Source organism: Paenibacillus sp. NPDC058174 (assembly GCF_042883865.1).
In the GTDB taxonomy this organism is placed as follows: Bacteria; Bacillota; Bacilli; order Paenibacillales; family Paenibacillaceae; genus Pristimantibacillus.
In genome coordinates, this window is record NZ_JBHVUY010000003.1 from 515,764 (window position 1) to 573,434 (window position 57,671).

The following is a 57,671-nucleotide window of genomic DNA, read 5'->3' on the forward strand; positions in this document are numbered from 1 at the left end:
CAAGTACGACCCGTACTTCTACAAAGTAACAGATCCTGCGAAGCTTTCGTGGTATAAGCAAGAGAACGGCAATGTATACGGCTATCCGAACTCCTCATCGTCGCCTAAAGACTATGAGAAATTCGGCGACAACATTGCGTCCTCGCAAACCTTCCTTGTACGCAAAGATATGTACGAGGCGCTTGGCAAACCGGATATGCGCACGCCAGAGGGCTTCCTGAAAGCGCTGGAAGATGCGAAAAAAATGTTCCCGAACGTGAACGGCCAGCCGCTCATCCCGCTGGGCATGTATGATTTCAACGATACGGGCAATGCCGCCCTGCAGCACTATATTCAAAACTTCCTGGCTATTCCTTACGAGAAAGACGGCCAATTGTATGACCGCAATACCGATCCTGAGTATGTGAAATGGCTGAAAACGATGCGTCAAGCAAACGAAAACGGATTGCTGGCGAAAGATATCTTCATCGACAAACGTCCGCAAATGGAAGAGAAAATTGCTCAAGGCCGCTACTTCGCAATGCTGTATGCAAGAACGGATTTGGCTAACCAGCAGAACGCGCTGTTTGCCAATGACCCGGAATCGGTCTACATTGCTGTAGACGGTCCAGCCAACGCGAATCTGGATCAGCCGACGCTTGCCGGACCATCGATTTCCGGCTGGACAGTAACGCTCATCTCCAAAGATGTGAAGGACAAAGCTCGCGCTATCCGTTTCTTGGACTACCTGATCTCTGAAGAAGGCCAGCATGACCTGTTCTTCGGCAAGCAAGGCGTAACTTGGGACAACATCGACGGCAAAGATCAATTCCTGCCAGAAGCGCTTGATCTGATGAATAAGGATCGCGGCGCATTCGACAAGAAATACGGGGCTTCCCATACGTTCTGGATGATGATGGACACGAACCTGACGCCAATCTGGAGCCCGCCAACTGTTGAGCCTTTCAAGCAATTGGAGGATTGGACTTTCGGCAAGACGGTCAGCCTTTCGGAATTTGACCAGATCAACCCTACCGGCACTTCGCCAGAAGGAATCAAAAATACCAAGATTGATCAGGAATTCGGCAAGGTGCTTCCAAAGCTGCTGCTCTCGAAGTCGGAAGCGGACTTTGATAAGATTTGGAATGAGTTTCTGAAAAAACGCGACTCCCTCGGATTCAAAGAGGTGCAAGCGTACAAGCAGAAAAAATACGAGGAAAATGTAGCGAAGCTTAACGGCGCTGCAGAATAATCGGGCATTCGCTCTCCAGTGAGAGAGCAGACCCAGCAGAGGGTACTCCAGAACCGGAAACGGGCTGGAGTGCTTTTTGTCGCATAAGGGGAAGAATAGCAGAGTAGATTAGCCGGACGGAAGTGATAGGGAAATGGGCAGAAAAATGGCGCAATCGATTGCGCACTGGTTCAACCGCAGATCGATGCAGAGCCGCCTAGTGGCCGCGTATATCGTTATTTTGCTGCTGCCAAGCCTTTTGGTATCGAACTACTTATTTAGTCAAATTCGCGAGAGCTATGGCAATGATACGCTGAAGCAGGCGCAGTACTCGGTGGAGATGGAGAGGGTGAACATCCGCAATCAGATTGAGGCGATGGAACGGGCTGCCCAGCTTACCATATCCGATTCCGAAATTATCGACTATGTATCGCGGGAAGAAGAGCTCCCCGTTGAGGACCTGCTTCAGCTGTACCGCGGACCGCTAACGGATATGATCAATATTCAAATCAACAATCCGAATATCGTGCATCTCCGGTTGTTTGCGAACAACCGCTACTTGTCAGAGGTTTGGCCGGTAGTATTTCATGAGCGCCGCATTCAGAATGAGCCGTGGTACAAGCAATTGGAGACCTTGAACGGCAAGGAGCTATGGCTGTTCAAAAACGAAGACCCCGACATTCTGCGCCGCAATGTGACGGAGGGTACCAATCAGATGCCGAAGGTTTCCCTTATGCGCGTGGTAGAGGCCGGGGGCAAGCGTGTTGGCGTGATCGAGGTGTCCATGCTGCTGGAGCAATTTTCGCCGAAAGCATTTGCAAGCATTAAAGACGAGGGAAGCCAGATGATGATCGCAGATCGCAACGGGACGATCTATATGGATGAGCAGCAGCCGTTTGCAGGCGGCAATCTGGAGCTTCACGACGCGGTGCTGGAGACGTTCGGAGAGATGGAGCGGCAGCAACTGACTGAATTGCGTTTTGTCGTCGACAAGCATCCCTATTTGCTCGTGTCTGCCCCGCTGGAGCAAGCGGATGCGCATATTCTCAATGTCGTCTCGCTGCAAGCCGTCAGTAAGGACATCTCCAAAGCGCAGATACAGATTATTTCATTTAACGTCATCATTATCGCGTTACTCTCACTTATTACCTATTGGCTGAACTCGATTATTCTGAAAAACCTGCGAAGATTGACCGAGGCGATGAAAAAGGTGAGGCGCGGCGAGATGCCGACTGGACTTCCGCTGAGCGGCGGGGGCGAGATTGGCGAGCTGGCCCATCATTTTAATAAACTGATCCATACGATTAATGAGCTAATCGCCCAAGGCGTGAAGAAGCAGGCGCTGACCAAAGAAGCGGAGCTGCGTACACTGCACAGCCAGATCGATTCTCACTTTCTATACAACACGCTGGAAAATATTAAAATGCTGGCAGAGATGGAGAATCAGCGGACGATATCGGATTCCCTTACTTCGCTTGGCGGCATGATGCGCTACAATTTCAAATGGTCGGGCGAGTACGTAAGCCTGCAGGATGAAATTCGCCATATTGAGAATTATATCGCCGTTATGAATATCCGGTTCGATGAGCCGATTGCGCTGGAGCTTCATATCCCGCCAAGCTTAATGGAGATCGAAGTGCTGAAGATGTCGCTGCAGCCCATCGTCGAAAATGCGGTCAAGCATGCATGGACGGGCACAGAAGAGGATCAAAGCGTTATTCGCATTGAGGTAGCGGAAGACCAGACAGGCAGGGCAGGTCAGGCTGGCAGTGAAAGTCGTGCTGACAGCATCACAATTAAGCTTAGAGACAACGGCATGGGTATTGGAGAAGAGCGTTTGCAGCGTTTGAATGAATGGGTGCAGTCCGGGCAGACCCGTGAAATGTCTTCAGGAAGCGGTCCCGGCAATGGCAAGCAAGCGATTGGAATCGGCCTGCGCAATGTACATGAGCGTATACGGCTCTATTACGGCGAATCTTACGGGTTGCAGATAGACAGCGTAGAGGGACAATTCACAGAGGTGGTTATTACCCTGCCGAAAGTGCTGTTAATGGGAGGAAGTTCCGAATATGAGAAAAATGCTGATCGTAGATGACGAGAAAAATATTCGGTTAGGGCTTAAAATGATGATCGAAAGGGAATTTCCGGACTTCTATGAGATACGGATGGCCATTCATGGGCAAGATGCGCTGGCTCAGTACGAGGGCGAACGGGCTGATATTGTCATTACCGATATCCGGATGCCGGTCATGGACGGATTAGAGCTGATTCGCAGGCTGATGAACGAGCTGGAGAAGGGGCAGGAGCCGCCGATCTTTATTATTTTAAGCGGCTATGACGATTTTGCCTATGCGAGGGCGGCTATTGAATTTCAGGTGAAAAACTATCTCTTGAAGCCCATTCGCCGGGAAGAGCTGTTCGAGGCGCTGCGCAAAAGCGAAACGACGCTTCAGGCGCAAGCTGAATTGGCCGAGCGGGTCGCTGTAAGCGACACTTTCCGTGAGCAGCTGCAAATTAACCGGCTGAAGGAATGGTTTGGGCAAGAAGGTGACGTTGCGATCGAGAAGGCAGATGAGTTTGCGGCAAGCGCCGGCTTCGATACGTTCAGCCGTCCGTTTACGGTTGCGGTATGGAATGATAAATCGGAGAGCAGCGGATCGATGGGTAAAGAGCAGTTCAAGCAAATGGCGGAAAATTTGCTGAAGCCGATGGATGGCGTGCTGGATGCTTCTTTCCTCGATAACGGGAATCGGCTCGTATTGATTGGCAGTCCGTCCTCGCAATTTGTTGAGCTGTACAAGCAGATTTGCGGCAATGAACAGGTACATGTCGGCATCAGTGCAGAAGGCGAGAAAGCCGAGGATCTGTTCCGCTGCTATAGGCAAGCCTCTGAAGCGCTGCAGTATTCCTTCCTGTATTCGAGCTGCCGCCTGCTGCGGCATGAGGACATCGCAGGGGAAGCACGCGCTTATCCGGCTGCTCCGATTGAGGAGGTGCGCAAGCTGGGCAATATGCTGGGGACAGACCGTGAGCGGGAAATGCTGGAGCTGCTGAAGCAGATTTTTCATATCGAGGAGCTTCCCCGGGTTGATATCCAGTATTTGAAGCTGGCAGGCAAGATGATCAACGAGCAGGTGCTCGACGAAATTTTCCGCATCTATGGCGAAGGGTCCATTGAGGTGCTGAAGCTGTATCGCAAAGTGGGCAGCATGGACAATTTCCGTACCTTCCACGACTATTACCGCAGTCTGGAGCTGCTGCTGTCCAGTGTGAATGAGTATGTGCGGGGCATCCGTTCTGCCTATAGCGAGCATTCGGAGATTAAAGCGGCGATTGCCTACATCGAGGAATTCTATTACAAGCCGCTGAATATGGCTGTTGTAAGCAATCATGTCGGGCTGAACTATTCTTATTTCAGCGAGGCGTTCAAAGCACATACCGGCGAGAGCTTCGTTTTGTTTCTGAAAAAGGTGCGCATTCGCAAGGGCAAAGAGCTGCTGCTGGAGGACAATCGCAAGATGCAGGATATCGGCAGCGCGGTCGGCTTCGAGAACAGCAAGCAGTTTTCCCGCGTGTTCAAGGAGCTGGAAGGCGTGTCGCCGCAGGAGTATAAGATAAAGCTGCGGACAGATGCGCAGCAGGGCTTGGGCGAAGGGATAGAGTGAGGCGGAACAAGCAGCTGTACGAGAAAAAAGAGCTGGTCAAGAGGAACAGGGTGTGACTCCCATTCTCTACTTGAACCAGCCCTTTTCTTTAAAGCGGGTAATCGCTTCGATGCGATTGCTGACGTCGAGCTTATCGAGGATGACGGAAATGTAATTGCGAACCGTTCCGGTCGTAATATAAAGCTCGCTGGCGATTTCCTTCGTGTTTTTGCCGTCTGCGATTAAGCCGAGCACTTCTTTCTCCCGTTCGGTGAGCGGATTCTCCTCGCCGTAGGCTTCGTCCATCAGCTCTGGGGCGTATATACGGCGCCCAGCCATCACGCTGCGGATCGAGGCGGCAAGCTCCTCACTGGGGCTGTCTTTCAACAGATAGCCGCTGACGCCTGCCTTAAGGGCACGGTCGAAATAGCCGCTGCGGGCAAAGGTTGTAAGAATAATGACCTTGCAGCCTGCGCCTTTCAGCTCTTCGGCTGCTTCCAGCCCTGTTTTTGCCGGCATTTCAATATCCATAATGACCACATCGGGCTTGTGGAGATGGACGAGCGCAACAGCCTCCTCGCCGTTTCCAGCCCGTCCGACGACTTGCATATCCTCCTCCAGATCAAGCAGCGACGCAAGTGCGCCAAGAAGCATCCGCTGATCCTCTGCGATGACGATTCGTATCATTACGCTCACCTCCTATAATTGGTTTACGGCATTCGGCACGCGAATGATGAGCGTCGTGCCTTGTCCGGTTGATGTAATTTCCAAATTGCCGTTGACGAATTCCAGCCGCTCTTTGATACCCTTTAATCCGTTGCCGTTGTGGAAGCCGCTGCGCGTTGACTGAATGCCTTTGCCGTTATCCTGCACCCGGATAGAGAGATCGGTCCGAGTCGGCTCGATGGTAACGCAGCATGCCGTCGCTTCGCTGTGCTTCACGATGTTGGTGACGGCTTCCTTCAGGCACATGCTGAGTACATTCTCGTTCAGAAGCGAGGTGTTAGCGAGCTTGGGATCGCCTTCGATTGCGAATTCAATCTCCGCCGCATTCAAAATTTGATGGACGCGGTAAACCTCATCCTCCAGCCGGGTTCCCCGCATTTGGGTGACCAGCTCGCGGACTTCCTTTAGTGCTGTCCGGGCTGTCTGCTGCACATCATGAATTTCAGCCTGGGCACGCTGGGGGTCGCTTGCAACCAACCGGCCGGCCAAGTCGCTTTTGAGCCCAATGAGACTTAGCTTCTGTCCTAGCGTATCGTGAAGATCACGCGCAATTCGTTGCCGTTCTTCCAGCTTTACAAGCTCGGAAATCCGTTTGTTGGCATCCTCCAGCTTGACCTCAAGCTTCTCTTGCTTGTTCCGGTTGTAATTGTTGACGGGAAGGAGAATGACCACGATCAAGCTGATGAGGATGAACGGAAATTGGCTGAGCAGCGTGGAGTTCGTCGAGATAAAGCCATAGTTAATCGTTATGAAGGTTGTGACAAGATGAATCGTATAGAGTGAGATGAACCCTGCACGATTCCTGATATTTCCAATGAAGAAAGCGAGAAAAATTGAAAAGTAGACGTAGCTGAACAGAAGCGTCATCGCAATGGAGATGACAATCTGCAAGCCCGTCCACATATAGACCTGCCAGCCCTTGGATACGAAAGAAAGGACGTAGCAGGTGAAGAACAGCAGCACGAGCGCGACGCCGTAGACAACCTCGATTGTAGAAGAGGAACGGACAATGAAGTAGAAGGGCAAGATACAGAATACGATCCAGACATAGGGGCTGAGACCGGTATTTTTGTGGAATATCTGATGCCATTTGTTCATGTTCGTTCCTCCTTCCTCCGCTCGCTGTTTCTATAGATGTATTGTAGCATAAAAGTCAATTTCAGCTGGAACGCCGGACGGTCTTCGTTCCGGTCCGAAGTACGGGAACGATTCGCCTTGTGCGGATGCGCTGCTTGACCTCACGGAACGTAACGAAGTTTTTGGCCCCTTCATCCCAAAGCTTGAAGCGAAGCGATTGCAGACTGGTGCGCAGTGTAATGGTCGTCGCCTTATGAAGCGGCGGTGTCGCGTTATGCGCATCCTCCAAATAATAATTGGGCACCTTCGGGCTCAAATGGTGGACATGATGAAAGCCGATGTTGCCGGTTATCCATTGCAGCGGCTTAGGAAGCTTATAGTACGAGCTGCCTTCTACGGCTGCCTTAACGTAGCTCCATTCCTCTTCGTTCTCGAAGTAGGAATCCTCGAATTGATGCTGTACATAAAATAACCAAATGCCGAACAAGCCTGACATGAAGAAGATCGGGCCATGCACGAGCAGGAACGCTTGCCAGCCAATTGCCCAGCATAGCACAGCATATAGCACAACCATCGAGATATTGGTGATGTAAGTGTTGATCCGTTCTTTGCGTTTGGCACCCTTGCGGTTGAAGCGGTATTGCACGAGAAATACAGCGATTGGACCAAGTCCGAACATAACGAGCGGATGGCGGTAGAAACGGTAAGCCACACGGCGCCACAGCGGGGATGCCACATATTCGTCGACTGTTAGAATCCAGATGTCGCCGAGTCCTCTTTTGTCCAAGTTGCCGCTGGTTGCATGGTGCATCGCGTGGCTGTACTTCCACTGGGCATAAGGGACATGTGTGAGAACACCGGTTATCGTGCCCATGATGGCGTTGGCCCGTTTGTTCTTGAAGAAGGACCCGTGACAGCAATCGTGGAAAATGATAAAGGTGCGGATGACGAAGCCGGAGGCAACAATGCCAATTATGATTGTGAGCCAGTACGATACGGCAAGGCTCGCATAAGCGGCATACCAGAGCCCGAATAAAGGAACAAGCGTATTCACCAGCTGGCGAATGCTCGATTTCATATCGGTTTTTTCATAAGGAGCGATTTCTTTTTTTAATTGGATTTGTTTGGCTGCGGAATTCGAATGGTTTGTCATCGTATTCCCCCTCTGTTGGGATGAGTAACGCAATGTTGTAAGGCCTTTTTTGGTTGTGTACTTTTTTTCTATCTTAATTGTAAAGAAAAGTGTCATCCTCTTTAAGTCATAAACGTCAAGGAAGGGGCATGACAACTGTCATGGAGGCTGTGGTATAATCTGGTTTATTATCTTAGTTGAATGAGCTGGAATGAAGAATGAAGGAGTTGTTTTCAAATGAAAAGCCAATATGAGATTAAGCATCCGCTCCATCTGTCGACGATGATTGGCATGAGCGCCTATCTTGTGGGCCAACTGCTGCTGATTTATAGCACGTTTACACGCAACGGGTTTAATCCGTTATTTTATTTTGTTGTCATTCTGCTTGTATTCTCCCTGACGATTACGGTTTATCTGATCTTGAGGAGGCTGGCGAAGCCTTCGGAGATTCGGATGCTGGAGAAGACGATGAATGTGCGGGGACATGAAGTGCACGCGAAGAACGTAGATTGCATTATGATCGACGGTTATTTTCAGCCTGTTGTAGGCATTAGGCCGAAGGGGAGGAAAATCGTTCCGGTGCAATTTACGTTCAGCTTCCATGTAAGCGGCAATGACGATGAAGCGATGAAGGCGCTGAAGGGCTGGGCGGAACAAAATAAGATTCAAATTTATAACCGGAAGTTTCTGCGCTGGATTTAGCACCTGAGCCAGGCGTGCTGCCGCTGGCAAGGAAGGGGAGAGGATTTTTGGAGGTTTGGGTTATAGCGGGTATATTCGTCTTGCTTGTGGCGGTTGCTGTATTTTATGGACTGATTCGAGCGGCTATTAGTGATTCTGTCGCTGGCAAGATCCAGCAGGAGCTAAATGAGATGAATATGAGGTCTCAACTGCAGCAGGAGGAGCATGCTCGGCAATTCGAGCAGCTCCATGAGCTGCTGCGGGAGCAGAACGCGCTGCTGGCGGAAATAAAGGACAAATCTTTGTAACTATTTCCCGGTTTTTCACGTTAACTCTAGTAATGGAACTAAAGGTGAATAAAGACCGGGGGTTAGTACAATGGACAAGTGGGAATACAAAACGCTAAAGTTCAAGATCGGAAGCTTCTGGGGCGGCGTCAACGTGGATGAGCAGCAATTCGAAGATGTGCTTAACGAAGCCGGCTCGCAAGGCTGGGAATTGGTGTCAAGCGTGGATACGAGTCAGTACCAAGGGCAATCCAAAGATTTGATCGTCGTGATGAAACGAAAAAGGACTTAAAAGATGCGGCGGCTGGCATTATTTGTTTTACTAAGCTGCTTGTTGGTGACGGGCTGTTCGGATGACAAGTTTATGCTGCAGTTAAAGCTCCACACTTTGGACGGGGTCAAGCAAGAGATGCAGCGGGTGTCCATTCAAGGGGAAGAGACAGAAATGCTTGAAAGCTACCGCTTGACGTCTGCGAGAGATACGGCAGCCTATGCCTTTGACAACGGCGAACTGCTCTATGTATACGTGTTCGAAGCCCCAATGCAGGCGCATGACGGCATAAGGAAAATTGAGGAGCAAACGGCATTAGTTGACCTGGTGTATTCACCTGTCATCTATAATGCAAACAACGTCATTCTCATTTATATGCAGAAGTATGGAGAAACGACCGGTACGAAGCCGGTTGTAGAGAAGCTTGCAAGCAGCCTTGGATGGCAGGTTTCATCGTCATAAGGCGAGGCTGACAGGTTAGGAGGGATAGCAATGGCGGCATGGCGTATATCGGCGGGTATTTTCACTCTGATCTGTTTCGTCTTGTACCTTTCTCCTGTATTGGCGTACATGCTGCGCATTAAGGAGGCTCCGCTCGGTTATGTGTGGAGTTTGCTATTTGGACTCTCCGGCATCTTTTTTCTGGATCCCGGCTTGAGATTGCCTGCATGGGTGAAAAAGCTCGGTTGGGGCGGCAATTTGATCGTGCAAATTGTATCGCTGTTGCTGACGCTATCGTATCTGCTGCAGGTACAGGATGCGCGCCTGCTGTTCTGGGTGTATCCGGTGTTTCATTTGCTTTCGGCGGCGTTGCTGGCCGGATTTTTGATCATTTACCGCAGAGAAGAGATTCAGCCGTGAATCCATTGTTTGCCGGACAACAGCCTGGCATGGAGGTTATAGCCAATCTGTCTAGAGGGATTGAGTCGGTAGGCGGGAAGCTTCCTTTTTTGATGGTAGGCTTGCTTTAGCGAACCTGATTCGCTATACAACGAATCGGAATTCGTTGCAGCGTGGCTGAGCGAGAGGCAGGGGCAAAAGAGCGAAGCAAATTTCGCAATTCGAGAACCTAGGTTCTCCGAAAGCGAAGTTTGCTTCGCTCTTTCATTCTAGAGGGCTATGCCTGTTAGGCATTAGCGAAAATGGGTTCGCAAATTTGCGAACCAGCTTCGCTAAAGGTGTACGTGGTTGCAGGTGGCCTGTTGTGAAACGGCTCGAATGATGCTGGTGATGTACGTGATGCGCCGGAGAATAGGTTAGTTAAAAGGAACTGGTGATGTACATGGTGCAGATGCTGTGCATGTTGTGAAACGGCGTCAATTGATGCTGTTGGTGTACGTGATGCGCTGAGATATTGGTTAGTTAAAGTAACTGGCGGCGTACAGGGTGCAGGTGCTGGCATGTTGTGAAACGGCTCAAATGATGCTGTTGGTGTACGTGATGCGCTGGAGTATAGGTTAGTTAAAGTAACTGGTGATGTACATGATGCAGGTGCTGGCATGTTGTGAAACTGGCGGCATACAGGGGACGGTTGCGAAAAATACGGCAGCGGATTGCGATTACTTGAAATAGCGAAGCTGATTCGCGATATAACGAATCTGAATTCGTTGTAGCGTGTCCGGTTGAAGGGCTTATACAAAAGAGCGAAGCAAACTTCGCTATTCGTGAACCTAGGTTCTCCGAAAGCGAAAGTAGCTTCGCTCTTTCATTTTTGGCGCTATGCACGTCAGCCATTAGCGAAAATGGATTCGCAAATTTGCGAACCAGCTTCGCTAATGGGCATGTTACTCAGTATTAGGCGAGTGTCTCGGTTGCTAATGCAGGATGCCCCCCATGCGCAACACTCCAGCGCCGCGGTGAGCAACACATGGCAATCGCTACCGCACGCAGCTCCCCAGCGCGTGTAGGGGCATCACATGGCAATTGCTACCGCACGCAGTTCCCCAGCGCGCGAGGGGCCATCACATAACGCTCCCAACCACTAGCAAGCCATTGCTCCGCCTACGCTTTCACTTCAGCGGCGCTGAAGCGGTTGGCCGGCTTGGGCAGGCCGAAGTGATCACGCAGCGTGCTGCCCTCGTACTCCGTGCGGAACAGCCCGCGTTCCTGCAGGATAGGGACGACGAGATTGACGAAGTCGTCCAATCCGTCCGGCAGCAGCGGTGCCATAAGCATAAAGCCGTCGGCTGCGCGTTGCTGGAACCAGTGCTCCAGCGTATCGGCGATTTTCTCAGGCGTGCCGACCAGATGGTCACCGCTGAAGGAGCCGGTCAACAAGGAGTAGACCTCCCGCAGCGTCGGGTTTTCTCTCGCGATGACAGGCTGATGTTTCTTGTAGTCGGATTTGCTCTCGTCGACCCGGTCGAGACCGGCGTCTATAGCGCGCGATTCCAGCGTGAAGCCGCTAAAATCGACGGTGCGGAAGTAATCGGAGAGGAACCCGATACCTTGTTCATCCGTAATAAGCGCCTCCAGCTGCCGAAGCTTCGCTTTGGCGGCTTCATCGGACTCCGCAATGATGGGCGATATCCCCTGCAAAATATAGACATCCTCCGGTGATCGTCCGGCCGCCGCGACTTTTTCCTTGAAGGAGCGATAGAACGTCTTAGCATCCTCAATATTGTATTTAATCGAGAAAATGACCTCCGCCGATTTGGCGGCAAAGCTTTGTCCGGACTCCGAATTTCCGGCCTGTACAAGCACGGGATGCCCCTGCTGGGAACGGGCGATATTCAGCGGCCCTTGCACGGAGAAAAATTCACCCTGATGATTGATGCGATGCAATTTGTCCGGATTGAAAAAGACACCGCTCGCTTTATCCCGCTGGAACGCGTCGTCCTCCCATGAGTCCCAAAGCCCCTGAACAACCTCGACAAATTCTTCGGCCCGCTTATAGCGGTAGCTGTGCTCATAATGCTCCTGCCCGCCAAAATTAAGCGCGGTGTTGCCCGACAGATCGCGCGTCGTCACAATATTCCAGCCCACGCGGCCTTTGCTGATATGGTCAGCGGAAAGCAGCAGCCGCGCCATATTGAACGGTTCAATATAGGAAGTGGAGGCGGTGGCGACGACACCGATATGTGTCGTTGCGCAAGCAAGCGCAGTAATGAGTGTAATCGGTTCGTAACGGTTAAGAATGTTAGGGTGTGATTGCTCATTGATCGCTAGGCTGTCCGCTATAAAAGCGATATCGAATTTACCGCATTCTGCTGTCTGAGCCAGCTTGCGATAATAGTCGATATCGATGCTTGCATCCGGTTGCGCATGAGGGTGACGCCAGCCTGCCACGTGCATGCCGGTTCCTACCAAGTATGCTGAAAGTTTGATTTGCCGCGGCCGTTGCCCGAATTGCTGTTGAGATTGAGTCATTGAGAAGCCTCCTATCGACGGGTGAAATTTCGAATTTGCACTTAACCAAGTTAATGCATAAGAATAATTGGTTATAATTTACCATCTTGAGAAGATAGCGTCAATGCTCAAAAAAGATGTGACAATCATGCGATTTCATTTACAGTAATTACATAAATAAAAAGCGCTAAGAAAGCGAACTTTACGAGCCGCCTCTAAAAATTCTGTAAACAAGTATTGACACTTCCTGGTTTGTGTTTTAAATTATAGAAAATCAATCGGCTTAGTTGGTTATAAAAGCGACGAGTTGACCAGTACACTGGAAACTAAGCGCATTACCGGGCAATAGGGACGGTCATGCGCTTAGTTTTTTTCGTTTTAAAGACCAAAATCGGGGGAGAGGCAACATGATTGAGGTATCCAATCTAAGCAAGACCTATAAGAGCGGCAATGAGAAGATTACGGCGCTCAGCAATATTAATTTAAGTGTCCGGAAAGGGGATATTTTCGGAATCATCGGCTTTAGCGGTGCGGGGAAATCGACCCTGATTCGGTGCTTGAATCGGCTGGAGGAGCCCGACACAGGGCGCATCGTTATCGGGGATACGGTCATTACCGACCTTAACGAGAAGGAGCTTCGGCTCGCGAGACGGAAGATCGGGATGATTTTTCAACATTTCAATTTGCTTGATTCACAGACGGTATTTCAGAACATTGCATTTCCGCTTTCGGTAGCGGGCCACCCAAAGCCGTATATCCGGGAAAAGGTACGGTCACTGCTCGCGCTCGTTGGTCTCGAGGACAAAGAAAACGTCTATCCGTCCATGCTGAGCGGGGGACAGAAGCAGAGGGTCGGCATCGCGCGGGCGCTTGTTAACGATCCAGATGTGCTGCTCAGTGACGAGGCGACTTCATCGCTCGATCCGCAGACGACGTATTCCATACTGGAGCTGCTTCAAGATATTAACGCCAAGCTGGACTTGACGATTGTACTGATTACGCATGAGCTCGACGTTTTGCAGCATGTATGCGATCGCATGGCGGTCATCGAGTACGGCTCTATCGCTGAGACCGGCACGGTCGACAAGCTGTTTCTCCAGCCGGAGAGCCATACAGCCAGACGTTTTGTCAGCATCATCGATTATTACCGCGACAAGCGATCCATTATTGAAGGGTTTGGTGCCGGCATATGAGAGATGACTTGCTTGATCTGTTGTGGGAAGGCCTTCAAGAAACGCTCTATATGGTGGCATGGTCCTCGGTATTTGCGCTGCTCATTGGCATAACGCTTGGAGTTACACTCGTCGTAACCGAACGAAACGGCATTCTGGCTGCGCCAACGCTTAACAAAATTATCGGGACACTCATTAATGGCGTTCGTTCGCTTCCCTTCATTATTCTGATCGTCCTGCTTCTGCCTGTTGCACGTTTCGTAGTTGGCACTTCGCTGGGGCCGACGGCCGCAATTGTATCGTTGTCGATAGGGGCTGCACCTTTTCTAGGGCGGATCATTGAGAACTCGCTGAAGGAAGTAAGCGCCGGTAAAATTGAGGCGGCGAAAGCAATGGGCGCTACGCCTTGGACAATTATTTTCCGCGTATTGATTCCCGAGGCGCTTCCCGCCCTTGTGCGGGGCATTACGATTGCGGTTATCGCGATTACGGAATTTACTGCTGTAGCTGGTGCAATAGGAGCGGGCGGACTCGGCAGTCTGGCCATCCGATTCGGCTATCAGCGCTTTCGCGTAGATATTCTGATCGCCACAGTCATTGTCATCATTGCACTTGTGCAGCTGATTCAGTTTTCCGGCGACGGAGCAGCCCGATCCATATTGAGGCGAAGAAGACAGCTTTAAGAGATGGTTTTACGGCTATACCACATATACCGTTTAGCGAAAAAACAAAGGGAAAGTAGGAGAGAAATATGGTTAAAAAGCATGTATTTACATTGACTGCACTACTGCTCGTCATTAGCGTGATCCTGGGGGCCTGCGGATCAAACGGCGGTAACGGCAGCAGCAAGGCGACGAATGCGCCATCGCCGGAAGCGACGGCTGCACCGACCGAAGCTGCAACAGAAGCGCCTCCGGCGGAAGTTACAATTAAAGTCGGCGCTGCGCCAGTGCCGCATGCGGAAATATTGGAGTTCGTAAAGCCGATTCTGAAAGAGCAAGGCGTTAATCTGGAGGTTGTTATCCTTGACGATGAAGGCCAGCTCAATCCGGCGCTCAAAGAAGGTCAGATTGACGCGAACTATTTCCAGCACGTCCCTTACCTGGATTCCGTTAAGGATGAGAAGGGCTATGACTTTGCTGTAACGGCAAAAGTGCATGTTGAGCCGATTGGCTTCTATTCCGACAAGCTGAAGTCCAAGGATGAGCTGAAGGAAGGCGCGAAAATCGGCATTCCGAACAACCCGTCCAATGAATACCGTGCTTTGGTGCTGCTTCAGCAGCAAGGCCTGATCAAGCTGAAGGACGGCTTGACGACATACGAAGCAACACCTAAAGATATCGTGGAAAATCCGCTTAAGCTGAAATTCGTGGAAGCTGATTCCGCTACGCTGCCAAGAGCGCTGCCGGATTTGGCTGGCGCAGTTATCAACACAAACCTCGTCCTGGAAGCGGGTCTTGATCCGAAGAGCGCGATCTTCCGTGAGGATGCGAACTCGCCTTATGCGAATATCATTGTCGTACGCAAAGGTGACGAAAACCGTGATGAAGTGAAAAAGCTGAGCGCAGCGCTGCTGTCGCCGGAAGTGAAGAAATTTATTGAAGACAAGTATGGCGTGGCGGTTGTTCCGGCATTTTAATTATTAATTTTGCAGGAAACTATTTATTAGCTTCAATAAGCGAGACAGCGTCTCCCGTCAATCATGGCGGCGAGGCGCTGTTTCATGATAAAATGCTTTTCAAAACGGTACAGCAAGCCGATAGGAAGGACGAGCCGTGATGATCAAGCTGCTGGATGAGACTTTAACGCTAAGAGATGCGGTACTGGAGGACCTGCCCCGCATCGTAGACATTTATAATTCGACGATCGAATCCCGTCAGGTAACGGCCGATCTGGAGCCGGTAACGGTGGAAAGCCGCCAGAAGTGGTGGGAGGAGCATTCTCCAGAGGCAAGACCGCTATGGGTGCTGGTAGATAACGGAGCTATTATCGCTTGGCTTAGCTTTCAATCCTTTTATGGCCGGCCGGCTTATCAGGCGACAGCGGAGATAAGCATTTATATCGCGCAGGAGCAGCGCAGCCGCGGAATCGGCTCACTGCTTATACGGGAAGCGCTGGAAGCATGTCCAAGGCTGCAGATCCGTACGCTTCTTGGCTTTATTTTCGGCCATAACGAACCGAGTTTGGGGCTGCTGGGGAAATTCGGCTTTGAGCGCTGGGCGCATCTGCCGAAGGTGGCGGAGCTTGACGGTATTGAGCGGGATCTTATTATTGTAGGAAAGCGGATCGAATAGCCCGGTTTAACCTGTCGTATTCGATCTGTCGTATTCGATCTGTCGTATTCGATCGTGCATCGAGAGATGCGACATCAGAAACAAAATGCAAAAGTGCATGCTGATAGGGCTCCAACGGCCCAAAACAGCCTTCAAAATGCAAAAGTACATTTGAAACAGCTCAAATTCGCTCTTACAAGGCATATTGGGCCAAACAAAATGCACATTTGCATTTTGAGGGGATAAATCGTCAATAAAGCGGCTGACAACATGCAGATTTACATTTTGATTCGTTACTCATCGCATTCTATAACACAAACTTCGCAAGAGAGTCAGAGACGCATCAGCCGTGATGCGTCTTTTTGTTGCAGACAAGAACCGCTCAGCGATGGTAAAATGTTCCTAACTAAACAGAATGGAAAAGGAGGGAATTTGGTGGATAGTGGTACAGGTGGTTTTGTGGTTCTATGGCCGATCATTTTAATGGGACTAATCTATATTCCAATACTTGCACTTGGCATTTATATGTCGGTTTTGTTTATTAAATTGGCTCGCAGGGGAATTGCCGCCCTTGATATTTATTTAGCGGAAAAAGGACGGAGATTCTAGAGTGGAGCAAGGGCAAACAAAGCTTTCGCCATGGTTAGCAGTTTGGATTCGGCCAAGGGAGACGGTTCGGGCGCAGCTCGATACCGGGCAGCCTGTTAAATGGATGATTCCGATTGCACTGGGAGCGGGCATTTTAAATGTGCTGGACAGAGCTTCTGGCAAATCAGCGGGAGATATGATGTCTTTCGGAGCGCTAATAGCACTCATCCTTATTGGCGGTATGGTTGGCGGTCTTATTAGTTTGTATCTCGGCAGCGCGCTGTTCGTATGGGTTGGCCGATGGTATGGGGGTACAGGCAGCTATTCGGAGCTTCGAACGGCATTGACCTTAGGCAGTTTTATGCCGACGATAGCCACGGGCATTTTGTGGATTCCGCTTCTTCTTGTCTATGGGGAAGAAAACTTTACTTATTTTACTCCTGAAATTGATGCCAGTCCGGTTTTATTTTCTTCGATTTCGTTTGCTATACTGGCATTATCCATATGGTCATTAGTGCTTATGCTGAAGGCGGTCGGCGAAGCCCATCAATTCTCCGCCTGGCGGGCATTGGGCAGCATCGTTGTTATGGGCGGGATTGCGCTTGGTATCATTATCGTAATTGGTATTATTACTTTAATAATAGGTATCATCATCAGTAATCCGATCTTCTCTCCCTGATAAGCAAATTTTCAGGATGGTTTTGTACGGCAAAATGAATTATGCTGAAATTAGCTATTTTTGACGTGCAAATACAGAAGGGAGAACGACCCATTGAGTAAATTTTGGAGTCCGCTAGCCGCTTCTCTGGTTCCTTACGTGCCAGGCGAACAGCCAAAGGACAAAAAATATATAAAGCTGAACACGAATGAAAATCCGTACCCGCCGTCTCCAAACGTCCTCGAGGCGATTAAAGCGGCAGCTAATGAGGATTTGCGGCTCTATCCCGATCCGACCTGCGGAGAGCTTTCGAGCGTCGTTGCGGACTATTTCGGGCTGAAGCCGAGTCAGGTCTTTCTGGGCAACGGTTCGGACGAGGTGCTTTCGTTTGCTTTTGCCGCTTTCTTCAATCCGGCCAAACCGGTATTGTTTGCGGATATTACATACAGCTTCTACAAAGTGTATGCGGAATTTTATGGCCTGAAGGCGGATTTGATTCCGCTGGACGAGCAGCTCCGCATGCCGCTTGACTTGTTCAACCGGGAGAACGGCGGGATCGTTATACCGAATCCGAACGCTCCTACAGCGATGCTCATTCCTGTGGATGAGTTTCGTGCTCTTCTTGAGCAAAACGCCGATCAAGTCGTCATTATTGACGAAGCCTACATTGATTTCGGCGGCGAATCTGTAGCTAAGCTGGTAAATGAGTACCCGAATGTACTCGTCGTTCAGACGTTGTCCAAGTCGCGCTCGCTGGCTGGCCTTCGTGTCGGCTGGGCACTTGGCAGCGAAGAGCTGATCGATGGATTGAACCGGGTCAAAAACTCGTTCAATTCGTACACGATTGATCGTCTTGCGCTAGCTGGCGCTATTGCGGCTATTCAGGATGAGGCTTACTTCCAAGAGACAGCTGCTAAAGTAAATGCAACACGCGACGCAGTGGCTGCGGAGCTGGAATCCATCGGCTTTGAAGTCACGGATTCAAAAGCGAATTTCGTCTTTATTTCGCATCCGACTGTGGATGCCGAAGCGATCTTCCTGCAGCTTCGCGAGCAGGGCATTCTCGTCCGCTACTTCAAGCAGCCGAGAATCGACCGCTATTTGCGTGTAACGATCGGAACGGATGAGGAGATGGAAGCTTTCCTGCAAGCTGTGAGAGGAATTGTGGCGCCGTAATGGATGCCGGAAAAAAACGCAGCTTCCGGAAAGCAACATTAATTGCCGTGCTTGCAAGCGTTATTTATGCTTTAATCGGGAATACTTTTTTTAACATGGCCTACCACAATGATGCCGTCTTCAACAACAGCTATTGGATTGCTGGGGTGCTGGCAGTGTTGTACGCCGTGCCTGTCGTCATCTGGTTTCGCAACAGATACTGGTATTTTCCATTGTTCATACCGGTGCTATGGGTACCGTTTGCGGTGATTACAGGCTTACTATTTCCACGGCTGCCAGAGGGCGCAATGGGCGGAGGCATGCTTCTCCTATTCATCCATATTTTGAATTTGGGAGCGGTCGGGCTTGGTGCGGCTTTAGGGATGACGGTCAACGGCATCTTGGCTGCTTGGCGAAAGCTCAACAGGGAAATAAAGGCGCAATAGCCTATTTCCTTTTTGTTATTTCTTCGTGTTATAATGAGGACAAGTGACTGGTTCGGATTTTTTTTGGTTTGAGTATATGAACGTCGTCAGTCTAATAATTAGGAGGTTTATTGTTGAATAACAAAAAAGAAAACAAGCTATCCATTTTTGCCTTGGGCGGCGTAGGCGAAATTGGTAAAAATATGTACGCAGTGCAATATGCGAACGATATTATTGTAATTGATTGCGGTTCCAAGTTCCCGGATGAAGAGCTTCTGGGCATCGACATCATCGTGCCGGATATCTCTTACCTCATCGAGAACAAAGACAAAGTTAGAGCGCTGCTCATCACGCACGGCCATGAAGATCACATCGGCGGATTGCCTTATATTCTGAAGCAGCTTAGTCTGCCGGTATATGCAAGCCGGCTGACCATGGGCTTGATCGAAGGAAAGCTGAAGGAAGCCGGCCTGCTCGGCACGACGGAAAGAACGTTGATTCATTCCGATTCCGTGCTTAAGCTGGGTTCAATGACAGCATCGTTCTTTAAGACGAATCACAGTATTCCGGACTCCTTGGGCGTCGTGCTCGATACTCCGGAAGGCGTTGTTGTTCATACGGGCGACTTCAAATTCGATCAAACACCGGTTGGCGACTATCATGCGGATATTCATCGGATGGCGGAAATCGGAAGAAAAGGCGTTCTTGCATTGCTCTCCGAGAGCACGAATGCGGAGCGTCCCGGCTTTACCCCTTCAGAGCGCATTGTCGGCGCGAATTTCATCGACGCATTCCGCAAAGCGGAGCGCCGTGTTATCGTATCGACGTTCGCTTCGAACGTGCACCGGCTTCAACAGGTTATTGACGCCGGCCACGTAACGGGACGCAAGCTGGCTGTTATTGGCCGCAGTATGGTAAATATGATTACGATCGCATCGGAGCTGGGCTATCTGGACATTCCAGACGGTATGCTCATTGAGCCGAACGAGGTTAACCGCTATGCGGACAACCAGGTCGTTATTCTATGTACCGGCAGCCAAGGCGAACCGATGTCGGCGCTTACGCGCATGGCTCGCTCGAATCACCGTCAAGTGGAAATTCTCGAAGGCGATACCGTTATTATCTCCGCTACCCCGATTCCGGGCAACGAGCGGAGCATTGGCCGTACAGTAGATGAATTGTTCCGTCTGGGAGCGAATGTCATTTACGGTTCCGGCTCCACGACCGGCATGCACGTATCCGGCCACGGCAGCCAAGAAGAGCTGAAGCTGATGCTTCAACTGATGGCTCCGAAATATTTTATTCCGATTCACGGCGAGTACCGGATGCAATTGCATCATAAGAAGCTTGCTGTTGCGGTTGGCGTCGAAAACGACAATATCTTCATTGTCGACAACGGCGAAATCGTAGAAATTGTGGGCGGCGATGCCCGCAAATCGGGTAAAGTACCGGCAGGCAATACGTATATCGACGGTCTGGGCATCGGCGATGTCGGTAATATCGTGCTTCGCGACCGCAAGCATCTTTCCCAAGACGGCATTCTTGTCGTCGTGGTAACAATCAGCAAACAAGATAAAACGATCAAATCGGGACCGGATATCATTTCCCGCGGCTTCGTCTACGTACGTGAGTCGGAGGGGCTGCTTGAAGAAGCGGGCCGAATTGTATCGAGAACGATAACGAAATCGATCAGCGACAACGTCAATCAATGGACGACGCTGAAATCAAATGTCAAAGACTCGCTCGGACGATTCCTATACGAGCAAACGAAAAGAAAGCCGATGATTCTTCCTATCATCATGGAAGTGTAATCGGCGCCTAACCAGTCCACTTTTACTTTGATTAGTGAGCCGATACAAATACGAAGTGAAGCCTCGCGCAGCGGGCGGCCCAGCCGTCTGTATACGCGAGGCTTTTTTTGCGTGCTGCGAAAGTTCGTTGAAAGGGCTTGGGCAGGGGTTGACTTTTAGGCCGGGAGGTCATAAAATAGCGTGAGACTAACGTTCGTTAGGAAAGGGAACATTAACGTATAGGCTGATAAAGCCAATGAACACGGGAAAGGGCTGATCTTTATGCTGCCGCCTTCGAGTGGGAAAAGCACGTCTGAGAAAATTATACAAGCGGCTTTAACGATGTTTGCCGATTCCGGCTATGAAGGGACATCCATGTCTGAGATTGCCAAGGCGGTCGGTATCAAGACGCCATCGATTTATGCGCACTTCAAATCAAAGGAGCAGCTGTTCCTTCAACTAACGGAAGAGGGCAAGGAGGAGGAACGGGAAGCTTTTTTACACTGCTTGAAGAAATCCGAGGCGATGTCCGCTAAGGAACGGATAGAACAAGCATTTGATTTTTTCACTGATTTCAATCAGCTTACAGCCGGCCAATCTTTTCTAAAGCGATCGATGCTGGTTCCGCCTCGGCATTTGCGCGATCAGCTCCGCATTAGCTTTATTGCTTATGAATCCGAACTGAATGTGCTTCTGGAGCGCTTATTCATACAAGGTATTCAAGAGGGGCTGTTCCCGGAGCAAGAGGTTGGGCGTATGACCGCTCAATTTTATAACGCGATAGACGGCTTGCTGGTGGAGTATCAGATTTATGAGGAGTCATTGTTTCTTGAACGGAAACAAATAATAGGGGAGTCGTTGATGCGAATGTGGACGTTGACGGCATAGGAGGAGAATGATTATGGCTTGGATTTATTTGGTGCTGGCCGGTTTGCTTGAGGTCGGCTGGACGTTTGGCTTGAAGGAGTCCAAAGGATTTACGGTACTGGTTCCTAGTGTAATTACAATTGTCCTTATCGTTATAAGCTTTATGCTGCTGGCTCGTGTTATGCGATATATTGAAATCGGGACCGCTTATGCAATCTTCACCGGAATCGGGACGGTAGGCACTGTTATTCTTGGCATTATGCTCGGCGATTCTGCCGATCCGCTAAAGCTGATGTTCTTGGGCATTCTGATTATCGGCATCGTCGGATTAAAGCTCGTATCGGGAGAGAAGGCGGAAGACAAGCCGGCCAAAACAGATTTAGCAGCGGATGGAGCCAGCTTATCAGCTGCGGCGAAAGCTTCCGGAAAGGAGAGGGCATAACATGGCATGGTTATTTCTTTTTTTATCCGGCCTTGCAGAAGTCGGAGGCGTTACTTCAATGAAGCTGTCGGATGGCTTCCGCAAATGGAAGGGAACGGTCGGGGCCGTTATTTTCGGATTTTTCAGCTTCTACCTGCTGTCGAAAGCGCTGGAAGGCATTCCTCTCAGCACCGGCTATGGCATTTGGACGGGAATCGGAGCGGTCGGAAGCGTGCTTCTCGGTATGGCACTGTTCGGCGATTCGCGAAGCTGGAAGAAGCTCTTCTTCGTAGGCTTAATTATTATAGGTGTTATCGGGCTGAAAATGACGGGCGGCAGCCACTAAGCTAAGCCGTACGGCAAATTCACAAATGAAGACCAGACGACGGATAAAGTTCATTCCGTGTCTGGTCTTTTTTCAGAAGCAAAAAGCGGACGGAGCCACATAAGCGCTGGCGCCGCCCATAGAGGGAATGCGGAATGGGTCAAGCTTCGGGCTTCAGACCGCTGCTGCGGTCTTTCACCTGGCGGAGATCGGGAAAGAGAAGAAGAAACTAGCGCTCCTTATCGAACGTTGCGAGCAATTCCCTTGCCCGGCTTTCATCCTGCTGCAGGACATGAATTCGTTTTAGACCATGGTCTTCCAGCGTTATTTTCGATTTCACTCCATTCTCTTTGAAGTGTGCTTGAAGTCTGTCAATCAGATCAGCCCGAGAACCGCCTTCGGTTCTGATGGCGACCCACTTTTTCCACCATAGCAGTGCCATCATGCGCACCTCCCCGCCTTGCACAGAGTAGCCATTCCGTACATATGTATTCCGCAGGCTGGTGCAAACATGACAGCTGCTGGCAGTTTGACCGAAAAAAAATCTAATAGTCATGGTGTGATCTTGTGAATAATGGTAAAATGATCGGCGTAAGCTTGGGCAAATAATACCGCAACAGCAGCTGTATCCGCAGCCTAATCCGCACCGCACGCCTCCCGGCGCACGCGGTGCGGAATATCCAGTTACAATAAAGGAAATAGAGCCCTCCGGCGCTTAGCGTATAAACGGCACATACAAATCGCAACCTAAGTGAGCATTCGGGCGGCCTGGCTATTGACAAGAGTAACTGTAATTGATAATATTACAGTATGAAGCAGGGAGGCCGTTCACATTGAACAGCGAATTTACGATTGCCGTACACAGTCTCGTGTACCTAGCTTATCTGCCTGAGCGGATGGCCAGCAGCGAGATGATCGCCCATAACGTCGGAACGCATTCCGCCCGCGTACGTAAAGTAATGAGCGGATTGCGCAAAGCCGGATATGTCGATACGCGCGAAGGCGCGGGAGGCGGATACAAGCTGACCATCGATCCGAACGTCGTCACTTTAGGCGACATATACAAGGTAATGGCGCAAGGCTCGTTAATACCGAGCTGGTGCACGGGAGATCCGGGCATGGATTGCGTCGTTGGCTCGAATATGAACGAAGTGATGTTCGGTATTTTTTGCAAAGCCGAGAAGCAGCTTGAATCACATTTCACCGGAATTACGATTCAGGATGTGCTGAGCCAAATCCACGCATGCGGATAGCTGATTCACAAGTACGGTGTAACGGGTATTTCCCTTTATATTAACTACTTTATTTCGAAAGGATGATTAACAATGGCAGTAGCATTGACGAAAGACAACTTTCAATCCAGCGTAGAAAGCGGAGTATCCTTGGTAGATTTCTGGGCGCCATGGTGCGGACCTTGTAAAATGCAGCTTCCAATCGTTGAAGAATTGGCAACTGAGCTGGACGGCCAAGCAACGATCGGTAAAATCAACGTTGACGAGCAGCCTGAACTGGCTTCCCAATTCGGCGTAATGAGCATTCCTACGCTGATCCTGTTCAAAGACGGTCAACCCGTTGACAAAATGGTCGGCCTGCAAAGCAAAGACGCTCTGAAAGCGAAAATTTCGAGCCAACTGTAAGCCGGACGCGACAAAAGCCGCGCGAATCGCAACCTGCGATCGCGCGGCTTTTTTTCGCAGCTGGTCGCAACTTCCATCTGAATCCATGCGTCTAAAGATTGATCTATTGTAAACTTACACCAAGATTGCTTACATACGGCTGGACTTGAGGTTATTGAATATGAAGGCGCAAGCGTATTCCATTTATGGAGGGTGGTTTTTCAATATGAAGAACAAAAAGCGTTGGGTAGCGATGGCGGTCGCTGTTATGATGGTCAGCAGCCTGCCTGCGGCAGCATTTGCGGACACGCCGGCGGGTCCGGCAGCCGTATCGGGGGAGGCGGTCAATGTGGATAAGGAGAATGCCGGAGAGCCGGTCAATGTAGCCGTATCCAAAGAAAAGGCGGCTTCGCTCGCCCGTGAACTGGTCAGCATTCCGAAGGAGTATACACTTCAAAGTGCTTCCTACTCGACGGATCTGCTGGCAGGCGGCAAGCGCGGCGTTTGGTCGCTGGATTTCGTGAAGAAAGTTAACGGCAAGCATAAAGGCAGCATCTACGCGCGTATTAGTGCGGACAGCGGCCAACTTCTGGAGTTCAATTCTTATGTAGATGATGCTAACTCGAAGCCTTCCTATCCGCTGAAGGTCGAACGGGCTCAAGCGCTCGAAATTGCCAAAGCCTATATGAATACGATAGCTCCAGCTTATAAGGATCAGGTGCAGTATAACCCGGATTACGGCGTGCAGCTGCTCCCTCCTCTGACAGGAGAAGTACGGCATTCAATCCGCTATGACCGGATCGTCAACGGCATCAGCTATGTCGACAACTATATCGAGGTTGAGGTCGACAGTGAGGGGCATGTCGTACGGTATTCACTCGTATGGGATAGTACAATCGAGTTCCCGAAAGTGGATAAAATGCTGTCCTTACAGGAGGCGAATGCTAAGCTGACCGAGCTGGCTAAGCCGGTATTAACTTATATTTTGCCATATGGGGCTCAAAAAAATACGAAGCCGGCACTTAGTTATGAGCTGGATACGATGACGATTCAAGCAACTGACGGCAAGCTGCTGCCAAATATTTATGGAGGCAGGGGAGAGCTTGTATCCCCGTTGCCTGTGGCGGAAAAGCCGCTTGGAGAGGCGCCGAAAAAAGGTGCAGGCCTAACGGAGAAGGAAGCCATTGCGAAGGTAACGGCTGCTTTCAAGCTGCCTGCCGGAGCAAAGGTCACGAGCACAAGCTATAACGAGTATACAAATGAAAGAACCGGCGTGAACAACGCGAATTGGAACATTAGCTGGACGATTGCAAGCAATAACGAGGAAATTGGTTCTGCGTACGCAACGGTCAACAGTGATACCGGTGTTGTCGTTAGTTTCAACTGCTATCTATATGGGGACGGCTCCAAAGCGACCGTTACATTGGAGCAGGCCAAAGCAACGGCGATCGAGACGGTCAAAAAGCAATTGCCATGGATAGCTAATGAGCTGTATCTCATTGAGCCGAATAAAGACCAATACAGCTCGGATAAAGCCGGAACGTTTGATGCCTATTATTTCGGCTTTGTGCACAAAGTCAATGGCGCAACGGTTTCCTATGACCGGGTAAGCGTATCGGTAGACGGCAAAACAGGAGAAGTACGTAATTTTGAGTCCTCGTTGTCGGATTATGCATACCCGAACAAAGCGCCGAATGTTATTGGCGATAAGCAGGCCACGGAGAAGTGGCTCACGTACTATCGCACCCAGCTTACATACTACTTGGCGCAGCAGTATATTTGGCGCGGACAGCCGATTCCGATTGAGAAGTATCAATTGATGCTTGCGTCGGGCGACGTGCAGGCGAACGAAGTGGAATATAAGACCGAAGCGCAGCTCGTCTATCAGATGGTGCCGAGACTAATTGACGAATCGGTATTTCTGGATGCCGAGACTGGCAGCTGGCGCAATCGTGAGACCGGCGATGTGACACAGCTGGAGAAGCCTCAGGCGACGGATATTAACGGTCATTGGGCACAGCGCCAGTTGGAGCTGATGGTTGCTTATAAGGCACTTGACGTAAAAGACGGCAAAGTCCGTCCGAATGCCATTGTGACACGCGGCGAGCTGATTAAAATGCTGGTACTGGCCATGAATAGCGGGCACAAGCCGATGTTTGCTGCCGGGGACACTGCAGCACGGGCTTCCTTCAATGACGTGGCGACAAGCTCCAGCTATTACGTCTATGTCGAGTCGGCCTTGCAGCAAAATCTGATCGACATCGGAGACGGAACATTTAATCCCGAAGGTAAAGTGGACCGAGAAGAGATGGCGGAGCTGATTGTGCGGGCTTTGGGCTACAATACCCTTGCCAACTATGATCAATTATTCCGCATTGAGTTCAAGGATGCTGCCAAGGTCGAGAAGAAGGGCCAGGCGGCAATCGTTGTGGGTCTCGGTATTATGACGTTGTCTAACGGCAGCTTCCTGCCTGAGAAGCAAGTGAGCCGTGCGGAGGCGTCAGCAGCATTTTTCCGGTTCCTGCAATCACGGGCTGATCTGCAAGAAGCGCCGCTGCGCAATTAGCAAAATAGAAAACGCCGCCCCGCGAGCAAGGTGGACGCGGGGCGGCGTTTTATTGTGCCATTAGTCGGATTTTTTCTTATCCGCTGTAAAATTGGAGACGGATTTGGTATCCTCTACATTGTCGTTGACGAAAGCCATATCCTGATTTTTTGCTTTCATAGCCGTTGTCCCTTTATAATTGCCCTTATGGCTCTTATTTTCCATCGGTTGCATGCCACCTCCTTTGCTCCAGTATTATTTCCATAGCAAGGTGAGGCATTCGCCGCATTAGTCAGTTTAACTAACGAGGAGTGTAGATGGTGCGTTCGAATCGATCGTTTTATCGTTATTTGGTTTTTGTGTTGTTTGCGATTTTCAGCTTTGTTGTTGTTCATCTTAGCAATGAACTGTTAATACGCAACGGAGACGAGGCCGTCACTAATAAATATTTATTCGTACAATACGGCATGCTGTTTGCTTTTGGCATCAGCTTTCATCTGATATCGGGGGCTCAATTCTGGCTGCGAATAAGGGAAACGCTTTGGACGCTGCTATTGTCGTTGCTGCTGGTGGTCGGCTGCTATGTGCTGGCAATTAACAGCGTAGAGCTGTACACCGGAGCAAACGGTTATGTTAACGCAGCGCTCCGTACGGTGCTGGATGACCGGGTTCATCTGATGGTTATCGTGCTGGGTGGCTATTTGTTCGGATTTTCCTTTGCTGAAAAAAGGTACAGGTAATCGCAGGGAGCACTGAGGATAACGTCTATACGGATAAGCTTAAGCTTACATATGCTGATGTCATAAGCTAGTTGGATAGGGGGCTTGTGACATGGATGCAGTGTATGACAAGAATAACATGACGAGCATTATTATCGTTACCCGCAATCAGTTGACGCTCACGAAGCAATGCATCGACAGTATTAGAAGAAATACGGCCGCCGGCAGCTATGAGCTGATTCTGGTCGACAATGGTTCGGATGACGGAACAGCAGTTTGGGCTGCAGAGCAGACGGATGTGAAAGTGATTGCAAATAAGGACAATGCAGGCTTTCCTAAAGCCTGCAATCAGGGGCTTCAGCATGCTGCAGGCTCTTTTTTGCTGTTGTTAAACAATGATACGCTAGTTACTCCAGGCTGGTTAACCGGCTTGCAGCGCTGTCTGACGAGCGATGCTGCCATTGGAGCGGTGGGGCCGGTGACAAACTCGGCTTCTTATTGGAGTGCTATTCCTGCTTCTTATACGACCTTGGAGGAGCTGGATCAGTTCGCTGAAGCGTTAAGCAGCTCTGCCAAGGCAGCAGGTACACAAGGGAGCTGGGAAGAGCGGATCAAGCTGGTCGGCTACTGTATGCTGCTTAAGCGAGAGGCCTATGAAGCGGCAGGTGAACTGGACGAGAGGTATGGTGTGGGCAACTTCGAGGATGACGATTATTCGATCCGGCTGAAGCTTGCCGGCTATAAGCTGATGCTGTGCAAGGATACGTTCATCCATCATTACGGCAGCGCCAGCTTCCGGGAGGAGGAGCAGCTGTACGTAAGAACATTTGAAAAGAACAGCCGGATTTTCCGGGATAAATGGGGCTTTTCGGCGGAACAGGGGCTGTTGATCCGTATAGACATTGCGGGACTGGTGGAAAGAGAGGCTAAGCTTCCAGCAAGGGGAGGCGAAGTCACTTCTACAGGAGAGACTTTCAAGCTGCTGGAGCTCGGCTGCGGATGCGGTGCTACACTGCTTCGATTGAAAAGCCTCTATCCGGGTGCGGAGCTGCTCGGCCTTGAGCGGAATGCGGAGGCTTCCCGTATCGCAGCTGCCTCGGGCATTCAGCTGCTGGAAGGGGATGATCCGTCGCAATGGGCAATCGCTCCCGGAACCTTGGATGGTATCGTAATCGGCGAAGCACAATGGGGCGTTTCGGTTGAGAAGCTGCAGCTGCTAAGCACGCTGCTCAAGCCGGCCGGGTGGCTTGCTGGGGATTTCGACAATCGTCACTATTACCGGAGCCTGCTGCGCTACTTAAATCCTCTGAACGGGGAAGCGGGGTTCCAGGGCGAAGGGACGTATGCCATTGAACAGGTGCAGGAGCTCTATGAGGCGGCAGGCTTGATCAATCTCTCGATTCATTTGCAGGAAGACGGCAGCGAGAACCGTGACAAAAGAATCAGCGAGGCTGAATTTACAGCGCTGGAGCGAATGATAGATACGAAATACGACGTAACTGGTCGCTTGACTTCAAGCCGATTTTCCGTGTATGGGCAAATCAACACGGATATTCGCAAGACCGTTCCAGCGGCTGTGCCGGAGCAGCCGGATACGAGTGCTATGCCGCTTATCGAACAAAACGATGTCCGCTTCAGCGGAGAGCGGCTCGTCGTCAATCAAGAGGTGAAGACGCATTATACCGACGTGTACGAGGAGCATTTGTCCCGGTATGAGCTGGCCTGCCGCTACGTTAACGGTCTGCGTGTGCTGGACGCCGCCTGCGGAGCGGGATACGGTTCGGCAATGTTAAGCCAGGCTGGAGCGGTTGAGGTACTGGGGGTTGACGTAGACTCCGATTCCGTACGTTTGGCGGAAAGGGATTATAGCAGAGCAGGGGTTCGTTTTGCGGTTGCTGATGTTTTGGCATTGCCTTTTGCAGATGAGGAATTCGATGCGGTCATCTCCTTCGAGACCATTGAGCATGTGGATCAGGGAGCAGCATGGATTGCGGAATCTGCGCGAGTACTGAAAGCAGGAGGGCTGTTCATCGTCTCTACGCCTAACCGGACGGTGACGAACCCGCCGCTCTATTATGAAGAGCAGCCGTTCAACACATTCCATCGCTTCGAATACCGGACAGCGGAGCTGGCGGGTGAACTGCTGGTTCATTATGATATTGAAGCGATGTTCGGGCAAAATCCAGTCGACGATTCACGCTTTGCATCGATGAACTGGCTTCGCCAGATGAGCGGGCTTGAACAGGGGCGCGAGGCCAGCCGGATTATGGAACCGCAAGGCCATCAGCCTATTCCGCTGGCGCAATTCAAAAGCACGGAGCCGATGTATGTCATCGCGGTATGCCGGAAAAAGCGGGCATAGCTTGACTATCCGATTGCCAGAACTCAACGGAATGCAAAAAGAACGCTTGGAGGCCCAGGCGTTCTTTTTGCATGATTAGATTTAATTTTGCTGCGAGCCCGGAATTTGGAAGGATACCGTCGTTCCCTGATCAGGTGTGCTGTCAATGGACAAGCCTTGCCCGTACAACTGTGTCAGACGGCGATTGGTATTGAATAATCCGATGCCTCCATCTTCGTTCTTACTCCGTGGAAGGAGAAGGGAGTCGAGCTTGTCCTTCTTCATTCCTCTGCCGTCATCGGACACTTCAAAACGCGTAAAACCATCGTTCTTGCGAATTCGAATATGGATAGTGCCTCCCCTGGAGCGGCTCATAATGCCGTGTCTTACGGCGTTTTCGACAAGCGGCTGAAGCGTCAGCGGGGGGAGAACCATTTTATCCGTCTGATCGAGTTCCCATACGACAGTGAGCTTCTCCTCAAAACGCTCTTTCTCAATATGCAGATAAGCTCTTACAAGCTCAAGCTCATGCGAGAGAGAGACCAGCTTGCCGGAATTAAGAAAGTGGAAGCTGATTCGCAGATAGGAGGTAAACGCTTCGCCTAGCGTAAACATCCGGTCCGGATCGATATGGCTAAGCGCCATAATCGAATTAAGCGTATTGAACAAGAAATGAGGATGAATCTGTGCCTGCAGATAAGCGGCTTCCATCCGTACTCTTTCGTTAACCGATTGTTTCAGCATCGTAAGCGACCAGATCCGGTACTTTAATTCGGTGGCGTCCAGCGGCTTTGTCACGTAGTCATTAGCCCCGGCCTGGAAACCCGTATAAATGTCGGCCGGCTCGCTGCGGGCGGTTAACAGCAATACCGGAAGCTCGGATGGTGAATAGCGTTCCCGCACTTTTTTCGTCAGTTCATAACCGGAAATATGGGGCATCATGACGTCTGTGATTAGCAAATCCCATGGTTTCGTACCAAGCAAATTCAAGGCTTCCTCAGCAGAGGTGGCAAAATGAATCTCATAGGGCTCCGTCGAAAGAATGCCGGCCAATACTTTCAGATTAATCAAATCGTCATCGACAGCGAGTATGGCAGCGGTGCTTTCTCCAGCCGGCAGTGAAAGCATTGGCTGGCTGGAAGGCCATGCGCTGCCGGAGACGTCGGCAAATCCCCGGGCGACGGCAATTTCCGCTGACGATTCTTTTAGCATGTTGGGCTGAATGTCACAGTCATGGACGGTAGCGGCAGATGATTCTGCGAGCGGCAGCGCGAACCGGAATGTCGAGCCTTTGCCAGGCTCGGAGCGTACCGTTAATTCCCCGCCGTGAAGCTCTACAAGCTGTTTGCTGATGCTGAGGCCAAGGCCGATACCCCCGCCGCCGTCGCTTCCATGCTCGTAAGGCAGGAACAGTCGCGACAGCAGTTCCTTGTCCATTCCGCTTCCCGTATCGGCTATTTCGATGAACAGCTGGCCGTTGCGGCTATTGGCGGAGACAGTTACGGCCCCTGCCTCCGTGTGCTTGAGCGCATTGTGCAGCAGGTTGAACATGACCTGCACCAGTCTCTTTTCATCGGCCCATACAGGCGGCAGCGTGTCGGGGGCAAGCAGGCGAAGCTGAACCGGTCTCCCCTCAATCATATAGCCAAGCATGCTGAACACGCCGGAAACGACTGACGGGAATGGCAGCGGCTCCGGATGCAGAACGATGCGTTTCTCCCGCAGTCTGACCGTATCGAGCAGGTCATTCAGCAAATAAGACATCCTCCGGCCGATCGTAACGAGCAGCTCCATGTCCTGCGAGCTTCTTCCCGTCATTGCGTGCTTCTCTCTTTCTGCCACACTTTCTGCGATGCTGATAATGCCGTGCAGCGGTGTCCTCAGCTCATGGGAAGTATTGGCCAGAAACTGATCCTTCAGCTTATCGGCTTCCAGAAGCTGTGCATTCAGCTTTTTATTCTCATTGGCATTGCGGAAGTAGCCTTTGAACCAATAAGCGGAAAAGCCGATTATTGCAGCGATAACATCTAACGGATAGTAGATGTCGGTAAGCTCCTGCCGGTTGTTGAATGCGCCCCAAATGACGCTTGATAGAAGACCCATAGCTGTGAACAATAAGTAAATCGCGTCTTTCTGCTGCTTGATGACCATTTTTACGATGATGGAAACGAACCAGGTTAACGGCACTAAATAGAACAATACGAAAATATGGTGCTTGAACGTGAAGTAAATCAGCGGCGGATTGGCTGCCGCTATAAAAGATGAGTAAAGGACAAGCGCCGCGACATACCCGTAAAAGATTTTGCGGCCAGAAAAATAGCCGGAAAAGCTTCTTGCAAGCATCAGAATGAAGAAGGATAGCCAAAGATACGAGAGCATCTTGATCTTCAGTCCCCAGGCATAAGAAATGGGAGCCCATAACAGCAGCAGGCTCTCATGATCGGCTACGATCGTAATGCTGGCCGTTATCAGAAGCAGTAAGAAGACGAGAAATGTCCGCTCCCTCGGGTTGAACGAAAATAGGATACAAGCGTAAAGCCCATGCAGCAGCAGGACGGTAAACGTGATGAATTGAAAGGCGATCGAATACAGACGCTCGTTGTCGAGCGACGCTTGTGATCCGAATCGAACAGAACGGGTAATGCCGCCTTCGTACGGGTGGTCGAAATTAGCCGCTTGAATGAAAAGCTCCAGTTCACCTTGATTTTTTGCCGCATAGGAGGCTGTATAAGAAATGTTTTTTGGTGTGTAGGCTTCGGCGCTTCCGGCAAGAACACCAAAGGACTTCTCCAGCTGGCCGTTTATTTCTACTCGGGAGGAGGCCTGAATTTCCTGCAGCCAGAATGCATAGTCAATTTCTTTGACGGGATCGACCAAGATGCGAAGATGGTACGTACCGTAGCCGAATGAGGATTGAGATTCCCCCGCTAGCGCGCTTCCCCAATCTCCGGGAACTTGAACATAGGAAGGCTGCTCTCCGGCTGCCGGCCTGTTCTGGGAGGAGTGAAACGCTCCAGGGTAAAACTCCCATTGTCCATTTAAGGTAAGGGTAGGGGAATGATTAAAGTCCCAGCCTCGCAGGTCGATAACGCCCTGACTCGCAGAGGGGTGATCGGGTACCTTGAAGAAATCGGACCACAATAGGCGCAGGCCGAGCAGAATGGTAAGGAAAAGGAGAAAAGAAAGAATGTACGTTAGAATGGTTTTGTTTGTTATCCTAGTCATAATAAGAAGTAATTTCGACAAGTTTAGATCGTTTCCTTTACTTATAGAATAAAGAATTATTTTGGGAGAGATTGACTCCGTCTTATAAGGCTTTTATAGCTTTAGGATAAATAACATGGCATATTATTAATTGAGAATCCTGTGAACAAGGGAAAATAGAAAATACCAGTACAGGAGTAGTCTTGTACTGGTATTTTTTGTACTATTAACAGCTTGAAGATTGCTATCTCTTAAGAGGGTGGTCGGTGTGGACGCTTGAAGAGAGTAAAAGCGGACATAAAGTTAGATAGAAACTGACATATGAGTATCTGAATTCTTAAACTATATTTAACTATGGTTTTAAATAAATTACAAGGTAGGATAAATTATGAAAAAAATGCACTTGGATTATGGTCAATATTATTAATAACTATGTATTTTTCATCTAGTGTAGTATTTGCAGAAGCAACGCAGTCTGCTTCACAACAGAAAACTAATGAAAGCGAGTCTAATAAAGTTGTTACTGAAGATGTGGACAGAAGAACAACAAATACAAAGCATTACTTGATGGAGGACGGCAGTTACCAAGCAAAGTATTTTTTGAATGATGTTCATTACAAAGATGAGCTGGGAATTATGCAAGAAATTAATACTAGTTTAGAAGATGAAGCAGGGTTACTGAAATCGAAAAAAACGATGTCTAAAGAAGCTAAGAAAAAGAAGTCTCTAGCGAAAGATTTGAACGCAGAATCTAGTTCTTATACATCTTTTCAGGTTCCTTACTATAGCGAAATTCCTAAAAAAATATCGAAAGGCTACAGTATTGAAAAAGATGGCGAGAAACTTACGTTTATTCCGCTCGGTGCTTCTGCTAGATCAACGGCTAAATTGAATTCAAAAGACAAAAACAAAGTAACTTACTCTGAAGTTTGGTCTAATACGGATGTTGAATTGAAATTGTTAAACACCGGAGTAAAAGAGAACAACAGGGGTAACTCAATGAGTAAACATCAAAGACCACGTCCGTGGGAGTAATTAAGGAGAGGACGATATTGTACCTTAAAGAATTTGATTTAGATTTTCCTTATATTTCAGATGATGAAAGAATTCAATTAATAATGAACGAAAAAAAATGCCAATATAATGATGCAACTAAGCTGGATTATGAGTTGAATTGGAAAGTAAAAAGGCGTTCACTTAGATTAGAGACTCGCTGTATTACTGCTATGTATGAACGTTTATTTGGTAAACTGAAAACAGAAGACTTTTGGAAAATTCTTGTAGAGTGTGCGGAAGACATAACAGACGAAAGGATTATGAATTATTCCGGTGTAAGTACGGTACAAGTGAAATTTAGATTTGAGGATTTCAGTTTAAAAAGTGAGATTGACAAAAAAAGAACTACACTCATTCTACTTATGGAAGGAATTGAGAAGATCTCTCTAAGTAAAAATTGGGATATTGAACCATTTAGGGTGGTAGCTTCTCAAATAGAAGAATTAGGGTATTTAAATGAATGGGTTTGGAAAAAAGCAGTGAAAAGCCCCGATAAGAATTTCAGTGCTAAAGTAATGTGCCATCATACTGTAGAAAACATGGATATTTTTATATCTATAATGCAACGAAATGGTACGGAAATACTTCTGAAAAAAGTTCTATCAGAACTTCCAGATGAATTTGCATACTCTAAGCATTTAGGTGAACTAAAGTGGATTTCTGATTTTGAAGTTGCTTTAATAAATAAAAAAGGTGACGGAATGGTTTCAGTAACATTAAATAGTATAAATTAAATCTTAAGACCTTGATTGGTTTCAGCCTTTCAAGGTTTTTTTATGGGCATACCAATCAATTGTTGTCCAATACGAAGAAAAATAAAGAGAGGGCGATAACTCTGAATTTATTAATCGATTCACTTATTGGTGTTGGTCCAATTAAGTTTGGTATGACTAAGAAAGAAATAAGAAGTGTTATTAGTAGTGATGTTAAGGAGTTCAAAAAGACTCCAACGAGTGAGACTTTGACCGATGTATTTGATTTTTGTCATGTATATTATAAACAAGATGATACTTGTGAAGCGATTGAACTATTTGAACCAGCTATCCCAATTTTTAATAATGAAAAACTAATTGGTGTGTCGTTTAAAGAAGTCAAAAAGCTATTCCTCCAACTAGATAAGGATGTAGAGATTGAAGAGACTGGATTAACATCTATTAAATACGGGGTTGCCCTTTTCGTCCCTTCACTAAGCCGATCAGAAAAAGAACCAGTAGAAGGCGTGTTTCTTTTTGAACAAGGATATTATGATTAAAGCTCAGTGAAGAATTGAAACCTTGATTGGCTTCGTGCCTTTCAAGGTTTATTTTTTGAGATTTAAGGCTGCTACCAAGTGTCGAATAGACTTAGTGCTTTCCTCTAATCTTTTATTTTGATTGGTCTAGGGAACAGAGCTAAGTATTTACAGACTCCTATGGTCTCCGGCATTGTATCTTGCTACATGGAATATTATTAAATATTCAACTTAGATGTGCAGCATGGATTAGACTTTCAATGTATATAGGCATCAGGTATAATAACGACAGAAATATTTATATTAAGGAGCTGTTCAATAATGCCACTTTCATGTGGAATCGTCGGGCTGCCGAACGTCGGCAAATCGACTTTGTTTAATGCAATTACGCAAGCGGGCGCTGAATCCGCGAACTATCCTTTCTGTACGATCGATCCAAACGTTGGCGTCGTGGAAGTACCGGACCCGCGTCTAGATAAACTGGTTGAGCTCGTTACGCCAAAAAGCATCGTACCTACCGCTTTCGAATTTGTTGATATCGCTGGCCTGGTTGCTGGGGCGAGCAAAGGCGAAGGACTTGGCAACAAGTTTCTGGCTCATATCCGCGAGGTAGATGCAATCGTTCACGTTGTTCGTTGTTTCCAAGACGAGAACATCACTCACGTTAACGGCAAAATCGATCCGCTGGGCGATATCCAAACGATCAATCTGGAGCTGATTCTAGCTGACATCGATTCCGTTGACCGGAAGATCGAACGTTCCCGCAAAAACCTCAAAGGCGGCGACAAAAAAATCGCTCAAGAGGTTGAAGTGCTGGAACGCGTCAAAGAGGCTCTTTATGAAGACAAGCCTGCTCGCAGCCTTGATCTGAGCGACGATGAGCGTCTGCTCATCCGCGACCTTCATCTGATTACGATGAAGCCAGTGCTGTATGCAGCTAACGTAAGCGAAGCTGAAGTAGCTGACACGGGCAACAACGAGTACGTGCAAAAAGTGCGTGAATTCGCCGCAGCCGAAAATGCGGAAGTGGTACAGATCAGCGCGCGTGTAGAGGAAGAAATCGCCGAGTTGGAAGGTGAAGACAAAGCGATGTTCCTGGAGGAGCTTGGCTTGCAGGAATCCGGCTTGAACCGTCTGATCGCTGCGGCGTACAAGCTGCTGGGCCTGTACACATACTTCACTGCGGGTGTACAAGAGGTTCGCGCTTGGACGATTCGTCAAGGCACGAAAGCGCCACAAGCAGCAGGCGTCATTCATACCGACTTCGAACGCGGCTTTATCCGCGCTGAGGTTGTATCCTTCGATGATCTCTCGGCAGCAGGCTCGATGGCCGTTGCCCGCGAACGCGGACAGCTTCGCCTCGAGGGCAAAGAGTACGTCGTGAAAGACGGAGACGTTATGCATTTCCGTTTCAACGTCTAGAATAGAGCTATAACGAAGAAGACCCTTTGCGGTCTTCTTTTTCGTACCCGAAATTCCTCCATAGGGAAGGGGAATCGCATTTTCCGCTCTCTATAGCTCTTTCGAGTCATGTCAAATTTAGCGCGGAGCATTATACTGGATGGCGAAAAAGACGACTCTTTTCCAATTCGTTAAAGGATGTATCGTATTGCCACGCGCTTGTCCGCGAAAGAAATGAAGGAAGTGATTTGACGCATGCACCAACAGTTATTAAATAGGAAACAGAAAAGAAGGCTTCCTCAAATTGTCCTTCTCGTTTTTGCCGTCATCTGGGTGGTTGGCTTGCTGCCATCCCTTATGCCGGTGGCCTCGGCGCATGCTTCGCTGGAGAGACGGGTTCCAGAGGCGAATGCGAAGCTGAAGGAATCGCCTCCTTTCGTAGAGCTGAGCTTCAGCGAGGCGGTTGAACCAAGTGCCGGCTCCCTGCAGGTGCTGGATTCTCAGAAAAGGAAAGTGACCTCTGACAAGCCCACTCTTAGTGAAGACCGGACGAAGCTGAAGCTGGCGCTGCCATCTCTGCAGGAAGGGGTCTATACGGCATCCTTCCATATCGTGTCGGAGGACGGCCATCCGGTCAGCGGCTCGTATGTATTCGTAGTCGGCAATCCGCCGGAATGGAAGGACGGCTCCACCTTTAATGACGACGCTGGCGGCAGTTCGGGTTCGCATGGATTATCCAGCGACAATTGGCTGCTGTTTACCGTGCGCATTCTTTATTATGCGTCCTTGCTTGTAGCGGCGGGATTAATGATCTGGTCAGCTGTCTACCGCAATCCGAGCGAGTCCGTGAGCGGCGTGCACCGCCGTTTGCTGCTGATCTCGATGCGGGTACTATTAATCTCTTTGCTATTGCATATCTTCATTCAGGCAAAAGAAATTATGTCGGGCCAGCCTCTCAGCGCATGGGGAGAGCTGTTCACCGGAACGGCAACCGGCCGCGCATGGCTGGAACTTATCGTTGTTGTGCTTGTTGGCTTTGTGCTGCAACGGGCAACGATGTATGTGAAGCTGCTATGGGCGGTTATTATACTGGCCGTAGAAAGCTTAATTGGACATCCTGCTGCTAACGATTTGAAGATTTTGACGCTGGCAGCCGATTGGGTTCATTTGGTCGCAGCAGCAGTCTGGGCCGGCGGTTTACTGGCGCTTGTGGTCCTCTGGTTTGAAGACCGGAAGGAAGCGGGACGGTTCGGCGCGAGCTTCTCGAAAGGCGCGCTCCTCTCCCTTGTTGCTCTAGTCGTCAGCGGCATTCTGATGATGACGCTCTTCCTGCCTAAGTTTTCCTACTTGTGGCTGACGCCATGGGGTATTCTGCTCGCTATCAAATCGGGTCTTACACTGCTTGTGATTGGAACCGGAGCTTGGCTTCGTGTTCGGATGAGCAAAAGCGGTATTCCAGACGGAAGACTGCTGCGCGTTGATCTCGGTCTAATGCTCGCTATAGTAGCGATCGCCGCGATCTTCACCTATATCAGTCCGCTGCCGGCGAATGAGCCAATCCGCCATCATGAGATGGGCGAGGATATGCACTATACACTCAGCGTTACGCCAAACGTGCCGGGCGGTGAGAATGAAGCGAAGCTGCAAATTTGGCTGCCGGAAGCGTCCGGAGAGCCGAAAGCGGTTGTGCTTCGCCTGCATCCGGAAGGCAGCGAGGAGGCGCCGCTTGACGTGCCGCTTGCTCCTTTTGACGATGAATCCTATGATAATTATCCGGGCTATGCGAGAACTTCTTATCAGGCAACCGGAGCTTTCCTTCCGTATGCGTCGAAGTGGACAGCGGAAATTCGTGTCATGACACAGGACGACATTGAGATTGTGAAGCGATTGGATTTTGCGAATTATTAGACACATTTTTTTCACCGGTCATAGCCCTATCGAGTCATGACTGGGCACTCCGCTATCCTTATACTGGGGAACGAGATAAAGATTAATATCCGGGAAGGGTTGTGTAGAGTGATGAAAAAAATGCAAAAGTGGCTCGTGTCCGCATCGGTCAGCTTGAGCTTAAGCCTGTTCTTGTTCGTCGGGATGGCGAGTGCCCATGTGACGGTGCAGCCGCCGGAGGTTCCGGCTAATTCGTATCAGGTGTTTACCGTTCGCGTGCCTAGTGAGACCAAAGGCGTTAACACGATAAAAGTACAAGTGAAAGCAGCCGATGGCGCTGCGATTTCCCGCGTCGAGCCGAAACAGGGCTGGAAGCATGAAATCGAGAAAAATGCTGACGGCTCGATCGCGAGCGTAACTTGGACGGCTGACGGTCCAGGACTGGCTGAGACGGAATTCACGGAGTTCCGTTTGAGCGGCAAGGTCAATGAAGATGCCACTCAGCTTGTATGGCGCGCATACCAGACCTACAGCGATAACAGCGTTGTAGAATGGACTGGCGGAGACGGCGCAGACAAACCGGCCTCGGTTCAAAAGGTTACTCCTGCGGTAGCGGGCGGCGGAGACGGTCATGGAGCAGGCGGCTCTTCTCACGCAGCAGGCGAAGAGACGAAGGATGAAGGGCAATCGCAATTGCCGCTTATTTTATCCATCGTAGCAGTTGTTCTGGGTGCGGCGGCGCTGGTTACGGCAGCTGTGAAAAAGAAAAAATAATTGAGCTTGAAGACGAACCGGTTCCGGTTCGTCTTTTTTATGGCAGTTAGGCAAATACACCAGTCGTAACCTTTGCATCGTTATGTTATAATAAAGGATATTAATGCGGAAAAATAACAGAGGTGACGAAAAGTGTTGGACCGTTTACAAGCACTGGCCGACCGTTACGAGAAGCTGAGCGAATTGCTGTGCGACCCCGACGTAGCCAGCGATCCGAAGCGTCTCCGGGAGTATTCCAAGGAGCAATCGGATTTACAAGAGGCGTATGAGGCTTTTACCGAATATAAGCAAGTGTCGGCGCAATTGGACGACGCAAAAGTTATGCAGGGCGAGAAGCTCGATGATGAAATGCGCGAAATGGTGAAAATGGAGATCGAGGAGCTTTCTGCTCGCAAGGAAGAACTCGACGCCATGATCAAAATTTTGCTCCTGCCGAAGGATCCGAACGACGACAAGAACGTTATCGTGGAGATTCGCGGCGCAGCGGGCGGAGACGAAGCAGCTCTGTTCGCTTCCGATCTGTACCGGATGTACACGAAATTCGCGGATTCCCAAGGCTGGCGTGTTGAGCTGATGGATTTGAGCGAGAATGATTTGGGCGGCTTCAAAGAGGTCATCTTCATGATTACCGGCAAGGGCGCCTACAGCAAGCTGAAGTTCGAGAGCGGCGCGCACCGCGTACAGCGTATTCCGGTAACGGAGTCCGGCGGCCGTATCCATACTTCAACTTCGACGGTTTCGGTTATGCCGGAGGTTGAAGAGGTTGAGGTCGAAATTCTCGACAAGGATATCCGGATTGATACGTTCTGCTCCAGCGGCGCAGGCGGCCAGTCCGTTAATACGACCAAGTCGGCGGTTCGCGTGCTGCACGTGCCGACTGGCATTATGGCGACTTGCCAGGACGGCAAATCGCAAAATGACAATAAGGCGAAGGCGCTGCAAGTATTGCGTGCCCGTATCTATGATATTCGCCGTCAAGAAGAGGAAGCGAAATACGCAGGCGAGCGGAAAAGCAAGGTCGGCACTGGCGACCGCAGCGAACGCATTCGCACGTACAACTTCCCGCAAAGCCGGGTAACGGACCACCGTATCGGCCTGACGCTGCACAAGCTGGATCAGGTAATGAACGGCGACATGGCCGACATCGTATCGTCGCTGACGATTGCCGAGCAAGCGGACATGATGGACAAAGAACTCGTATAAACCATAGGAGAGCGGAGATATTCATATGAGTGATGAATTTTTCGCCCCGTCCTATACCATTCGGGAAGCCTGCTTGCAGGCTTCTTCGTTTTTGGCGGGGCACGGCGTGGAGGAATACCGGTCGAATGCGGAGCTGCTGCTCCTGCATGTGCTGGAGGTAGAGCGGCCGGTTCTGCTTCGCGACTGGAGCATTGAGCAGTTTCCGCCGGAGAAGGCAGAGGCTTGGATACAAGCCGTGCGCCGGAAGGCGGAGGGCGAGCCGGTGCAATATATTATCGGCGAGCAGTGGTTTTATGGACGGCCGTTCACGGTAACACCGGCCGTCTTGATCCCGCGCCCCGAGACGGAGCTGCTCGTCGAGGCGGTGCTGGAGGCGGCCGATGGCATATGGCCGCTGGAAGGGGATGCAGTGCCGACCGTGCTGGACGTCGGCACGGGCAGCGGCGCCATTGCCGTGACGCTGGCGGCGCAGCGTCCGCGCTGGCGCGTAAGCGCGTCCGATCTGTCGCCGGACGCGCTGGAGGTCGCCCGCATGAATGCGGCCCGCCATGAGGCGGCGGGCCGGATCGCATTCGTGCAGGGCGACCTGCTGGCGCCGTTTGCCGTCGGCGCCGAGGGCTCTGCGTCGGCCGGGCTGGCGGCCGACGTGCTGGTATCGAATCCGCCGTATATACCGGCGGATGATCTCCCGGGCTTGCAGCGCGAGGTGCGCGACTTTGAGCCGCACCTCGCGCTGGATGGCGGGGCGGACGGGCTGGACCCGTACCGCCGCATGGTAGAGCAGCTGCCGGCGCTGCGGCAGGTGCCGCGGATCGTCGGCTTCGAGCTTGGCATGGGCCAAGCCCGCGACGTTGCGGCGCTGCTGGAGCAGAACGGCGCCTGGGACGAGGTGCGGATCATTACCGACTATGCCGGCATTGAGCGGCATGTTCTGGCGATCCGCCATGCTAATTAACTCTAAGCGAGCGTGTATGACTGCAGGCTAACCTATATTTTTGCATCAAAATGCAAAAATACATTTTGTTTAGCTGAAATAGCTTCATTTACAGCATCAACCTGCAAAAGTGCATTTTGATCGGCCGAAATAGCATGAAATCGGCGATTTTGGGCGTATCAGCCTGCACTTTTACATTTTGATGCTGGTTTCTGAGCGATTTTGAGAAAACAAAATGCAGATTTGCATTTTGTTTGCCGTAAAGGCATTAGAGAGCACTGTTGCTGTCGCTGTATGAGAGCTTGAAATAGCAGAACTGAAACTTTCTACTAGCATGACAAAACCGGGTCCTTCGAGGGCTCGGTTTTTTTTATTCCCTCTAAATCTAGCAGGAGTAAATCTTTTTACGAGATAAGAGGTTTATAGATTGGGAATGCGGGACATACTGACGGATAGATACGTTCCGGAACGCAAGCTGAAGCACCGACGGGTGCACGAGAGGAGCTTGTGTGTATGTCCCGCCCTTATTCCCGTTTCTATTATAGAAGGTCGTATGGTTATATTGTATTTGCCCTTATTCTGTTAATTATGAGCTGGGAGCTTCAACAGACGGATGCTGCTGTAGCAAGTGGTTCTATTCCGCAGGAGTCGATTCGACTCCGTATTTTAGCCAATTCGGATACTCCCGCCGATCAGGCGGTTAAACGCGTCGTTCGCGACGCCGTTGTAGATGCTATGAACGGCTGGGTTACCGGCCCCCAAACGATTGAAGAAGCCCGCGAAACGCTGCAAAGCCATATGGGCGAAATCGAAGCGATCGTTGGCAAAGTGCTGCAAAGCCGGGGTTTTGACTACGATTATCACGCACAGCTTGGAATGGTTCCTTTTCCAACCAAAATGTATGGCAATGAAGTATACCCTGCCGGACAATATGAGGCTCTGCTGATTACGCTGGGCGAAGGTCAGGGACAAAACTGGTGGTGCGTGCTGTTCCCGCCGCTTTGTTTCATAGATGCTGCTACGGGCGAAGCTTCTGCTGCGAGCGCTGATGATGTGCAAGGGAAAGCCAAAGAGGCAACACCATCTAAATCGGAAAACAGTAAAGTAAGCAAGTCAGACGAGAAGGGTTCTGCCTCGGTGTCGAAGGACACTGCCGACCAAAAACAATCGGCAGGCGAAGCGCCGGAAGCAAAGTTCTTCCTCTGGGAAATGCTGCAGCAGCTGATGGGCTGGCTGAAAGGCTTGTTCTCTTAATGCAGCTGGCAATTTGCCTTGATTATTTGAAATTTTCCCACGCTTTATTAGACGGAATATCGCTTAATCCAAGGAAACTATCAGCGGGTGTAGAGAGTGGCGCCAGCGGCAGTGGTACGTTAATGAGAGTAACTTGGGCTGCTTTAGCATGGTTTAACGTAGGATAACTTGGGGCGGCGGTAAGAGTACGTTAATGTAGTATGATTCGCGGCTGTGGCAATGTGGGGTGGCACAAAAAAGGATAGCTTGCGTTTACAGCAGCGTGCTGTAACATACAGAGGTTCATTCGCGGTTATGGCAGCATGCTTTAACATACACAGGATAATATCGGCTGCTGATAGGGAGAGATTGCACTCTTCCTAAGCTGCAGCGAAGCTGATTCGCTAAATAGAGAAGCAAAGTTCGCTGTGGGCATCTCTTTTCAGGGATGAAATTTACGCAGCGAACTTTTTTTCGTTAACCGTGAACCTAAGTTCATGAGTAGCGAAAAGAGGTTCGCTATTGAAAAAAGTACGCTCTGCTTGCGAGCAAACAACGAAGTCAGCTTCGTTAATTAGCGAAGCGGCTTCGCTGGAGTGTAGTTAGCCAAGCTCAGCAATATAAGTCACGTAAAACTCTTCTCTTGCACGCTTATGGTATAATAGCGGCAAACAGACTATTAACAAGCAGGGATTGAACGATAAAGATGAAGAAGACTAAGGTATGGCAGCTGAAAGGCGAGACGTTGGCAGGACAGCTGACGGAGGCGGCTGAGCTGCTGAAGGCGGGAGAATTGATCGCTTTTCCGACGGAGACGGTATATGGACTTGGGGCAGATGCAAGGAATACACAAGCGGTAGAACAGATATTTGCCGCAAAAGGCAGACCTTCCGATAATCCGCTTATCGTTCATATCGCCAATATCGAACAGCTGAGTGAGTTGGTGCTGCCGTATCCGGAATTGGCAAGCCAGTTGATGGAACAGCTTTGGCCGGGGCCGCTCACAATTGTACTGCCGGTTAAACCTGATGCATTATCGCCGCTTGTTACAGCGGGATTAGCAACGGTTGGCATCCGCATGCCGGATCACGCTGCGGCACTGGAACTCATTGCACAAGCCAATTGTCCGGTTGCAGCTCCCAGCGCCAATCGTTCGGGGAGACCCAGCCCGACAACTGCTGCACATGTGCTGGAGGATCTAAACGGTGCCATCGCAGGCGTTGTAGATGGCGGAGCGACAGGCGTTGGGCTGGAGTCGACCGTTATCGAGCTTGCCGGCGACAATATGATTCGCATTCTGCGGCCAGGCGGCGTTACGCCGGAACAATTAAAGTTAGCTGTGCCTGAAGCGCTTATCGATACGCCGCCGGCTAAGTCCGAAACGGAGGAAGCGCCCCGCTCGCCCGGTATGAAGTATACACATTACGCCCCGGCAGGCGATATGGAGATCGTTCAGGGCGATGCGATTGAGACGGCTGCTTATATCCGGGAAGGTATAGCGGGTGCTAAACGCGACGGCCTGAAAACCGGGGTGCTCGTATTTGCGGAACGGGAAGGTGATTTCGACGCCGATGTCGTGCTCACTTACGGTGGCGGGAAGCATCAATTGGAGCATGCGGCACAACGGCTGTATGCAGCATTAAGACAGTTTGACGCCGAAGGGGTACAGCGCATCTGGGCGGAGGGCTGTGAAGAGCAGGGTATTGGCCTTGCCTTAATGAATAGGCTCGCCAAAGCAGCGGGTAATCAAGTAACCCGATTATAGTTTGGGATGCCCGACCGCTTTTACCAGTGGCTTCTGTATGCTTCTCCACTAAAACCGCTGCTATAAAGCAATTCCGGCACGACAAGAGATGCAGCCTCTGCTCTTTCTTTCTATCTCTTCCCATCATTTTTGCCTATTCATTCGTATGTTTGGCGTCTTGTCCGCATATGTTGGGTAATGAATGGATGCGGACAGGGGGAGAGACTGCGTGAATGAAGCCGTTTTGCACGCTGGACAGTTTGCGACACTGCTTATAATGGCGGTAGCACTGGGGATGGATGCTTTTTCATTGGGTATTGGAATCGGATTGAAAGGCATTCGATTACGCGATATATTGAAGCTAAGCAGCGTCATTGCTCTCTTTCATATTATTATGCCGCTCGGGGGCATGTTTGCCGGGCAATTCGTAAGCGGCTTGTTAGGCCATGTTGCGACTACGGCAGCGGGTATTTTGCTGGTTTTGCTAGGCGGGCATATGATTTATAGCTCGATTAAAGGCGAAGAGGTTAAATCGCTGGATTACCGTTCCGTCACGGGAACCTTTCTATTTGCGCTGAGCGTCAGCATCGATTCTTTTTCCGTTGGCGTGACCCTTGGGATGTTCCAGGCCGATCTGCTGCTCACGATTCTATTGTTCGGTTTTTTCGGCGGATTAATGTCAATAATGGGTCTGATGCTTGGACGGAGAGTGAGCCGCAATCTTGGCGGTTATGGCGAAGCATTTGGCGGAGCGATTTTATTTATTTTCGGAGTTATGTTTATTTTCTGACCATGTTCATGGTCTCTCGAATAGAAAGGGGACAGCAGCATGAAGCGCATCTTATTTGTATGTACGGGCAACACCTGCCGGTCACCGATGGCTGAGGCGATGCTGAAGGATATGGCAGAACGCCAAGGCGTTGCACTTGAGATCCGCTCTGCAGGCGTATCGACCATTGATGGTCTGGCTGTGTCGCGCTATGCTATTGAATCGCTACGGGAGAGGAATATCGAGCATCGCGGCGCATCACGCGCTTTGACTGGCGAGGCTGTAGAATGGGCGGATCTTATCTTAACGATGACCGCTGGCCATAAGAGAGGGCTGCTGCAAGGCTTCCCTGAGGCAGTAGACAAGACGCATACGTTGAAGGAGTACGCGCATCAAGATGATTTGGCGCTGGCAGATATCCAGGAGCTGGAGCGCCTCTATACGGAAATGCACATGAAGCTGGCTCTAGGCCAGCAGCTGAGCATCGAGGAGCGGTCGAGGCTGCTGGAGCTGGAGCGGCGCATTCCGGGTACGGATATCGCCGATCCGTTCGGCGGTACACTGGAGATGTACCGGAGCTGCGCGAACGAAATCGAAGAAGGACTGCGCAAGCTGCTCGGCAAGCTTCAATAATAGTGAAATTGGCAGAAGCTTCAACAACGTCTCTTCCTTTAATTCGGTTACGAATCAGCTCTTATTAACTGAAACAGGGAGCTTATTCATATGGTAAATTTCCGCACTGGAAAAGGATAAAGGATGATTGATTTTCGGATAGGAATCGGCTATGATGAGAATACAAAGACGGTTTCCGATGTAACTGGCGACGGAAGTGGGTAACCACGGTGGAGCATCGGAACATACGGCCGGTCGCCTGGGCAAAGAGCAGCATGCTGAAGAGCATGTCATGCTCTTTTTTCGTCTTTTTCGACGAATTTAGGTATAATAAATCGTGAGATTGAAGCGATAGTGTTATTTTTCGACTTCAAAGGTAAGCAGCTTGACCCTTTCATGATGAAGCTTATCTTTTCTAAGCAAAACGCCAAAGGTTTAAAGGAATGGCCGTTTTGCCCGGTAATCGACGCACATACCTTTAGGAGGAAACCCACTATGAAAATTGCAATCGGCGCGGACCACGGAGGCTACACCCTGAAAGACGTTATCGTCCCTTATCTGGAATCGCTGGGACATGAAATCGAGGATCTCGGCTGCGACTGCAGTCAATCGGTCGATTATCCCGACTATGCGCTTCCTGTTGCAGAACGCGTTGCGAGCGGCCAAGCCGACCGCGGCATCCTGATCTGCGGCACCGGCATCGGAATGTCGATCGCGGCGAATAAAGTCGCTGGCATCCGCTGTGCGCTTGTGCATGATTTGTTCTCTGCCCAAGCGACCCGAGAGCATAATGATACCAATGTGCTCGCGATGGGCGAGCGTGTCATCGGCCCTGGCGTAGCGCAGGAAATCGTCCGAATCTGGCTGGAAACGCCGTTCTCGGGCGGAGAGCGCCATGTCGGCCGTCTGGACAAAGTGAATCAAATCGAAGCCCAATATTCACGCTCCTAACCTATGCAAGAAGGAGACGATCGTCCATGAGCGGGAATGACAAAATAACGAACATTGCATCTGATGTTGAGCAGATCATCCGTGAATTGGCCGAGGCGGGAAGCCTTGCCGCAGGACAGCTGCTTGTCATCGGGACGAGTACGAGCGAGGTGCTGGGCCACCGCATTGGAACCTCCGGAACGGTGGAGACAGCTTCGCAAATTTTTACAGGCGTGGAGGCAGCCCGGCGCGACATCGGCTTCTACCCGGTCTTTCAATGCTGCGAGCATTTGAACCGTGCACTTGTAATTGAACGAGAGGCAGCGGAGAAGTACGGGCTGGAGGAAGTGGCGGCTGTTCCGGTTCCGAAAGCAGGCGGCTCGATGGCGGCCTACGCATACCGTCAGCTTAACGGGGCATGTCTCGTTGAGACGGTAGCCGCACACGCGGGGGTTGATATCGGTGATACGTTCATCGGCATGCATTTACGGCGGGTGGCGGTACCGGTTCGCCCTTCGATTAAGAGCATTGGATCTGCACATGTAACGATGGCTTATGCCCGTCCGAAGCTGATCGGCGGCGCACGCGCCGTTTACTCGGCAGAGCCCGAAGAAAGCGGCCTGGCGGTAGAGCAATCGCCGGGAACCTGCGACTAGCGGCATGAGCCGTTGTCTCTAATTTATATAAACCATTAATTAACTATAGGAGGCATTATTATGGAAAATCTACGTAAGCAAGATCCTGAAGTTTTGAAGGCAATGGGCCTTGAATTGCAGCGTCAACGCGACAACATCGAGCTGATCGCATCTGAGAACATCGTAAGCGAAGCGGTTCTGGAAGCACTGGGATCCGTATTGACGAACAAATATGCAGAAGGCTACCCGGGCAAACGTTTCTACGGCGGCTGCGAGCATGTTGACATCGTTGAAGATATCGCACGCGATCGCGCGAAAGAGATTTTCGGTGCAGAGCACGCCAACGTTCAGCCTCACTCTGGCGCACAAGCGAACATGGCGGTATATCTGGCTGTCCTCAAACCAGGCGACACGGTTCTCGGCATGAACCTGGCACACGGCGGCCACTTGACGCACGGCAGCCCGGTTAACGCTTCCGGTCTGCTGTACAACTTCGTCGCTTATGGCGTTGACGAAGATACGTTCACAATTAACTATGATGAAGTCCGCAAAGCGGCATTCAAGCACCGTCCTCGTCTCATCGTTGCCGGCGCAAGTGCTTACCCGCGTACAATTGATTTCGAAAAATTGGGCAAAATCGCAGAAGACGTAGGCGCTTTGTTCATGGTCGATATGGCCCACATCGCAGGTCTGGTTGCGGCTGGTCTGCATCCAAACCCGGTTCCATATGCGCATTTCGTAACGACAACTACACACAAAACGCTTCGCGGACCTCGCGGCGGATTGATCCTTTGCCGTCAGCCTTGGGCAGCGGCTATCGACAAAGCTGTATTCCCAGGCACACAAGGCGGTCCTCTGATGCACGTTATTGCTGGTAAAGCAGTTGCTTTCGGTGAAGTGCTTCAGCCTTCTTGGAAACAATATGCACAGCAAGTTATCAACAATGCAAAAGTTCTTGCTGACACGCTGATTGGCGAAGGCATCAACATCGTTTCCGGCGGTACGGACAACCACTTGATGCTGATCGACACGCGCGGTCTGAACATTACAGGTAAAGTTGCAGAGCACGTGCTGGACTCCATCGGCATTACAGCTAACAAAAATGCAATTCCATTCGACCCGACTAGCCCGTTTGTAACGAGCGGCATCCGTCTTGGTACGCCGGCTGCGACTTCCCGCGGCATGGATGAGAAGGCGATGAAGACGATCGGCGAAGTTATTGCAATGACGCTGAAAAACCACGAAGATGAAGCGGTTCTGGCTAAAGCTCGCGGTATCGTTCGCGATCTGACTGCTCAATATCCGCTTTACCAAACCATTCAATACTAAGAGCTGCGCTGCAGTCAAAAGGGCGATTCGAGACTTCTCTCGAATCGCCCTTTTTTGCTTTTCCAGCGTATTAACCCCATGCAGTTGCAGCATGCTATACGTACCGTTGAATGCTGGTATTATCAACATCCAGCATTTTCCGCACAATATATGGGAATTGACACGGGTCACTTACTATTGTATATTGGAAGTCGTGTATTAACGATACAATGCAATAATTATATGTGTACCAACATAGAAATGAAATAAAAATCGATTGAAATCGTTTAATTTTCTCGCAATTCAATCGATTACTAATTATTTCTATTGTTAATAATGTAAAATTATTGCAAATATGGAAAGAACATCAGGGGAGGATATTCATGTTGAAGAAGAACAAACATGGCTTTAAACTTGTTTCTTTGCTTCTCGTGCTGGCCATTATTGCAGTTGGCTGTACACCGAAGAATGAAACGGGCAACTCGGGCAATGGCGGCGGCGAAGCTGCTGCAGGAAAGAAAGAATTCCGGATGAACCTGTCTGAACAGCCCCCTACGCTGGATCCTGCACAAGTACAGGACCAAGTATCTGCAACAGTACTTAACGGTATCTACGAAGGCTTGCTGCGCAAAGATGAAAAAGGCAATGACGTTGCCGGCATTGCGAAAGACTGGAAAATTTCCGATGACGGTTTGACCTATACATTCAATCTTCGCGATGATGCGAAATGGAGCAATGGCGATCCGGTGACAGCGAATGATTTCGTATTTGCCTGGAAACGCGTGCTTGACCCGAACCTCAAACCAGCTGCAGCAGCTTATGCTTACCAGCTGTACTACATCAAGAACGCTGAGAAATACAACACGGGCGCTGACGGTGTAACTGCCGACGACGTTGCGGTAAAAGCGGTTGACGAGCACACGCTCGAAGTAACGCTGAACTCCCCGACTCCGTACTTCTTGAGCTTGATGTCGTTCACAACCTACTTCCCTGTTCACCAATCGGTGAAAGACAACGAAGCATGGGCGACTGACGTGAAAACGATCATTACGAACGGTTCGTTCAAAATGACCGATTGGAAGAAAAACACGTCCATCACACTCGCTCCGAACGAGAACTATTACGCGAAAGACGACGTGAAGCTGAGCAAAGTATTCTTCACAATGGTTAATGACTCCGGTACGGAGCTTAGCATGTACCAAACGGACAAGCTGGACTACGCAGGTATGCCTACAGGCTTGATTCCGACTGAGCAATTCGAAACGTTGAAAAAAAGCAATCCTGACGAATTCAAAGTAAAAGGCACAGCGAGCATTTACTACTACATGTTCAACACGAAGCAAGCGCCTTTCAACAACGAGAAGATTCGCCAAGCGCTTTCGATGGCAATCAGCCGTCAGGATATTACGGATAAAATCGCCCTGGGCGGCGAAAAACCAGCATTCGGCTTCGTTCCTCCGGGCATCAAAGGCGAAACTGCTGACTTCCGTGACGAGCACAGCGATGCATACTTCACTGAAGATGTTGAAGCAGCGAAAAAACTGCTGGCAGAAGGTTTGCAAGAGCTGGGCCTCAGCAAAATGCCAACCGTTAAGCTTGCTTACAACACAAACGACAAGCACCAAAAAATCGCCGAGGCAATTGCAGCAATGTGGAAAGCAAACCTTGGTGTTGAGACCAGCATTGAGAATCAAGAATGGGGCGTGTTCATCGACAACCGGAACCGTCTGAACTATGAAGTGGCTCGCGGTGGCAACGGCGCGGACTATAACGACCCAATGACTTTCATCGATCTGTACACTTCGAAGAGCGGCAACAACAACACCGGTTTCGCTTCGAAAGAATACGACGATATGGTGAAAAAAGCTTACGCTACGGACAATCAAAAAGAGCGTATGGACGCAATGGCTCGCGCCGAGAAAATTTTGATCGACTCGCGTGCAGTTGCTCCGCTGTTCTATTACAGCAGCGTGTACATGATTAAACCGGGCTTTGAAGGCATCTTCATGGATTACAAAGGCGACATCGACTACACTCGCGGCAGCTATGTAGGCAAATAAGAAGCACGTCCATGGTTTGCGGGATATATGCAGCATTGACTGCATATATCCCTTTTTGAAATAAAAGGCTGTTTCTTAAGCCTTATTCCAGATGCTTATTACCAAGGAGGTGCCACGACAAGTGGTTCGCTATGTCCTTCAGAAGCTGTTGTTCATGATTATTTCGATTTTCGTGCTGGCTTCCGCTACTTTTTTCCTGATGAAAGCGATACCGGGCAACCCGTTTCAATCCGAGAAAAATGTGCCGCCAGCCATTCAAGAGAGGCTTAACGAGCAGTACGGGTTGAATGATCCTCTCGGCGTTCAATATTTGCATTACATGAACAATTTGCTCCACTTTGATCTTGGCTTGTCTATGAAACAGCAATATACGTCGGTCGTCGACGTTATTAAAAACGGCTTTATCTATTCGTTGCAGCTGGGCATTTTCGCGATCATTTTAGCGATTGCCGCAGGCATCGTTCTAGGTCTGATTGCTGCGCTTAACCATCGAAAATTTCTCGACGCCTTCACGATTTTTATCGCCGTGCTGGGCGTATCGATTCCAAATTTCGTCGTTGCCGCAGGTCTCCAGTATGTGTTTGGCGTAAAGCTCGGATGGCTTAGCGTAGCGGGTCTGAACGATCCGACCGACTTTATTTTGCCGGTTGTTGCATTGTCCTTCCTGCCTGCAGCCTTCATTGCAAGGCTTACGCGCTCCAGTATGCTGGAGGTGCTTACGGCCGACTATATCAAGACTGCGCGGGCGAAAGGCTTGTCAGGACGCATTATCCTGATCCGCCATGCGCTGCGCAACGCGATTTTGCCGGTTGTCACCTACGTTGGTCCGATGACAGCTAATATTATTACAGGCTCGGTTATTATCGAGCAGATTTTCGGGATCGGCGGCTTGGGCAAAAGCTTTGTCAACAGCATCACCAACCGTGACTACACGCTGATTATGGGCGTGACGCTGTTCTATGCGGTTATTCTGATGCTGGCGCGCTTCTTGACCGATATTGCGTACGGCCTTGTCGATCCGCGGATTAAACTGAGCAGGAAAGGAGGCTGACCGATGTCGGAGCATTCATTGCAAAGGGAAGATTTCGCAAAGCTTAGCAAAGAAGAGAAAGTGCCGGAAGTTGTCGTCCGCGAAAGTATTTCGGCTTGGAAGGACGCTTGGTTCCGGCTGCGTTCCAACAAAATGGCGATGGTCAGCCTTGTCGTTCTTGTGCTTATCGTCGTGATGGCGATTATCGGCCAATGGATTTCACCGCATGATTATTCGACGAATGATCTGTCGGCAACAAACCAGAAGCCGTCCTCCGACCATTGGTTCGGAACCGACGCCCTCGGCCGCGATATGTTCGCACGTACCTGGATGGGTGCGGGAATCTCGCTTCAAGTCGGCATTTATGCCGCGCTGGTCGATTTGTTCGTCGGCGTTATTATTGGCGGTATTATGGGCTACTACGGCGGCAAAGTCGACGAAGTGCTCAACCGTTTTTGCGAAATCTTGTATTCGATTCCGAGCTTGCTCGTCGTTATATTGCTTATTGTCGTTTTGGAGCCTAGCATGTTCACGATCATCCTGGCACTCAGTATTACCGGATGGATTAATATGGCGTGGATCGTCCGCGGACAAATTATGCAGCTCAAAAACCAGGAATATGTATTGGCCGCGCGTTCACTTGGCGCAAGCCCTGCGCGGATTATGTTTAAGCATCTTGTTCCGAACGCGGTCGGCGCGATTATCGTGACGATTACGATGACGGTGCCAAGCGCGATTTTCGCCGAAGCTTTCCTCAGCTTCCTCGGACTTGGCGTGCAGTCCCCTGCGGCGTCGCTCGGAACGCTGATCAATGACGCATTGAAGGCTATGACGATCTATCCTTGGCGGATGATTTTCCCGGCTGTCCTGATTAGTTTGACGATGCTTTGCTTTAATATTTTCGGAGACGGATTGCGTGACGCGCTTGATCCGAAAATGAAAAAGTAGGAGGTGCGACAGATGGAGCGTTTGCTTGAAGTCAATGATCTGCGAGTAAATTTCAAAGTTCGCGGCGGCACCGTACAAGCGGTACGCGGCGTCAACTTTCATGTGAATAAAGGCGAAGCAGTAGGCATCGTCGGCGAGTCCGGCTGCGGCAAGTCCGTAACCGCGCAATCGCTCATGCGCCTCGTGCCATCGCCCCCTGCCGTGACGACGGGCTCGATCCTGTTCAACGGTCAAGATATTTTGAAGAAAACGCCGAAGCAGATGGAGGATATCCGCGGCAAGGATATGGGCATGATTTTCCAGGATCCGATGACCTCGCTTAATCCGACGCTGACGATCGGCCGTCAAATTACAGAAGGCCTCATCAAGCACCAAGGCGTTAGCGCTGCTGCAGCGCGCGCCCGGGCGATTGAGATGCTGAAGCTTGTCGGCATTCCCAACCCGGAAGCCCGGTTCAGCCAGTACCCGCATGAATTTTCGGGCGGTATGCGCCAGCGTGCGATGATCGCAATCGCTCTGGCATGCAATCCTTCCCTGCTCATTGCCGATGAGCCAACAACGGCGCTGGACGTTACGATTCAGGCGCAGATCCTTCGCGTGATGAAAGACTTGCAGCAGCAAATGGGCACTTCGATCATTCTGATTACCCATGATCTGGGCGTTGTTGCCGACGTATGCGACCGCGTCATCGTCATGTATGCCGGTAAAGTGGTCGAGACGGGAACCAAATGGGAGATTTTCAAAAATCCAAAGCATCCGTATACGAAAGGACTGCTGCGCTCCGTTCCGCGTCTGGATCAGAAGAAGGACGAGCCGCTTATTCCAATCTACGGCATGCCGCCGGATCTCATCAAGCCGCCGAAGGGCTGCAGCTTCTGCGCCCGCTGCGACGAGGCAATGAAGGTTTGTGTCGACAACGATCCCGAGCTGCTCGCTGTAGACGGTAATGAATCGCATAAATCGGCTTGCTGGATGGCTCATCCTTATGCGACCAAAGCCGAGGAGGTGCCGGTATGAAGGAACCTCTAGTTCAGGTCAATCATTTACGCAAGTTTTTCAACCTTGGGGGCGGCAACATTCTCAAGGCGGTCAACGATATCGATTTCTCGATTCATAAAGGCGAGACAGTTGGCGTTGTTGGCGAGTCCGGCTGCGGCAAATCGACGGCGGGCCGTACGATTCTCCGGCTGTACGAGCCGACAAGCGGCGGCGTAACGTTCCAAGGCGAGGACATTTACAAAATGAAGGGTGCGAAGCTGAAGGCTTTGCGCCGTGACATGCAGATGATCTTCCAGGATCCGTACGCTTCGCTTAATCCCCGTATGACGATTACGGATGTCATCGGCGAGGCGCTCGACATTCATAACCTTGCAGGCAGCCGCACTGAGCGGAAACGCAAGGTAGAAGGTCTGCTTGATCTCGTCGGCTTGAACCCGGATCATGCGACGCGTTATCCGCATGAGTTCTCCGGCGGCCAGCGGCAGCGTATCGGGATTGCCCGTGCGCTTGCAGTCGATCCGAAGTTTATTATTGCGGACGAGCCGATTTCGGCGCTGGACGTTTCCATTCAGGCGCAAGTCGTCAACCTTCTTCAAGATTTGCAGCGTAAAATGGGTCTGACCTACTTGTTCATTGCCCATGACTTGTCGATGGTTAAGCATATCAGCGACCGGGTTGCTGTCATGTACTTGGGCAAAATCGTTGAGTTTGCTGAGAGCGGCGATTTGTATTCGCGTCCAGCGCATCCGTATACACGGGCGCTGTTGTCAGCGATTCCGATTCCCGATCCTGAAGTCGAGGAAAGCCGGGAGCGCATCGTACTGGCAGGCGATTTGCCGAGCCCGATCAACCCGCCAAGCGGCTGTCAATTCCACACGCGCTGTCCGATTGCGACGGAGAAATGCAAAACCGTTGAGCCAGCGCTGCTGGAAATCCGCAAAGGCCATTTTGCTTCTTGCCATTACGCGGAAGTATAATCGCGTAATCATTCGTACCATCAGCCTTGCAGGCCGTTTCGGGATGGAAACGGTCTGCAAGGCTTTTTTCATGAAAAGAAACAGATCGTTAAATTCGTCTCATAGCGGCATGAATAGCCAGCGTTATGATAAAATAAAGCAAATTCATCTTCCAATAATATGGAATAACGCTCAGGAGGTCATTCATGTCGCCGATTTGGGTCGTATTGTGCATTGTGCTAATTATTGTTGTACTGCTGCTGCTTGGACGCAGCAAAGGCCGTTCAAGAACCGTAATGATGAAGCCTTTCCGCTGGCCGTCTGAACAACCGCCGGCCGCTCTCGGCGTGCCGGCCGGGCATCCTGCGCGTTCTGCCGCTGAAAGGCTGGAGAGTGGGCTGGGTATCGATTTCGAAGGCCGGATCAAGGATCGCGTATTGAAGAACTCGCCGAACATGGGCGATGACGAGTGGAACTGGACTTGGTTCGAGCTGAAGCGGTATTTTCTCATGTGCGCGATTATGAAAGGCGTACCGATGTACAGCGGGAAAGTGGATGCGGTCTGGCATGAAATGCTGATGTTTACGCGAGAATATGAAGGGTTCTGCAGCAAGCTTTGCGGCGTTATGATTCATCATGCTCCGCATGGTCCGAATGATGCTCCGGAGCAGGGCGAGCGCGCCTGGTTCGACTGGGTGTACGGCGAATTGTTCACGCAAGCTCCGGCCAGCGGCCGCCTATGGGGGAGCTTCTACCGGGCGAAGCTGCCGGAGAGCCGGCTTAAGACGCTTGCTGAGCTTGAGGCTGGCGAGCTGCGCGAGAAATGGTTCAATGCCAATGTATTTAGCAGCTTCCAGGATTTGAGTGAAACGGCTGATTATTTAATCCACCGCGCCAAGTCTCAGCTTCGCAGCGCAGGTCAGGATGCACCCGGTACATCCTCATGGCGGGGCGGGTACGACCCCATGCTTGGCGGCACGGGCATGCTTGCCGGTCTGCTGGTCATTAATTCGGTCACCTCTAGCGACAGTGAGTTTATCCGGCATATGGATGAGGCCCAGACGGAGGAGCAGCGCCAATCTAACGATAGCGGCGTATTCATTCCGCCGGTCTGCGGCTCCGGCTCGGATCATTCCGGCTCCGATCATTCGGGCGGAGACGGCGGAGGAAGCGATAGCGGTTCCTCTTGCAGCGGAGGTTCGTCCTCCTGCGGCGGGGGAGGCTGCAGCAGCAGCTAGCATCGCTGAAATCTCAGGATGCAAGGCAGTCGCTACAGTGATATAATAAACGGGATTGTGCCCGGAAAAAGAAAATAGATGTATTTTACAGGAGGAATTAAGCTTCATGAACAAATTGGTCATCTGCGACCATCCGTTGATTCAGCACAAGCTGACTTTCATTCGGAACAAAGACACAAATACGAAAGACTTCCGCGAATTAGTCGACGAAGTCGCTACCCTAATGGCATATGAAATTACGAGAGACATTCCTTTGGCTACCATAAAAGTACAGACTCCAGTGGCAGAGACCGATGCCAAGGTCGTATCCGGCCGCATGATCGGGCTTGTGCCGATTCTTCGTGCTGGACTTGGCATGGTTGAAGGCATTCTGAAGCTTGTACCGGCTGCAAAAGTCGGACATATCGGCTTGTTCCGCGACCATGAGACGCTGCAGCCTTCCGAATATTATATCAATCTGCCTACTGATGCTCCTAACAGACAGCTCATTGTTATTGATCCAATGCTGGCTACAGGCGGATCTGCGATAGCGGCAATTAACGCTTTGAAGAAACGTGATTGCGACCAGATCAAGCTGATGTGCCTGATTGCAGCACCGGAAGGCGTTAAAGCCGTTCAGGAAGCCCACCCGGATGTGGACATTTATTTGGCTGCACTGGATGAGAAATTGAATGAAAAAGGCTATATCGTACCGGGCCTCGGCGATGCCGGCGACCGTATCTTCGGAACAAATTAGCGCGCGGCAGCGACAACTGATACTAGGAGTGAATCGTTTTGTCTAAACTGAAAGTAATGACGATCTTCGGAACACGTCCGGAGGCGGTTAAAATGGCTCCGCTTGTGCTTGAATTGAACAAGCATGCGGACCAGATTGAGTCCATCGTCTGCGTTACGGCGCAGCATCGCCAGATTTTGGACCAGGTGCTGGAGTTTTTCGAAATTCAGCCCGATTACGACTTGAACGTGATGAAGGACCGCCAGACGCTGACGGAGACAACCGTACGCGTGCTGGAGGGGCTTGATCCTGTCCTTGCGGAAGCCAAGCCGGACATCGTGCTCGTGCACGGCGATACGCAGACGACTTTTTTGGCCAGCTACGCTTCTTTCCTGAAGCAAATTCAAGTCGGCCATGTCGAAGCAGGGCTGCGGACGTGGAACAAGCTATCGCCTTACCCGGAGGAGATGAACCGCCAGCTCGCAGGCGTGTTGTCCGACGTGCATTTTGCCCCGACGGAATGGTCGGCGGACAACCTGCGCAAGGAGAATAAGTCTGAATCTACTATTTATGTGACGGGCAACACGGCAACCGACGTATTCCAATACACGGTTGATCCGTCCTTCTCGCATCCGGTCATCGAATGGGCGAAGGGCAAACGGATGATTCTGATGACGGCACATCGCCGCGAAGCGCTGGGCGAACCGCACCGCAATATTTTCAGAGCGGTCAAACGGATTGCCGACGAGCATGAGGATGTGGCGGTTGTCTATGCCGTTCATCCAAATCCGGCAGTACGGGAGCCGGCGAATGAAATTCTCGGCAATCACCCTCGTATTCAGTTGATCGAACCGCTTGATGTTTTTGAATTCCATAACTTTTATCCTCATGCCTATATGATTATGACTGATTCCGGAGGCATGCAGGAAGAAGCGCCGTCCTTCGGCGTGCCGACGCTTGTGCTTCGGGATACGACAGAACGTCCTGAAGGCATTGATGCAGGAACGCTTGAGCTTGTCGGTACGGACGAAGAGAAAGTATACAGCCGGGCGAAGGCGCTGCTGAACGATGGCGCACTGTATGAGCGGATGAGCCATGCGGCGAATCCATACGGTGACGGACAGGCTTCAGCCCGCATTGTACAGGCGATTTTGTATCATTTTGGGAAAAATGTCGAGCGTCCCGAGCCGTTCACACAACGTTCATAAATAACATGCTTCATGCCGGATGAAGGCGCAATGTACAGCATACAGTGGTACTGTATGGTTTTGCCGTCGGGAAAGTCTTTATTTATCAAGGCTTTTGGCGGTTTTTTCATAGAAAATTCGCAGTTATATTAATTGACAAACCTTGCGCCGCTTCGATAAAATATATGAGGATTGACAGGGGTATGATCATGAATAAAAAGAGCAGAAGGGACAATCCGTTGTTCGCTGCCGGAATGGTTGGCGCACTCGGTTTGCAAGTCGCTGTATGTATCTTTTTAGGCTACTGGATCGGATCTTTGCTCGGACGCCGTTTAGGCGACGAGAA

56 protein-coding genes and 1 riboswitch (2 of these 57 only partly in view) are annotated in these 57,671 nt (G+C 50.4%); of the genes, 49 read left to right on the forward strand and 7 right to left on the reverse strand.

Annotation, left to right across the window (positions count from 1 at the left end; genetic code table 11):
* The 3 genes from ACFVVF_RS18370 to ACFVVF_RS18380 all read left to right on the forward strand — a co-directional run.
* On the forward strand, positions 1-1,231 hold the 3' portion of the coding sequence (locus ACFVVF_RS18370; RefSeq protein WP_387812655.1) for an extracellular solute-binding protein. The gene continues 431 nt to the left of window position 1, outside the view; 1,231 of the gene's 1,662 nt are visible here — the last part of the coding sequence; the start codon falls outside the window, past its left edge; the stop codon is at positions 1,229-1,231.
* A 133-nt stretch (positions 1,232-1,364) separates the two neighbouring features.
* A complete protein-coding gene (locus ACFVVF_RS18375; RefSeq protein ID WP_387812658.1) occupies positions 1,365-3,305 on the forward strand; it encodes a sensor histidine kinase in 1,941 nt (646 codons plus the stop codon).
* The gene (locus ACFVVF_RS18380) at positions 3,280-4,875 is read left to right on the forward strand and encodes a response regulator (protein WP_387812661.1); all 1,596 of its coding nucleotides are present in this window, start codon (positions 3,280-3,282) and stop codon (positions 4,873-4,875) included. The genes ACFVVF_RS18375 and ACFVVF_RS18380 overlap by 26 nt, the downstream gene beginning before the upstream one ends.
* Before the next feature lie 66 nt (positions 4,876-4,941).
* Here the strand turns inward: ACFVVF_RS18380 and ACFVVF_RS18385 are convergent, their stop codons facing one another.
* The 3 genes from ACFVVF_RS18385 to desA all read right to left on the reverse strand — a co-directional run bounded on the left by ACFVVF_RS18385 (position 4,942) and on the right by desA (position 7,810).
* On the reverse strand, positions 4,942-5,541 hold the full coding sequence (locus ACFVVF_RS18385) for a response regulator (protein WP_387812664.1): 600 nt from the start codon (positions 5,539-5,541) through the stop codon (positions 4,942-4,944).
* A gap of 12 nt (positions 5,542-5,553) precedes the next feature.
* Positions 5,554-6,678, reverse strand: coding sequence for a sensor histidine kinase (locus ACFVVF_RS18390; RefSeq protein ID WP_387812667.1), 1,125 nt, complete (start codon positions 6,676-6,678; stop codon positions 5,554-5,556).
* A 61-nt stretch (positions 6,679-6,739) separates the two neighbouring features.
* Positions 6,740-7,810 (reverse strand): Delta(5) desaturase DesA, encoded by a 1,071-nt coding sequence (gene desA, locus ACFVVF_RS18395; protein WP_387812670.1) that lies wholly within the window; start codon positions 7,808-7,810, stop codon positions 6,740-6,742.
* Between the two features lie 216 nt (positions 7,811-8,026).
* Here desA and ACFVVF_RS18400 point away from each other — a divergent pair, with 216 nt between their 5' ends.
* From ACFVVF_RS18400 to ACFVVF_RS18420, 5 genes are all read left to right on the forward strand, one after another.
* A complete protein-coding gene (locus ACFVVF_RS18400; RefSeq protein ID WP_387812673.1) occupies positions 8,027-8,491 on the forward strand; it encodes a hypothetical protein in 465 nt (154 codons plus the stop codon).
* 47 nt (positions 8,492-8,538) lie between these two features.
* The gene (locus ACFVVF_RS18405) at positions 8,539-8,778 is read left to right on the forward strand and encodes a hypothetical protein (protein WP_387812676.1); all 240 of its coding nucleotides are present in this window, start codon (positions 8,539-8,541) and stop codon (positions 8,776-8,778) included.
* A gap of 70 nt (positions 8,779-8,848) precedes the next feature.
* Positions 8,849-9,049 (forward strand): DUF4177 domain-containing protein, encoded by a 201-nt coding sequence (locus ACFVVF_RS18410; RefSeq protein ID WP_387812679.1) that lies wholly within the window; start codon positions 8,849-8,851, stop codon positions 9,047-9,049.
* Between the two features lie 39 nt (positions 9,050-9,088).
* The gene (locus ACFVVF_RS18415) at positions 9,089-9,490 is read left to right on the forward strand and encodes a hypothetical protein (protein ID WP_387812682.1); all 402 of its coding nucleotides are present in this window, start codon (positions 9,089-9,091) and stop codon (positions 9,488-9,490) included.
* Between the two features lie 30 nt (positions 9,491-9,520).
* Positions 9,521-9,889, forward strand: coding sequence for a hypothetical protein (locus tag ACFVVF_RS18420; RefSeq protein ID WP_387812685.1), 369 nt, complete (start codon positions 9,521-9,523; stop codon positions 9,887-9,889).
* Positions 9,890-11,029: 1,140 nt separating this feature from the next.
* Here ACFVVF_RS18420 and ACFVVF_RS18425 read toward each other — a convergent pair.
* Complete coding sequence (locus tag ACFVVF_RS18425) at positions 11,030-12,397, reverse strand: LLM class flavin-dependent oxidoreductase (protein ID WP_387812687.1); 1,368 nt, start codon at positions 12,395-12,397, stop codon at positions 11,030-11,032.
* A 386-nt stretch (positions 12,398-12,783) separates the two neighbouring features.
* Between ACFVVF_RS18425 and ACFVVF_RS18430 the strand changes: the two genes are divergently transcribed.
* The 12 genes from ACFVVF_RS18430 (at position 12,784) to ACFVVF_RS18485 (ending at position 22,071) form a co-directional block, all read left to right on the forward strand.
* Positions 12,784-13,569, forward strand: coding sequence for a methionine ABC transporter ATP-binding protein (locus ACFVVF_RS18430; protein WP_387812690.1), 786 nt, complete (start codon positions 12,784-12,786; stop codon positions 13,567-13,569).
* Positions 13,566-14,231 carry a methionine ABC transporter permease gene (locus ACFVVF_RS18435; protein WP_387812693.1) on the forward strand — a complete coding sequence of 222 codons (666 nt, stop codon included), beginning with the start codon at positions 13,566-13,568 and terminating at the stop codon, positions 14,229-14,231. The genes ACFVVF_RS18430 and ACFVVF_RS18435 overlap by 4 nt, the downstream gene beginning before the upstream one ends.
* 68 nt (positions 14,232-14,299) lie before the next feature.
* A complete protein-coding gene (locus tag ACFVVF_RS18440; protein ID WP_387812695.1) occupies positions 14,300-15,187 on the forward strand; it encodes a MetQ/NlpA family ABC transporter substrate-binding protein in 888 nt (295 codons plus the stop codon).
* Positions 15,188-15,326: 139 nt separating this feature from the next.
* Positions 15,327-15,842 carry a GNAT family N-acetyltransferase gene (locus ACFVVF_RS18445; RefSeq protein WP_387813164.1) on the forward strand — a complete coding sequence of 172 codons (516 nt, stop codon included), beginning with the start codon at positions 15,327-15,329 and terminating at the stop codon, positions 15,840-15,842.
* A gap of 249 nt (positions 15,843-16,091) precedes the next feature.
* Positions 16,092-16,430, forward strand: a complete 339-nt coding sequence (locus ACFVVF_RS18450) for a hypothetical protein (RefSeq protein ID WP_387812698.1) — start codon at positions 16,092-16,094, stop codon at positions 16,428-16,430.
* A 1-nt stretch (position 16,431) separates the two neighbouring features.
* Positions 16,432-17,088: a Yip1 family protein gene (locus ACFVVF_RS18455; protein ID WP_387812701.1), complete on the forward strand. Its 657-nt coding sequence runs from the start codon at positions 16,432-16,434 to the stop codon at positions 17,086-17,088.
* Between the two features lie 93 nt (positions 17,089-17,181).
* Positions 17,182-18,243 (forward strand): histidinol-phosphate transaminase, encoded by a 1,062-nt coding sequence (hisC, locus tag ACFVVF_RS18460; protein ID WP_387812702.1) that lies wholly within the window; start codon positions 17,182-17,184, stop codon positions 18,241-18,243.
* On the forward strand, positions 18,243-18,668 hold the full coding sequence (locus tag ACFVVF_RS18465; protein ID WP_387812705.1) for a hypothetical protein: 426 nt from the start codon (positions 18,243-18,245) through the stop codon (positions 18,666-18,668). The genes hisC and ACFVVF_RS18465 overlap by 1 nt, the downstream gene beginning before the upstream one ends.
* 110 nt (positions 18,669-18,778) lie before the next feature.
* Positions 18,779-20,458: a ribonuclease J gene (locus tag ACFVVF_RS18470; RefSeq protein WP_387812708.1), complete on the forward strand. Its 1,680-nt coding sequence runs from the start codon at positions 18,779-18,781 to the stop codon at positions 20,456-20,458.
* Positions 20,459-20,719: 261 nt separating this feature from the next.
* Complete coding sequence (locus ACFVVF_RS18475; protein WP_387812711.1) at positions 20,720-21,325, forward strand: TetR/AcrR family transcriptional regulator; 606 nt, start codon at positions 20,720-20,722, stop codon at positions 21,323-21,325.
* A 13-nt stretch (positions 21,326-21,338) separates the two neighbouring features.
* Positions 21,339-21,746 (forward strand): DMT family transporter, encoded by a 408-nt coding sequence (locus ACFVVF_RS18480; RefSeq protein WP_387812713.1) that lies wholly within the window; start codon positions 21,339-21,341, stop codon positions 21,744-21,746.
* Position 21,747: 1 nt separating this feature from the next.
* Positions 21,748-22,071, forward strand: a complete 324-nt coding sequence (locus tag ACFVVF_RS18485; RefSeq protein WP_387812715.1) for a DMT family transporter — start codon at positions 21,748-21,750, stop codon at positions 22,069-22,071.
* A 208-nt stretch (positions 22,072-22,279) separates the two neighbouring features.
* Here ACFVVF_RS18485 and ACFVVF_RS18490 read toward each other — a convergent pair whose 3' ends face one another.
* Complete coding sequence (locus ACFVVF_RS18490) at positions 22,280-22,495, reverse strand: hypothetical protein (RefSeq protein WP_387812718.1); 216 nt, start codon at positions 22,493-22,495, stop codon at positions 22,280-22,282.
* Between the two features lie 388 nt (positions 22,496-22,883).
* On the opposite strand from ACFVVF_RS18490, the gene ACFVVF_RS18495 reads away from it, so the two are divergent.
* The 3 genes from ACFVVF_RS18495 (at position 22,884) to ACFVVF_RS18505 (ending at position 26,232) form a co-directional block, all read left to right on the forward strand.
* Positions 22,884-23,303, forward strand: a complete 420-nt coding sequence (locus ACFVVF_RS18495; RefSeq protein ID WP_387812721.1) for an RrF2 family transcriptional regulator — start codon at positions 22,884-22,886, stop codon at positions 23,301-23,303.
* Positions 23,304-23,375: 72 nt separating this feature from the next.
* Entirely contained in the window at positions 23,376-23,687 is a 312-nt protein-coding gene (gene trxA, locus ACFVVF_RS18500) for a thioredoxin (RefSeq protein ID WP_042170322.1), read from the forward strand.
* 205 nt (positions 23,688-23,892) lie between these two features.
* On the forward strand, positions 23,893-26,232 hold the full coding sequence (locus ACFVVF_RS18505) for an S-layer homology domain-containing protein (protein WP_387812724.1): 2,340 nt from the start codon (positions 23,893-23,895) through the stop codon (positions 26,230-26,232).
* 60 nt (positions 26,233-26,292) lie between these two features.
* Here the strand turns inward: ACFVVF_RS18505 and ACFVVF_RS18510 are convergent, their stop codons facing one another.
* On the reverse strand, positions 26,293-26,436 hold the full coding sequence (locus ACFVVF_RS18510) for a hypothetical protein (RefSeq protein WP_387812727.1): 144 nt from the start codon (positions 26,434-26,436) through the stop codon (positions 26,293-26,295).
* Positions 26,437-26,528: 92 nt separating this feature from the next.
* Here ACFVVF_RS18510 and ACFVVF_RS18515 point away from each other — a divergent pair, with 92 nt between their 5' ends.
* Positions 26,529-26,951 (forward strand): hypothetical protein, encoded by a 423-nt coding sequence (locus tag ACFVVF_RS18515; protein WP_387812730.1) that lies wholly within the window; start codon positions 26,529-26,531, stop codon positions 26,949-26,951.
* Between the two features lie 91 nt (positions 26,952-27,042).
* On the forward strand, positions 27,043-29,292 hold the full coding sequence (locus tag ACFVVF_RS18520) for a methyltransferase domain-containing protein (RefSeq protein WP_387812733.1): 2,250 nt from the start codon (positions 27,043-27,045) through the stop codon (positions 29,290-29,292).
* An 81-nt stretch (positions 29,293-29,373) separates the two neighbouring features.
* Here the strand turns inward: ACFVVF_RS18520 and ACFVVF_RS18525 are convergent, their stop codons facing one another.
* Positions 29,374-32,496, reverse strand: coding sequence for a hybrid sensor histidine kinase/response regulator (locus ACFVVF_RS18525; protein WP_387812736.1), 3,123 nt, complete (start codon positions 32,494-32,496; stop codon positions 29,374-29,376).
* Between the two features lie 333 nt (positions 32,497-32,829).
* On the opposite strand from ACFVVF_RS18525, the gene ACFVVF_RS18530 reads away from it, so the two are divergent.
* From ACFVVF_RS18530 to ACFVVF_RS18645, 24 genes are all read left to right on the forward strand, one after another.
* The gene (locus ACFVVF_RS18530; RefSeq protein ID WP_387812739.1) at positions 32,830-33,510 is read left to right on the forward strand and encodes a hypothetical protein; all 681 of its coding nucleotides are present in this window, start codon (positions 32,830-32,832) and stop codon (positions 33,508-33,510) included.
* A 17-nt stretch (positions 33,511-33,527) separates the two neighbouring features.
* Positions 33,528-34,265: a hypothetical protein gene (locus ACFVVF_RS18535; protein ID WP_387812741.1), complete on the forward strand. Its 738-nt coding sequence runs from the start codon at positions 33,528-33,530 to the stop codon at positions 34,263-34,265.
* A 62-nt stretch (positions 34,266-34,327) separates the two neighbouring features.
* Positions 34,328-34,783, forward strand: a complete 456-nt coding sequence (locus ACFVVF_RS18540) for a hypothetical protein (protein WP_387812743.1) — start codon at positions 34,328-34,330, stop codon at positions 34,781-34,783.
* Between the two features lie 300 nt (positions 34,784-35,083).
* A complete protein-coding gene (gene ychF, locus ACFVVF_RS18545; protein ID WP_387812745.1) occupies positions 35,084-36,184 on the forward strand; it encodes a redox-regulated ATPase YchF in 1,101 nt (366 codons plus the stop codon).
* A 234-nt stretch (positions 36,185-36,418) separates the two neighbouring features.
* A complete protein-coding gene (locus tag ACFVVF_RS18550; RefSeq protein ID WP_387812748.1) occupies positions 36,419-38,071 on the forward strand; it encodes a copper resistance CopC/CopD family protein in 1,653 nt (550 codons plus the stop codon).
* 111 nt (positions 38,072-38,182) lie between these two features.
* Entirely contained in the window at positions 38,183-38,824 is a 642-nt protein-coding gene (locus tag ACFVVF_RS18555) for a YcnI family protein (protein WP_387812751.1), read from the forward strand.
* A 132-nt stretch (positions 38,825-38,956) separates the two neighbouring features.
* Entirely contained in the window at positions 38,957-40,027 is a 1,071-nt protein-coding gene (gene prfA / locus ACFVVF_RS18560) for a peptide chain release factor 1 (protein ID WP_387812754.1), read from the forward strand.
* A gap of 25 nt (positions 40,028-40,052) precedes the next feature.
* A complete protein-coding gene (gene prmC, locus ACFVVF_RS18565) occupies positions 40,053-40,982 on the forward strand; it encodes a peptide chain release factor N(5)-glutamine methyltransferase (RefSeq protein WP_387812757.1) in 930 nt (309 codons plus the stop codon).
* Positions 40,983-41,474: 492 nt separating this feature from the next.
* Positions 41,475-42,215: a stage II sporulation protein R gene (gene spoIIR / locus ACFVVF_RS18570; RefSeq protein ID WP_387812759.1), complete on the forward strand. Its 741-nt coding sequence runs from the start codon at positions 41,475-41,477 to the stop codon at positions 42,213-42,215.
* A 685-nt stretch (positions 42,216-42,900) separates the two neighbouring features.
* Positions 42,901-43,959 (forward strand): L-threonylcarbamoyladenylate synthase, encoded by a 1,059-nt coding sequence (locus ACFVVF_RS18575; protein ID WP_387812761.1) that lies wholly within the window; start codon positions 42,901-42,903, stop codon positions 43,957-43,959.
* A gap of 181 nt (positions 43,960-44,140) precedes the next feature.
* On the forward strand, positions 44,141-44,728 hold the full coding sequence (locus ACFVVF_RS18580; protein ID WP_387812764.1) for a manganese efflux pump MntP: 588 nt from the start codon (positions 44,141-44,143) through the stop codon (positions 44,726-44,728).
* A 39-nt stretch (positions 44,729-44,767) separates the two neighbouring features.
* Positions 44,768-45,340: a low molecular weight protein arginine phosphatase gene (locus tag ACFVVF_RS18585; RefSeq protein WP_387812767.1), complete on the forward strand. Its 573-nt coding sequence runs from the start codon at positions 44,768-44,770 to the stop codon at positions 45,338-45,340.
* Between the two features lie 170 nt (positions 45,341-45,510).
* Positions 45,511-45,591, forward strand: a riboswitch (ZMP/ZTP riboswitch).
* Between the two features lie 223 nt (positions 45,592-45,814).
* Positions 45,815-46,270: a ribose 5-phosphate isomerase B gene (gene rpiB / locus ACFVVF_RS18590; protein ID WP_387812769.1), complete on the forward strand. Its 456-nt coding sequence runs from the start codon at positions 45,815-45,817 to the stop codon at positions 46,268-46,270.
* Between the two features lie 26 nt (positions 46,271-46,296).
* Positions 46,297-46,905: a TIGR01440 family protein gene (locus ACFVVF_RS18595; RefSeq protein ID WP_387812771.1), complete on the forward strand. Its 609-nt coding sequence runs from the start codon at positions 46,297-46,299 to the stop codon at positions 46,903-46,905.
* 60 nt (positions 46,906-46,965) lie between these two features.
* A complete protein-coding gene (locus ACFVVF_RS18600; RefSeq protein WP_387812774.1) occupies positions 46,966-48,213 on the forward strand; it encodes a serine hydroxymethyltransferase in 1,248 nt (415 codons plus the stop codon).
* Between the two features lie 362 nt (positions 48,214-48,575).
* Positions 48,576-50,252, forward strand: a complete 1,677-nt coding sequence (locus tag ACFVVF_RS18605) for a peptide ABC transporter substrate-binding protein (protein WP_387812777.1) — start codon at positions 48,576-48,578, stop codon at positions 50,250-50,252.
* Positions 50,253-50,373: 121 nt separating this feature from the next.
* On the forward strand, positions 50,374-51,303 hold the full coding sequence (locus tag ACFVVF_RS18610) for an ABC transporter permease (RefSeq protein ID WP_387812779.1): 930 nt from the start codon (positions 50,374-50,376) through the stop codon (positions 51,301-51,303).
* Positions 51,304-51,306: 3 nt separating this feature from the next.
* Complete coding sequence (locus ACFVVF_RS18615; protein WP_387812782.1) at positions 51,307-52,230, forward strand: ABC transporter permease; 924 nt, start codon at positions 51,307-51,309, stop codon at positions 52,228-52,230.
* A gap of 12 nt (positions 52,231-52,242) precedes the next feature.
* Complete coding sequence (locus ACFVVF_RS18620; protein WP_387812785.1) at positions 52,243-53,247, forward strand: ABC transporter ATP-binding protein; 1,005 nt, start codon at positions 52,243-52,245, stop codon at positions 53,245-53,247.
* Positions 53,244-54,206, forward strand: coding sequence for an ABC transporter ATP-binding protein (locus tag ACFVVF_RS18625; protein WP_387812788.1), 963 nt, complete (start codon positions 53,244-53,246; stop codon positions 54,204-54,206). The genes ACFVVF_RS18620 and ACFVVF_RS18625 overlap by 4 nt, the downstream gene beginning before the upstream one ends.
* Positions 54,207-54,391: 185 nt before the next feature.
* A complete protein-coding gene (locus ACFVVF_RS18630; RefSeq protein WP_387812791.1) occupies positions 54,392-55,423 on the forward strand; it encodes a glycine-rich domain-containing protein in 1,032 nt (343 codons plus the stop codon).
* 106 nt (positions 55,424-55,529) lie between these two features.
* A complete protein-coding gene (gene upp, locus ACFVVF_RS18635; RefSeq protein WP_042170236.1) occupies positions 55,530-56,159 on the forward strand; it encodes a uracil phosphoribosyltransferase in 630 nt (209 codons plus the stop codon).
* A 38-nt stretch (positions 56,160-56,197) separates the two neighbouring features.
* Positions 56,198-57,346, forward strand: a complete 1,149-nt coding sequence (gene wecB / locus ACFVVF_RS18640; protein ID WP_387812795.1) for a non-hydrolyzing UDP-N-acetylglucosamine 2-epimerase — start codon at positions 56,198-56,200, stop codon at positions 57,344-57,346.
* Between the two features lie 188 nt (positions 57,347-57,534).
* Positions 57,535-57,671, forward strand: partial view of an AtpZ/AtpI family protein gene (locus ACFVVF_RS18645; RefSeq protein WP_387812797.1) — the 5' portion only. 97 nt of this gene lie beyond the right edge of the window; the window shows 137 of its 234 coding nt (coding positions 1-137); it begins with the start codon at positions 57,535-57,537; its stop codon lies off the right edge, out of view.

What these genes read in the sequence shown, in the direction of transcription:
- upp (WP_042170236.1), top strand. Translation starts at nt 55,530, where the DNA reads ATGAACAAATTGGTCATCTGCGACCATCCGTTGATTCAGCACAAGCTG.
- ACFVVF_RS18435 (WP_387812693.1), top strand. Translation starts at nt 13,566, where the DNA reads ATGAGAGATGACTTGCTTGATCTGTTGTGGGAAGGCCTTCAAGAAACG.
- ACFVVF_RS18530 (WP_387812739.1), top strand. Translation starts at nt 32,830, where the DNA reads ATGGTTTTAAATAAATTACAAGGTAGGATAAATTATGAAAAAAATGCA.
- ACFVVF_RS18580 (WP_387812764.1), top strand. Translation starts at nt 44,141, where the DNA reads ATGGATGCGGACAGGGGGAGAGACTGCGTGAATGAAGCCGTTTTGCAC.
- ACFVVF_RS18420 (WP_387812685.1), top strand. Translation starts at nt 9,521, where the DNA reads ATGGCGGCATGGCGTATATCGGCGGGTATTTTCACTCTGATCTGTTTC.
- ACFVVF_RS18595 (WP_387812771.1), top strand. Translation starts at nt 46,297, where the DNA reads ATGAGCGGGAATGACAAAATAACGAACATTGCATCTGATGTTGAGCAG.
- ACFVVF_RS18485 (WP_387812715.1), top strand. Translation starts at nt 21,748, where the DNA reads ATGGCATGGTTATTTCTTTTTTTATCCGGCCTTGCAGAAGTCGGAGGC.
- ACFVVF_RS18400 (WP_387812673.1), top strand. Translation starts at nt 8,027, where the DNA reads ATGAAAAGCCAATATGAGATTAAGCATCCGCTCCATCTGTCGACGATG.
- ACFVVF_RS18520 (WP_387812733.1), top strand. Translation starts at nt 27,043, where the DNA reads ATGGATGCAGTGTATGACAAGAATAACATGACGAGCATTATTATCGTT.
- ACFVVF_RS18585 (WP_387812767.1), top strand. Translation starts at nt 44,768, where the DNA reads ATGAAGCGCATCTTATTTGTATGTACGGGCAACACCTGCCGGTCACCG.
- ACFVVF_RS18465 (WP_387812705.1), top strand. Translation starts at nt 18,243, where the DNA reads ATGGATGCCGGAAAAAAACGCAGCTTCCGGAAAGCAACATTAATTGCC.
- ACFVVF_RS18450 (WP_387812698.1), top strand. Translation starts at nt 16,092, where the DNA reads ATGCAGATTTACATTTTGATTCGTTACTCATCGCATTCTATAACACAA.
- ACFVVF_RS18510 (WP_387812727.1), bottom strand. Translation starts at nt 26,436, where the DNA reads ATGGAAAATAAGAGCCATAAGGGCAATTATAAAGGGACAACGGCTATG.
- ACFVVF_RS18380 (WP_387812661.1), top strand. Translation starts at nt 3,280, where the DNA reads ATGAGAAAAATGCTGATCGTAGATGACGAGAAAAATATTCGGTTAGGG.
- ACFVVF_RS18480 (WP_387812713.1), top strand. Translation starts at nt 21,339, where the DNA reads ATGGCTTGGATTTATTTGGTGCTGGCCGGTTTGCTTGAGGTCGGCTGG.
- ACFVVF_RS18410 (WP_387812679.1), top strand. Translation starts at nt 8,849, where the DNA reads ATGGACAAGTGGGAATACAAAACGCTAAAGTTCAAGATCGGAAGCTTC.
- rpiB (WP_387812769.1), top strand. Translation starts at nt 45,815, where the DNA reads ATGAAAATTGCAATCGGCGCGGACCACGGAGGCTACACCCTGAAAGAC.
- ACFVVF_RS18490 (WP_387812718.1), bottom strand. Translation starts at nt 22,495, where the DNA reads ATGATGGCACTGCTATGGTGGAAAAAGTGGGTCGCCATCAGAACCGAA.
- spoIIR (WP_387812759.1), top strand. Translation starts at nt 41,475, where the DNA reads ATGTCCCGCCCTTATTCCCGTTTCTATTATAGAAGGTCGTATGGTTAT.
- ACFVVF_RS18525 (WP_387812736.1), bottom strand. Translation starts at nt 32,496, where the DNA reads ATGACTAGGATAACAAACAAAACCATTCTAACGTACATTCTTTCTTTT.
- ACFVVF_RS18445 (WP_387813164.1), top strand. Translation starts at nt 15,327, where the DNA reads ATGATCAAGCTGCTGGATGAGACTTTAACGCTAAGAGATGCGGTACTG.
- ACFVVF_RS18615 (WP_387812782.1), top strand. Translation starts at nt 51,307, where the DNA reads ATGTCGGAGCATTCATTGCAAAGGGAAGATTTCGCAAAGCTTAGCAAA.
- ACFVVF_RS18505 (WP_387812724.1), top strand. Translation starts at nt 23,893, where the DNA reads ATGAAGAACAAAAAGCGTTGGGTAGCGATGGCGGTCGCTGTTATGATG.
- ACFVVF_RS18605 (WP_387812777.1), top strand. Translation starts at nt 48,576, where the DNA reads ATGTTGAAGAAGAACAAACATGGCTTTAAACTTGTTTCTTTGCTTCTC.
- ACFVVF_RS18385 (WP_387812664.1), bottom strand. Translation starts at nt 5,541, where the DNA reads ATGATACGAATCGTCATCGCAGAGGATCAGCGGATGCTTCTTGGCGCA.
- ACFVVF_RS18625 (WP_387812788.1), top strand. Translation starts at nt 53,244, where the DNA reads ATGAAGGAACCTCTAGTTCAGGTCAATCATTTACGCAAGTTTTTCAAC.
- ACFVVF_RS18475 (WP_387812711.1), top strand. Translation starts at nt 20,720, where the DNA reads ATGCTGCCGCCTTCGAGTGGGAAAAGCACGTCTGAGAAAATTATACAA.
- ACFVVF_RS18440 (WP_387812695.1), top strand. Translation starts at nt 14,300, where the DNA reads ATGGTTAAAAAGCATGTATTTACATTGACTGCACTACTGCTCGTCATT.
- trxA (WP_042170322.1), top strand. Translation starts at nt 23,376, where the DNA reads ATGGCAGTAGCATTGACGAAAGACAACTTTCAATCCAGCGTAGAAAGC.
- ACFVVF_RS18620 (WP_387812785.1), top strand. Translation starts at nt 52,243, where the DNA reads ATGGAGCGTTTGCTTGAAGTCAATGATCTGCGAGTAAATTTCAAAGTT.
- ACFVVF_RS18555 (WP_387812751.1), top strand. Translation starts at nt 38,183, where the DNA reads ATGAAAAAAATGCAAAAGTGGCTCGTGTCCGCATCGGTCAGCTTGAGC.
- ACFVVF_RS18390 (WP_387812667.1), bottom strand. Translation starts at nt 6,678, where the DNA reads ATGAACAAATGGCATCAGATATTCCACAAAAATACCGGTCTCAGCCCC.
- desA (WP_387812670.1), bottom strand. Translation starts at nt 7,810, where the DNA reads ATGACAAACCATTCGAATTCCGCAGCCAAACAAATCCAATTAAAAAAA.
- ACFVVF_RS18430 (WP_387812690.1), top strand. Translation starts at nt 12,784, where the DNA reads ATGATTGAGGTATCCAATCTAAGCAAGACCTATAAGAGCGGCAATGAG.
- ACFVVF_RS18575 (WP_387812761.1), top strand. Translation starts at nt 42,901, where the DNA reads ATGAAGAAGACTAAGGTATGGCAGCTGAAAGGCGAGACGTTGGCAGGA.
- ACFVVF_RS18550 (WP_387812748.1), top strand. Translation starts at nt 36,419, where the DNA reads ATGCACCAACAGTTATTAAATAGGAAACAGAAAAGAAGGCTTCCTCAA.
- ACFVVF_RS18600 (WP_387812774.1), top strand. Translation starts at nt 46,966, where the DNA reads ATGGAAAATCTACGTAAGCAAGATCCTGAAGTTTTGAAGGCAATGGGC.
- prmC (WP_387812757.1), top strand. Translation starts at nt 40,053, where the DNA reads ATGAGTGATGAATTTTTCGCCCCGTCCTATACCATTCGGGAAGCCTGC.
- ychF (WP_387812745.1), top strand. Translation starts at nt 35,084, where the DNA reads ATGCCACTTTCATGTGGAATCGTCGGGCTGCCGAACGTCGGCAAATCG.
- ACFVVF_RS18425 (WP_387812687.1), bottom strand. Translation starts at nt 12,397, where the DNA reads ATGACTCAATCTCAACAGCAATTCGGGCAACGGCCGCGGCAAATCAAA.
- ACFVVF_RS18515 (WP_387812730.1), top strand. Translation starts at nt 26,529, where the DNA reads ATGGTGCGTTCGAATCGATCGTTTTATCGTTATTTGGTTTTTGTGTTG.
- ACFVVF_RS18375 (WP_387812658.1), top strand. Translation starts at nt 1,365, where the DNA reads ATGGGCAGAAAAATGGCGCAATCGATTGCGCACTGGTTCAACCGCAGA.
- ACFVVF_RS18630 (WP_387812791.1), top strand. Translation starts at nt 54,392, where the DNA reads ATGTCGCCGATTTGGGTCGTATTGTGCATTGTGCTAATTATTGTTGTA.